The sequence below is a fragment of the uncultured Pseudoramibacter sp. genome (genome assembly GCF_903789625.1).
Lineage (GTDB): Bacteria > Bacillota > Clostridia > Eubacteriales > Eubacteriaceae > Pseudoramibacter > Pseudoramibacter fermentans.
In genome coordinates this window covers 1-55802 of sequence record NZ_CAIFFF010000012.1, presented here as the reverse complement: position 1 = coordinate 55802, position 55802 = coordinate 1, and the positions used below count along the sequence as shown (strand labels likewise).

Annotated in this window: 48 protein-coding genes and 1 other RNA gene; 35 read left to right on the top strand and 14 right to left on the bottom strand. The window is 53.4% G+C overall.

Annotation, left to right across the window (positions count from 1 at the left end; genetic code table 11):
• Nucleotides 1-82: 82 nt before the first annotated feature.
• From QZX60_RS07380 to QZX60_RS07370, 3 genes are all read right to left on the bottom strand, one after another.
• Nucleotides 83-1231 (bottom strand): DUF362 domain-containing protein, encoded by a 1149-nt coding sequence (locus tag QZX60_RS07380; RefSeq protein WP_295363097.1) that lies wholly within the window; start codon nt 1229-1231, stop codon nt 83-85.
• A 133-nt stretch (nt 1232-1364) separates the two neighbouring features.
• Nucleotides 1365-2852 carry a C69 family dipeptidase gene (locus QZX60_RS07375; protein ID WP_295363095.1) on the bottom strand — a complete coding sequence of 496 codons (1488 nt, stop codon included), beginning with the start codon at nt 2850-2852 and terminating at the stop codon, nt 1365-1367.
• Nucleotides 2853-3017: 165 nt separating this feature from the next.
• Nucleotides 3018-4445, bottom strand: a complete 1428-nt coding sequence (locus tag QZX60_RS07370) for an MFS transporter (protein WP_295363092.1) — start codon at nt 4443-4445, stop codon at nt 3018-3020.
• Between the two features lie 312 nt (nt 4446-4757).
• Between QZX60_RS07370 and QZX60_RS07365 the strand changes: the two genes are divergently transcribed.
• The gene (locus QZX60_RS07365) at nt 4758-7253 is read left to right on the top strand and encodes an excinuclease ABC subunit UvrA (protein WP_295363089.1); all 2496 of its coding nucleotides are present in this window, start codon (nt 4758-4760) and stop codon (nt 7251-7253) included.
• Nucleotides 7254-7292: 39 nt separating this feature from the next.
• Here the strand turns inward: QZX60_RS07365 and QZX60_RS07360 are convergent, their stop codons facing one another.
• From QZX60_RS07360 to QZX60_RS07350, 3 genes are read right to left on the bottom strand one after another with little or no spacing between them, the layout of a single operon-like run.
• A complete protein-coding gene (locus tag QZX60_RS07360; RefSeq protein WP_295363086.1) occupies nt 7293-8087 on the bottom strand; it encodes an ABC transporter ATP-binding protein in 795 nt (264 codons plus the stop codon).
• Nucleotides 8088-8097: 10 nt separating this feature from the next.
• On the bottom strand, nt 8098-9633 hold the full coding sequence (locus QZX60_RS07355) for a glycine betaine ABC transporter substrate-binding protein (RefSeq protein ID WP_295363084.1): 1536 nt from the start codon (nt 9631-9633) through the stop codon (nt 8098-8100).
• 58 nt (nt 9634-9691) lie between these two features.
• Nucleotides 9692-10312 (bottom strand): 4Fe-4S binding protein, encoded by a 621-nt coding sequence (locus QZX60_RS07350; RefSeq protein ID WP_295363082.1) that lies wholly within the window; start codon nt 10310-10312, stop codon nt 9692-9694.
• A 275-nt stretch (nt 10313-10587) separates the two neighbouring features.
• Between QZX60_RS07350 and QZX60_RS07345 the strand changes: the two genes are divergently transcribed.
• A complete protein-coding gene (locus tag QZX60_RS07345; protein ID WP_295363079.1) occupies nt 10588-11295 on the top strand; it encodes an alpha/beta hydrolase-fold protein in 708 nt (235 codons plus the stop codon).
• Between the two features lie 45 nt (nt 11296-11340).
• Here QZX60_RS07345 and QZX60_RS07340 read toward each other — a convergent pair whose 3' ends face one another.
• Nucleotides 11341-12282, bottom strand: a complete 942-nt coding sequence (locus QZX60_RS07340; RefSeq protein WP_295363077.1) for a DUF1848 domain-containing protein — start codon at nt 12280-12282, stop codon at nt 11341-11343.
• 75 nt (nt 12283-12357) lie between these two features.
• A complete protein-coding gene (locus tag QZX60_RS07335; RefSeq protein ID WP_295363073.1) occupies nt 12358-12855 on the bottom strand; it encodes a DUF2798 domain-containing protein in 498 nt (165 codons plus the stop codon).
• A gap of 340 nt (nt 12856-13195) precedes the next feature.
• Here QZX60_RS07335 and QZX60_RS07330 point away from each other — a divergent pair, with 340 nt between their 5' ends.
• From QZX60_RS07330 to QZX60_RS07295, 8 genes are all read left to right on the top strand, one after another.
• On the top strand, nt 13196-13480 hold the full coding sequence (locus QZX60_RS07330) for a hypothetical protein (RefSeq protein ID WP_295363071.1): 285 nt from the start codon (nt 13196-13198) through the stop codon (nt 13478-13480).
• 132 nt (nt 13481-13612) lie between these two features.
• Entirely contained in the window at nt 13613-14629 is a 1017-nt protein-coding gene (asrA, locus tag QZX60_RS07325; protein WP_295363068.1) for an anaerobic sulfite reductase subunit AsrA, read from the top strand.
• Nucleotides 14622-15425 (top strand): anaerobic sulfite reductase subunit AsrB, encoded by an 804-nt coding sequence (asrB, locus tag QZX60_RS07320; protein WP_295363065.1) that lies wholly within the window; start codon nt 14622-14624, stop codon nt 15423-15425. The genes asrA and asrB overlap by 8 nt, the downstream gene beginning before the upstream one ends.
• Before the next feature lie 9 nt (nt 15426-15434).
• Nucleotides 15435-16475 carry a sulfite reductase subunit C gene (gene asrC, locus QZX60_RS07315; protein ID WP_295363064.1) on the top strand — a complete coding sequence of 347 codons (1041 nt, stop codon included), beginning with the start codon at nt 15435-15437 and terminating at the stop codon, nt 16473-16475.
• Nucleotides 16476-16619: 144 nt separating this feature from the next.
• Nucleotides 16620-17870, top strand: a complete 1251-nt coding sequence (pepT, locus tag QZX60_RS07310) for a peptidase T (protein WP_295363061.1) — start codon at nt 16620-16622, stop codon at nt 17868-17870.
• A gap of 10 nt (nt 17871-17880) precedes the next feature.
• The gene (locus QZX60_RS07305) at nt 17881-19194 is read left to right on the top strand and encodes an aminopeptidase C (protein ID WP_295363058.1); all 1314 of its coding nucleotides are present in this window, start codon (nt 17881-17883) and stop codon (nt 19192-19194) included.
• 56 nt (nt 19195-19250) lie between these two features.
• Entirely contained in the window at nt 19251-19715 is a 465-nt protein-coding gene (locus QZX60_RS07300; RefSeq protein WP_295363055.1) for a pyridoxamine 5'-phosphate oxidase family protein, read from the top strand.
• On the top strand, nt 19705-21075 hold the full coding sequence (locus tag QZX60_RS07295) for an MATE family efflux transporter (protein WP_295363052.1): 1371 nt from the start codon (nt 19705-19707) through the stop codon (nt 21073-21075). Before QZX60_RS07300 ends, QZX60_RS07295 begins: the two co-directional genes overlap by 11 nt.
• A gap of 7 nt (nt 21076-21082) precedes the next feature.
• Here QZX60_RS07295 and QZX60_RS07290 read toward each other — a convergent pair whose 3' ends face one another.
• Nucleotides 21083-22096 (bottom strand): helix-turn-helix domain-containing protein, encoded by a 1014-nt coding sequence (locus QZX60_RS07290; RefSeq protein ID WP_295363050.1) that lies wholly within the window; start codon nt 22094-22096, stop codon nt 21083-21085.
• A 220-nt stretch (nt 22097-22316) separates the two neighbouring features.
• Between QZX60_RS07290 and QZX60_RS07285 the strand changes: the two genes are divergently transcribed.
• From QZX60_RS07285 to QZX60_RS07250, 8 genes are all read left to right on the top strand, one after another.
• The gene (locus QZX60_RS07285; protein ID WP_295363047.1) at nt 22317-24896 is read left to right on the top strand and encodes a PEP/pyruvate-binding domain-containing protein; all 2580 of its coding nucleotides are present in this window, start codon (nt 22317-22319) and stop codon (nt 24894-24896) included.
• Between the two features lie 97 nt (nt 24897-24993).
• Nucleotides 24994-25989, top strand: coding sequence for an NAD(P)-dependent oxidoreductase (locus QZX60_RS07280; RefSeq protein ID WP_295363045.1), 996 nt, complete (start codon nt 24994-24996; stop codon nt 25987-25989).
• Between the two features lie 13 nt (nt 25990-26002).
• Nucleotides 26003-28204 carry a SulP family inorganic anion transporter gene (locus QZX60_RS07275; RefSeq protein WP_295363042.1) on the top strand — a complete coding sequence of 734 codons (2202 nt, stop codon included), beginning with the start codon at nt 26003-26005 and terminating at the stop codon, nt 28202-28204.
• A 24-nt stretch (nt 28205-28228) separates the two neighbouring features.
• Complete coding sequence (locus QZX60_RS07270) at nt 28229-28816, top strand: hypothetical protein (protein ID WP_295363039.1); 588 nt, start codon at nt 28229-28231, stop codon at nt 28814-28816.
• 11 nt (nt 28817-28827) lie between these two features.
• On the top strand, nt 28828-29412 hold the full coding sequence (locus QZX60_RS07265; protein WP_295363037.1) for a nucleoside triphosphate pyrophosphatase: 585 nt from the start codon (nt 28828-28830) through the stop codon (nt 29410-29412).
• An 8-nt stretch (nt 29413-29420) separates the two neighbouring features.
• The gene (locus tag QZX60_RS07260; protein ID WP_295363035.1) at nt 29421-29984 is read left to right on the top strand and encodes a cadmium resistance transporter; all 564 of its coding nucleotides are present in this window, start codon (nt 29421-29423) and stop codon (nt 29982-29984) included.
• A gap of 96 nt (nt 29985-30080) precedes the next feature.
• Nucleotides 30081-30395 (top strand): transposase, encoded by a 315-nt coding sequence (locus QZX60_RS07255; protein WP_295363033.1) that lies wholly within the window; start codon nt 30081-30083, stop codon nt 30393-30395.
• A 78-nt stretch (nt 30396-30473) separates the two neighbouring features.
• Nucleotides 30474-31358: an IS3 family transposase gene (locus tag QZX60_RS07250; RefSeq protein ID WP_363174787.1), complete on the top strand. Its 885-nt coding sequence runs from the start codon at nt 30474-30476 to the stop codon at nt 31356-31358.
• A gap of 166 nt (nt 31359-31524) precedes the next feature.
• On the opposite strand, the gene QZX60_RS07245 is transcribed toward QZX60_RS07250, so the two are convergent.
• Nucleotides 31525-33027, bottom strand: coding sequence for an IMP dehydrogenase (locus QZX60_RS07245; RefSeq protein WP_295363030.1), 1503 nt, complete (start codon nt 33025-33027; stop codon nt 31525-31527).
• A 200-nt stretch (nt 33028-33227) separates the two neighbouring features.
• On the opposite strand from QZX60_RS07245, the gene QZX60_RS07240 reads away from it, so the two are divergent.
• From QZX60_RS07240 to whiA, 7 genes are all read left to right on the top strand, one after another.
• Nucleotides 33228-35438 (top strand): ATP-dependent RecD-like DNA helicase, encoded by a 2211-nt coding sequence (locus QZX60_RS07240; RefSeq protein WP_295363028.1) that lies wholly within the window; start codon nt 33228-33230, stop codon nt 35436-35438.
• Complete coding sequence (locus tag QZX60_RS07235) at nt 35435-36178, top strand: ComF family protein (RefSeq protein ID WP_295363026.1); 744 nt, start codon at nt 35435-35437, stop codon at nt 36176-36178. The genes QZX60_RS07240 and QZX60_RS07235 overlap by 4 nt, the downstream gene beginning before the upstream one ends.
• A 74-nt stretch (nt 36179-36252) precedes the next feature.
• The gene (murB, locus tag QZX60_RS07230) at nt 36253-37191 is read left to right on the top strand and encodes a UDP-N-acetylmuramate dehydrogenase (RefSeq protein WP_295363023.1); all 939 of its coding nucleotides are present in this window, start codon (nt 36253-36255) and stop codon (nt 37189-37191) included.
• Complete coding sequence (locus QZX60_RS07225) at nt 37178-37909, top strand: PHP domain-containing protein (protein ID WP_295363020.1); 732 nt, start codon at nt 37178-37180, stop codon at nt 37907-37909. Before murB ends, QZX60_RS07225 begins: the two co-directional genes overlap by 14 nt.
• A 46-nt stretch (nt 37910-37955) precedes the next feature.
• Nucleotides 37956-38825, top strand: coding sequence for an RNase adapter RapZ (rapZ, locus tag QZX60_RS07220; protein ID WP_295363017.1), 870 nt, complete (start codon nt 37956-37958; stop codon nt 38823-38825).
• Nucleotides 38826-38873: 48 nt separating this feature from the next.
• Nucleotides 38874-39902 (top strand): gluconeogenesis factor YvcK family protein, encoded by a 1029-nt coding sequence (locus QZX60_RS07215; protein WP_295363015.1) that lies wholly within the window; start codon nt 38874-38876, stop codon nt 39900-39902.
• Nucleotides 39899-40816 (top strand): DNA-binding protein WhiA, encoded by a 918-nt coding sequence (gene whiA, locus QZX60_RS07210; protein WP_295363012.1) that lies wholly within the window; start codon nt 39899-39901, stop codon nt 40814-40816. The genes QZX60_RS07215 and whiA overlap by 4 nt, the downstream gene beginning before the upstream one ends.
• Before the next feature lie 51 nt (nt 40817-40867).
• Here the strand turns inward: whiA and QZX60_RS07205 are convergent, their stop codons facing one another.
• Nucleotides 40868-41584: an MBL fold metallo-hydrolase gene (locus QZX60_RS07205; protein ID WP_295363009.1), complete on the bottom strand. Its 717-nt coding sequence runs from the start codon at nt 41582-41584 to the stop codon at nt 40868-40870.
• A gap of 195 nt (nt 41585-41779) precedes the next feature.
• On the opposite strand from QZX60_RS07205, the gene QZX60_RS07200 reads away from it, so the two are divergent.
• The 8 genes from QZX60_RS07200 to QZX60_RS07165 all read left to right on the top strand — a co-directional run bounded on the left by QZX60_RS07200 (nt 41780) and on the right by QZX60_RS07165 (nt 53483).
• Nucleotides 41780-45496, top strand: coding sequence for a phosphoribosylformylglycinamidine synthase (locus QZX60_RS07200; RefSeq protein ID WP_295363007.1), 3717 nt, complete (start codon nt 41780-41782; stop codon nt 45494-45496).
• Between the two features lie 23 nt (nt 45497-45519).
• Entirely contained in the window at nt 45520-46017 is a 498-nt protein-coding gene (purE, locus tag QZX60_RS07195; RefSeq protein WP_295363004.1) for a 5-(carboxyamino)imidazole ribonucleotide mutase, read from the top strand.
• A gap of 25 nt (nt 46018-46042) precedes the next feature.
• Nucleotides 46043-47071 carry a phosphoribosylformylglycinamidine cyclo-ligase gene (gene purM, locus QZX60_RS07190; RefSeq protein ID WP_295363002.1) on the top strand — a complete coding sequence of 343 codons (1029 nt, stop codon included), beginning with the start codon at nt 46043-46045 and terminating at the stop codon, nt 47069-47071.
• A 5-nt stretch (nt 47072-47076) separates the two neighbouring features.
• The gene (gene purN / locus QZX60_RS07185; RefSeq protein ID WP_295363104.1) at nt 47077-47694 is read left to right on the top strand and encodes a phosphoribosylglycinamide formyltransferase; all 618 of its coding nucleotides are present in this window, start codon (nt 47077-47079) and stop codon (nt 47692-47694) included.
• 23 nt (nt 47695-47717) lie between these two features.
• On the top strand, nt 47718-49271 hold the full coding sequence (gene purH, locus QZX60_RS07180; RefSeq protein WP_295363000.1) for a bifunctional phosphoribosylaminoimidazolecarboxamide formyltransferase/IMP cyclohydrolase: 1554 nt from the start codon (nt 47718-47720) through the stop codon (nt 49269-49271).
• Between the two features lie 20 nt (nt 49272-49291).
• Nucleotides 49292-50548 (top strand): phosphoribosylamine--glycine ligase, encoded by a 1257-nt coding sequence (gene purD / locus QZX60_RS07175; RefSeq protein WP_295362997.1) that lies wholly within the window; start codon nt 49292-49294, stop codon nt 50546-50548.
• A gap of 69 nt (nt 50549-50617) precedes the next feature.
• The gene (locus tag QZX60_RS07170) at nt 50618-50959 is read left to right on the top strand and encodes a DUF2442 domain-containing protein (RefSeq protein ID WP_295362996.1); all 342 of its coding nucleotides are present in this window, start codon (nt 50618-50620) and stop codon (nt 50957-50959) included.
• Between the two features lie 112 nt (nt 50960-51071).
• On the top strand, nt 51072-53483 hold the full coding sequence (locus QZX60_RS07165) for a homocysteine S-methyltransferase family protein (RefSeq protein ID WP_295362993.1): 2412 nt from the start codon (nt 51072-51074) through the stop codon (nt 53481-53483).
• A gap of 40 nt (nt 53484-53523) precedes the next feature.
• On the opposite strand, the gene QZX60_RS07160 is transcribed toward QZX60_RS07165, so the two are convergent.
• The gene (locus tag QZX60_RS07160; protein ID WP_295362990.1) at nt 53524-54003 is read right to left on the bottom strand and encodes a dCMP deaminase family protein; all 480 of its coding nucleotides are present in this window, start codon (nt 54001-54003) and stop codon (nt 53524-53526) included.
• Between the two features lie 125 nt (nt 54004-54128).
• Between QZX60_RS07160 and QZX60_RS07155 the strand changes: the two genes are divergently transcribed.
• On the top strand, nt 54129-54590 hold the full coding sequence (locus tag QZX60_RS07155) for a hypothetical protein (RefSeq protein ID WP_295362987.1): 462 nt from the start codon (nt 54129-54131) through the stop codon (nt 54588-54590).
• A gap of 24 nt (nt 54591-54614) precedes the next feature.
• Here the strand turns inward: QZX60_RS07155 and ssrA are convergent.
• Both ssrA and smpB read right to left on the bottom strand, forming a co-directional pair.
• Nucleotides 54615-55013, bottom strand: a transfer-messenger RNA (tmRNA) gene (ssrA, locus tag QZX60_RS07150).
• Nucleotides 55014-55032: 19 nt separating this feature from the next.
• Nucleotides 55033-55491, bottom strand: coding sequence for an SsrA-binding protein SmpB (gene smpB / locus QZX60_RS07145; protein ID WP_295363100.1), 459 nt, complete (start codon nt 55489-55491; stop codon nt 55033-55035).
• A 97-nt stretch (nt 55492-55588) separates the two neighbouring features.
• Here smpB and QZX60_RS07140 point away from each other — a divergent pair, with 97 nt between their 5' ends.
• The gene (locus QZX60_RS07140; protein WP_295362985.1) at nt 55589-55762 is read left to right on the top strand and encodes a hypothetical protein; all 174 of its coding nucleotides are present in this window, start codon (nt 55589-55591) and stop codon (nt 55760-55762) included.
• Nucleotides 55763-55802: the final 40 nt, after the last annotated feature.

Sequence of the window (55802 nt, the reverse complement as noted above, 5' to 3'; positions counted from 1 at the left end):
CACAAGAGTCTCAGGTCCTTCTTTCATTGGGCTGTGTTTTTTCACAGCCCCTTTTGTGGTGTCAAGGCGGTTATGGCGCCGCTTATTTCATCGTGACGAGTTCGTAATCTCTCGAACCCAGTCCGATTTTTTCACCGTGTTCGAGGGTTTCTTTCCACGCGACGTTCGGGTTGCTGTTGAGCCAGACATCACCGTGATCGTGAAAATCTGGTGAGGCCATGTTATCCCCGAGCTGAGAATTCTGAATCGGCGACGCCTTTTCACACAAGTCGACACAGGCCTGATCGAGGGCGACTGGATCGAAGGAAGCGAGCATTCCGATATCGGGAAGAATCGGGGCGTCGTTTTCGCCGTGGCAGTCGCAGTTCGGCGACACGTCGGTAATGAGGCTGATGTGGAAGGTCGGTCTGCCGTAGCAGACGGCTTGCGTGTATTCGGCCATCCGGCAGCCGAGCAGTGCCGGCGCATCCCAGTTATCATTTTCAATGGCGTCGAAGGCGCAGGCGCCGATGCAGCGGCCGCAGCCTTTGCAGATTTCCGGATCGATATACGCCTTCTTGACTTTTTTGCCGTCAATTTCTTTTTCAAGATACGTGATTGCGTCAGAACCGCATTCTGTCGCGCAGCGCTGACATCCGCGGCAGTTGTCTTCGATCACATGGGGATGACCGCTCTGGTGCTGCAGCATTTTGCCAGCGCGGGAACCGCAGCCCATCCCAATATTTTTGATACATCCGCCGAAGCCGGCCTGTTCGTGCCCTTTGAAGTGGGTCAGGCTGATGACGATATCCGCGTCCATCACCGCACGGCCGATCATTGCGGTTTTGCAGTATTCTCCGTTGTGGACCGGCACTTCGATGTCATCTGTGCCGCGGAGCCCGTCGCCGATGATGATTTGACAGCCTGTCGTGGTCGGATTGAAGCCGTTGAGATTGGCGCAGTCCAAATGTTCCAGCGCGTGCTTGCGGCTGCCAGGGTAGAGGGTATTGCAGTCGGTCAAAAACGGTAGACCGCCCTGTTCCTTGACAATGTCGGCGACCGCCTTGGCGTAGTTCGGCCGCAGGTAGGCGAGATTGCCGAGTTCGCCGAAGTGCATTTTGATGGCGACGAACTTGCCCTGCATGTCGATATCGCCGATTCCCGCTTTTTTGATCAGTTTCTGCAGCTTTGTCGTGAGCGGGACACCAAGCCGTGTTCTAAAATCGGTGAAATAAACCTTGGATTTCTCCATAGCATTCCTCCATATTAATTTTCTATGATGATTAATTAAAGTATATCATAGCCTTCAAATTTAACGAAAACAGATTTACGTATAAGGTTTCACCGCAGGCTTAAAATTTTAGAGCCGGTGAAAGGCGTCACACCTACGCATCCGACCGCGCGTAGGCGTTTTTCATCAAATTGCTGGTTTCAAAGAGGACGAGATCCAGCGTGTTGTGACACAGCTTTTCCAGCGCGTCGGTGACGGCGGCATTGGCCTCTTCGCAAAGGGCCTGAGCTTCGCTGGGGTCAGATTGCTTCAACAGCGGATCGTAATGGGCGAGCATGGCCTGTCCCTTTGACTGGACGGCCTGTTGGTAATGCTCGATGTGATTCAGGCAGTTTTGATAGCCGGCGTCGGCCAAGGCAGCGATTAGACGGCTGCACCAGTAGAAGCTGTCGGTTGAAGTGTGTTCGCCTGTCGTGGCAAGAAAAGCGGGCACGGTGTCAATTTGGGTGTACAGCGGAATCCAGGCGTTAAATGGATTGGACGCGAAGCACAGCCATTGTAAAGCCCGAGCGTGTGCCGGCATGTCCGGGCGGATCTGGAGCATGGCGAGAAAATCGTTGCGGTTGACGCCAATGGAGCGGTAAGCGCCGCGGCGGTTATCTTCGCCATAGCTGCCGTAGGGATCGTAGGGGGTACCCTGATAGTGAGAGGAGAGGACGTATTTCACATCCTCCGGCGTGATTTTCCGTTCGGGCACAAAGCTCCAGGGAATGTCATCAGATTCAGGCGTGAAGTCGGCGTCTGGGCCGTCCCAAATGTACGTGGTCGGGTTGAAATACCGCCCGATGAACCAGGCCCGCGGCGTGTTGTAGACGTGATCCGCGTCGTCGTGGCTGCCGAAGGACTCCCGGGGATTCAAGCTGTTGTCGAAGGACAGGTTTAAGTGATGATCGGCGATAAAGGTCCTCAGATCAGAGGAACAGAGGAAATTGCGCTGTTCGCCGAAGGCGTCCTCGAGATCGAATTGGTCGATCCCGAGCTGATTGGGCATCACGACGTAGCGGTCGTCCGGCACGCGGCGCGCGATCCAATGGTGACCGCCGATCGTTTCCATCCACCAGATTTCATCGGCGTCGGAAAAGGCCACGCCGTTCATTTCGTAGGTGCCGAATGTTTCAAGAAGGCTGCCGAGACGCAGCACACCCTCCCGCGCGCTTGAGATATAGGGCAGCACGAGGGTGACGAAATCTTCTTCACCGATGCCGCCGGGCTTTTCGATACCGTCCGGCGACGCTTCAGCTGGCAGGTAATGGACCAACGGGTCTGCGCCGAGCACCCGTTCGTTGGAGGTGATGGTTTCGGTCGCGGTCATCGCGACGTTGGCAGCGTTGACGCCGGCCGCGGCCCAGATGCCTTCGCCCGCCAGCGCGTTGGGCACGCTGGTGTAGCGCATCGGGTTGTCCGGCAGATCAATTTCGACGTGGCTTAAGACCGAACGGTAGTGACGCGGCTGTGCGTCGGGTGTGACGACGGCAAATTTTTTCGGTGTGTAGTGGCCGGCACCCGAATCGTCATTTCGAGCGATCATCGTTGAACCGTCGTAGGACGCGCGTTTACCGACTAAAAGCGTAGTACAAGGCATAGCATTCTCCTTTTTCTATTAATAATCAACAGATAAACAATTTGCTTCTATTTTAGCGCATTTCTTCTTAAGAAAACATGGCGATTTGCAGGCGGCGCATCGCATCACAATCGTACCGCAAGCAAAAAGGCCATCTCATCACAAGATGACCTTTTTAATGATGGACTATGACAACTGTTCGCTGCTTTGTTTCGGAGCGGCGGCAAAGGGATGCCAGGTTAATGACAATGCGACGACGAATCCGATGAGCGCGACAGCCGCGGCAGTGGCGCAGCTGACATGGAAGCCGCCAGTGACAGCCAGTGCGCTCTTAAAACCGGCGGCGAGCCGCCCCTGTTCGACGGCGCTGAGGATGCCGACGTAAAGGGATGAACCAAAGCATCCAGCCGTTTGGATCGCGGTGTAGCAGATCGTGACGCCGTGGGGATGCAGGTCTTCAGACAAGTTGTCCAACACGTAGCTTTGGGTCGGTCCGATACTGAAGTTGCAGCCGGCGAGAATCGGCAGATAAATGAGGGCAATCTGTACGCCCGCGGTGTGGGTGCCGGTCACCGTCGACATGAGGAGCAGAAAAGCGGCCATCACCAAAAGGGAAATCGGCAGGGAATGTTTAAAGCCGTATCGATCGTAAAGACTGCCGGCCAGCGGGGCAAAGACGACGCAGGATAAGCAGGGCACCAATAAAGTCAGTGCTGCATCGAGGGCTGAGAATCCGAGAGCGTTCTGCATGTAGAGCGGCAGCAGAATGTTCATCGCGAAGACCGACATGAAGGCGATGAAGACAACGGCAATGCCCTTGACAAAGGACGCATCCTTAAAGGGACGCAGGTCCAAAAGGGGTTCGGCCAATTGATGCTGGCGCCGGATAAACAGCCCCGCGCTGACGATCCCGATGACAAAAGCCAGAATCGCGACGATGACGCTTTGCGAGAAGATGGTCGAAATGCCGTACATGATCCCAAGTAGCGTCAGGCTAACCAAAATCACAGAGAGGACGTCGAGTTTCGGCTGGCTGAGGGCAGCGTAATCGTCGATGAAAATGACATTGAAGACAAGTGCAGCCGCAGTCAGCGCGGAAAAAACGAAAAATAAGAGATGCCAGTCAGAGACGGACAATAACAGGCCGCCAGCGATGGGGCCGAATGCCGGACCCAGCAGCGTCACCGCGCTGACGACGCCCATATAGGTGCCGAGGCGCCCCTTGGGTGCGATGAGCAGTGTCAGGTTCATGCCGATTGGGACGATCATGCCAGTGCCCACGGCCTGGACACAGCGGCCGACAATCAAAACGGGAAAAGCTGTTGAGAAAGCGCCAATTAAAGAGCCTGCCAGCAGAAAGATAAAGGCCACCGTGGTTAAGCGGCGGGTAGGCACACTGCGGAACAGAAAGCTGACCATCGGTACGGTGACGGCTGCTACCAGCATGTAGGCAGTGGAGACCCATTGAACTTGACCGGAATTGATGTGAAAGGTGTGCATGATCGGCGTCAAGGCGACGTTTAAAAAGGTTTCGTTAAATGTCGCCAGAAAAGCGCCAAGTGCAATGGCCGTTAAGACAGCTGCCGCGTGTTTCACGGGTTTTGGATTGTTCATAAAATAACTCCTTTCCTGTGACAGGTCGCGACATCTTTTAGACGTAGGACTGGCCGAACAAACGCCAGACAACAGTTCCGAAAGGGTTCTGCTTTGAGCTGTCTTTTATTTAGTTGTGGAAATGGGACACAAAATGTGTCAAAAGAAAAAAGCCGTTACAAAGGACATCATGTGTCGCTTGAAAAGACTTTAATATTATCCTAAACGACAGAAAAATTTTTGTCAAATAATTTTATTGCGTAATCATTAAAGCGTCCAGCTCAAGTAATGGTACAATAAATAAAATATTGTATCAATGCAGGAGGCAGGCTGATGGGACAGAATCACGAAAAAATGCCAAATAAAATCGAAGTGCGGGGGGCGGACGTCCACAATCTCAAACATATCGACGTCGACATCCCCCTCAACAAAGTGGTCGGCATCGCCGGCGTTTCCGGATCGGGCAAGTCGTCTCTGGCGCTGGGGGTCCTTTACGCCGAGGGTTCCCGCCGCTATTTGGAGGCGCTTTCCGCCTACACGCGCAGGCGCATGACCCAGGCGGAGAAGGCAGAGGTGGAGGCGGTCCGCTATATTCCAGCGGCGCTGGCCCTGCGGCAGCGCCCGGGGGTGCCAGGGGTGCGCAGCACCTTTGGCACGGCGACCGAGCTTTTGAACAGCCTGCGCCTGATGTTTTCCCGATTGGGCAGCCATCGGTGCCCCAACGGCCATTACGTGCCGCCGTCGCTCAATGTGGCGGCGATGAAGGCCATTACTTGTCCGACGTGCGGCGCGCAGTTTTACGGGCCAGGCGCGGAGGACCTGGCGTTCAACAGCCGCGGCGCCTGCCCAACCTGCGAAGGCACGGGGCTGGTGCGTACTGTCGACGAGGCAACCCTCGTGCCGGACGAAACGCTGTCCATCGACGAAGGCGCTGTGCGGCCGTGGCAGACGCTGATGTGGTCGTTGATGAAGGACATCGCCAGAGAAATGGGCGTGCGCACCGACGTGCCCTTTAAGGATTTGACGCCGAAGGAGCGGGACATTGTGTTTAACGGCCCAGCCGTCAAAAAGAACATCATCTATCAGAACAAAACCAGCGGCGCGTCCGGCGACATGGATTTCACCTATTTCAACGCAAAATACACTGTGGAGAATGCGCTGTCCCACGTCAAGGACGAAAAGGGCATGAAACGGGTTGAGAAATTTCTAAAGACGGCAGTCTGCCCGGACTGCGGCGGGACTCGGCTTTCCGAAGCGGCACGGGCGCCGAAGCTCAGAGGGATTACGCTGGATCAGGCCTGCCAAATGACGCTTACCGCCCTTTGCGGGTGGGTCAAAGGCGTGCCGGGGACGATGCCGGACGAGATGCGGCCGATGGCGGCGAGCATCTGTGCGTCTTTTGAAGGCACCGCGAAGCGCCTTTTGGATCTGGGGCTGGGCTACATCACATTGGACCGCGCCGCGTCGACGCTGTCGACTGGCGAGCGTCAGCGGATGCAGCTGGCCCGGGCCGTGCGCAATCGGACGACCGGTGTACTTTACGTATTGGACGAGCCGTCGATTGGGCTGCACCCGGCCAATATCGAAGGGCTCACCAGGGTGATGGGCGATTTGATTGACGACGGCAATTCGGTGGTGCTGGTGGATCACGACACACAGGTTTTAAGACAGGCGGACTGGCTGATTGAAATGGGACCGAAGGCCGGCGCCGACGGTGGACAGGTCTTCGCCCAGGGGCCGGTTGCAAAAATGGAAAAGAACCCGGCATCGATTATCGGGCCCTATCTTTCTGGAGAAACCGTCCAGGTTCGAAAGCGCTGCCCGGAATCGGAGCTGTTTGACAACGGGGCCATTCGCATGCAAACCGGACCGATTCATACGGTAAAGCCGCTAGACGCCACCTTCCCGAAAGGGCGGCTCTCAGTGGTCACCGGGGTTTCCGGCTCGGGCAAGACGACGATGATTTTGGAGAGCCTCATCCCTGGATTGACGGCGCAAATCGAGGGGCGGCCGCTTCCGGCGCACATCAAAAGAATTGAGGCGCCGGGCATTGAACAGGTCAAGCTGATCGACGCGACGCCTATCGGCATCAACGTCCGCTCGACGGTGGCGACGTACGCAGGGGTCCACGACAGGCTGCGCAAGATTTTCGCCCAGACCGACGAGGCAAAGGCGGCCGGCTTCAAGCCCGGTGCCTTTTCCTACAATACCGGCGCACTCAAATGCCCGACCTGTGAGGGAACAGGTACGATCAGCCTGGACGTGCAGTTTTTACCCGATGTGGAAATCACCTGCCCGGACTGCGGCGGTACGCGCTACAGCGCGGAGGCGGACCACATTCATTGGCACAACAAAGCGAAAAAGGCGTTGACGCTGCCGCAGCTGATGGCGATGAGCGTCGACGAGGCGTTTGACGCCTGTCAGGGCCTGCCGGCGGTGTGCAGGCGCCTTCAGGTGCTGCACGATCTTGGCCTAGGCTATCTCACCTTGGGCGAGGCGACGCCGGGGCTTTCCGGCGGCGAAGCCCAGCGGCTCAAGCTGGCGAGCGAGATGGGGCGCCCTCAAAAGGACGCGCTGTTCGTCTTCGACGAACCGACCATCGGCCTGCATCCCCTCGACGTGAAAACACTGCTGACGGTCTTCCAGACGCTGATTGATTTTGGCGCGACGATTGTGGTCATCGAACACGATCTCGACGTGATTCACAACGCCGATTACCTCGTCGATATGGGGCCGGGCGGCGGCGAAGAAGGCGGGCGCATCGTCGCGGCCGGGACGGTGGAAGCTGTTAAAAATTGTGCGGAAAGCGTGACGGGAAGGTATTTGTAAATTTTGATAAAAATTGAGCGGGGCAGGTACCCCGCTTTTTTACGCGTGAACGCGGTTGTATGCACATTCGCCGATTTTGTCGTCGGGCATCGTGCAGATGTGTCGTTCGTTTCGGAAAAACCTTCCGACGAAAGAATTAGCCGGATGGGCGAGTACTTCGTCAGGGGTATCGTACTGCTGAATTTCGCCATGATCCATGATCATGACCGTGGTGCCGAGCTTGAGGGCCTCCTTGATGTCGTGAGTGACAAAGAGCACAGTGATGCCCGTTTCGCGGTGGATTCTCGCGATTTCGTCCTGGAGGCTGCTTCGGGTGATTTCGTCGACCGCGCCGAAGGGTTCATCCATCAGCAGAATTTCCGGCGAGGCGGCGAGGGCTCGCGCGATACCGACCCGCTGCTGCTGGCCGCCGGAGAGCTCCGCCGGGAAGCGGTCCTTCATCGCCGGGTCCAGCCCGACGATGGCCATCCACTTGTCAATGGCGGCCTCCGTGCGTTTGTGGTCATTCTTGTTCCAGAGATTGGGCACGTAGGCGATGTTCTGCTCGACGGTCATGTGCGGAAAAAGGACGCTGCCCTGAATGGCGTAGCCGATGTTGCGCCTGAGCATGATGTGGTCGACATCGCGGATGTTTTTGCCTTGGACGAAAATGTCGCCGGCGGTGGGCGCAATTAACGCGTTGATCATTTTGAGGGTCGTCGTTTTGCCGCATCCCGAAGAGCCGATGATGGTGACGAAGTCGCCGCGCGCGACAGCAAAGCTCAGATCCGGAATGATCGTCGCTTCGCCGTATTTTTTGGTGACGTGTTCAAATTGAATCACAGGTTCGTTCATTTTTTACCTCTTATTTTAATAATCCCTTTTCTTTTAAGAAAGCTCTGGCGACGTCCCGAGGTTCTTTTTTCTTGACGTCGACTTCGTTGTTCATCTTGACCATGTCTGCGTCGCTGATTTTGCCGGTCAGCTTTTTAAAGACCTTTTTGAGCTCAGGATGCGCATTTAAGACTTCTGTCCGAACGACATTGCCGCAGCGGTAAGAGGGGAAGAAATTTTTATCGTCTTTGAGCACCACGGCGTTGGCGTCGGCGAGCTGCCCATCTGTGGTGAACACGACCATGACGTCGATCTGGTTTTCTGATAAGGCCTTGTATTTGAGACCGATGTCCATGTCCATCGTCTTGCCGAAACGCATGTTGTAGGTCTTGCAGAGGGCGTCGTAGCCGTCCTTGCGTTCGAAAAAGTCGTATTCGGCGCCGAAGGTGAGATCCTGAGCGTGATCGCGAAGGTCGGAATAGGTCTTGATGTTGTATTGGTCGGCGATCGGCTTGCGGACGACGAGGCCGTAGGTATTGTTAAAGCCGTACATGCCCGCCCACGTCAAGCCCTTCTTGTTGTAAGCTTTTTGCAGCGTCTTAAACTGGTCCTCGCTGTAGACCGATTTGTTTTTGAGCACCATATTCCAGCCGGTGCCGGTGTATTCCGGGTAAAGGTCGAACTTGCCGCTTTCCAGTGCCGGCTCAATGTTGGAGGTGCCGCCGCCGACACCTTGAGTGAGCTTGACGTTGAGATCGGTATCCTGTTCAATCAAAATGTCGAGCATTTCACCGAGGATGTACTGTTCTGTCATTGGTTTGGTCGCGATGTGAATCGTCGCGTTTTGTTTTTTAGGAACGACCGCGAAGACGATGGCGCCGATCACGACAGCGGCGATGGCGATCAGCACCTCCTTCGTGCGCTTCCGCGCCTTGACGGAGCGTTTTTGGAGCTGTTTTTCCAGCAGGCCGAGGAGCAGGTCCGCTACCAACGCCAAAACCGCAGTGAGCAGACTGCCGGCGAGGGTCATGGCAGCATTGTTGGTCGTGATGCCGCGGTAAATCGCCACCCCGAGGCCGCCGGCCCCAATGAAGGAGGCGATACCGGCCAAAGCGATGGTCATCGTGATCATATTGCGGATGCCGGAAAGAATGACGGGCATGGCCAATGGCAGCTTCACCTTGAAGAGCACCTGCCGTTTGGTGCTGCCCATGCCCTTTGCTGCCTCGACGATCGCCGGATCGACGTTGGTGAGTCCGGTGTGGACGGCGCGGACCATCGGCAGCAGCGCGTAAATGGTGAGCGCGATGACAGCGGTGGTGTTGCCGACGCCTGAAAAGGGAATCAGGAACCCCAGCATCGAAATGGAAGGGATGGTGTATAAAAAATTGATGACGCCGAGGGTCGGCTTGGCCGATTTCTGATACTCGGCGATCAGGATGCCGACGAGGCCGCCAAAGACAATGGCAATGGCGATCGCGGCAAAAGAAATTTCGAGATGCTCGATCAGCAGGCCGAGAAAGAAATCCCGGCGGGCGGCCAGCAGCTTAAAGGTTGAAGTGATCATGGATGTCCTTTCCGGCACGCGCAGATGCGCCTGTCTTCAGCCTCAAACAGAGGTGCAGTTAGTTTTCGTCCCGGCGCACGATGCAGGAAACCGGGCAGTTTTCGTAGCACAGGCCGCAGTGTAGGCAGGCGTCCTGACGGATCCGGTAGGGGCTGTCGGCTTCGATCGCGTTCTGTGGGCAGACGGACTGGCAGGTGCCGCATTCAATGCAGCTGTCCGTGATCAAGAATCCTGGCGTCTGCACGTCCTTTTCCGCGCCGAAGGTAAAGTATTCCCGGTGGATCGGATGCGAGGATAAGTCAAAGCATTCCAGCTGTCCCGCGTCAATTACAAAGGGATCGAGGATGTAGCGGGCGTCACCGGGATACACGCCGTTCATCGACGGATTTTCTTCGAAGATGCGGTCGATCCATTGATCGTGATCTTCTGTGATCCGCTTCGCTTCTCCGGTCAGCCGAACAGCCTGCCAGTTTTGATTCAGTCCAGTGATCGCGACATTTGGATTAGCGGTCAGTTCTTTATAAAAATCCTTGCCCCTTGCGGTGCAGAAATAGAGCTTTTCGTCCTCGACGATCATGACATCGATGATGCGGTTGTGGGGTCTGCCGTCGGCATCGACGGTTGCGAAGGCCACGTCGCGAATTTCTCTGAGCATGTTCAAACAATCTTGTGCGTTCATTGCGTTCTCCTCTTCAATCTGTTGAATCTAAATACATTACAAATTTTATTAATGTCATCATAAACCCTTTGAATTAAAATGTCAATAAAAAATTTACAATAAAAAATCCGCCGTTAGGCGGCTGTAATGATGGTGTTGTATAGATTAGAAATAGGATCGCAAAATAATAATCATTTTGAACACACGCTTAAAGAGATTCGTGGCAATTTTCTAGAGGTGCCTGACCCGTATGATATGTGTTATAATGACATAAAATATCCACAGGAGGAAAATCAATGAAAAAGGCAGCCTTTAAACTAGCAGGAAAAGCCTGCGAACTGTGCACACCGGGCGGTGACGGTCGTGAAGCAGAACTGATTTTCATTCAGGCGGTGGACGATCACGACGCTGAAGGCCTTCCGGCGATGCTGGAGATCATGAATCAACAAATCGAACAACCCTTTGTTTTTGCCGATTTTTACGTCGGCGATTGGAACGCCGATCTGACGCCGTGGGACGCGCCGCCGGTTTTCGGAAAGGAAGGCTTTGGCCACGGCGCGGCAGACACCTTGGCTTTCGTCAGCGGGACGTTCATCCCCGAAGTGCGCGCCCGGGCGGGGCTTTCCGAAACAACGCCGATTGTCGTCGGCGGTTACTCCCTGGCCGGGCTGTTTGCCCTTTGGTGTGCTTATCAAACAGACGCCTTCGCGGCGGTCATGGCAGCGTCACCTTCAGTCTGGTTTCCCGGATGGCGGGATTACAGCGACGCCCACGCGCCCAAGGTGCCAGCGATTTATTTAAGCCTTGGCGATAAAGAGGAAAAGGCGCGCAATCAGGTTATGGCGCAGGTCGGCGACAACATCCGCTACCAATACGACGTGCTCAAACAAAATGCGTCGGTTGAAAGCTGCACGCTGGCATGGCATCCGGGCAACCACTTCAAGGATCCTGAAAAGCGCTGCGCGGCGGGGTACATCTGGTGCGCCGAAGCGTTGACAAAATAAAAAAGCAGTGATCGTTAAATCACTGCTGGTAAAAGGCTAAAAAATTTAAAATAAGGTGAGCTGACCGGTCATCCAGGAGGTATGGTGGGCGTCGTGCAGGATATCGCCGGGCAGCGAGCCGCCGATTAAAAACGGTGCGGCGGGGTCGTGTTTACGGTAATTGGTTCGAACGGTTTCTAAATCGTAATTGGCGTAGCAGTACCTGCAGCCGTGGGGGCAGGTGTTGTAGGCGCCTATGTCGTAGCCGGTGATGCAGGGACAGCCGGCCAGGGCGCCGGTGCCGGCGCCAATCCGAGAAGCCGGTGGGTCGATCGCTTCGTGGTAGAGGCGCTCGACCTTTTCTTTTGTCATACATCCGGAGCAGTCGAAACCGACAGCGGCGAGATCGCCGTTGGACGCACAAGCGCAGGGAATCATGCCGTGGGCGCGGCAGCTTTTGACAATGGCTGCGCTGATCGCCTGGCGCTGCGACGCCGTGATCGGGGAAACCTCAGGAAAATTTTTCCGAACCTTTTGATACAGATCGATAAAATTGATGACGCAGCGGTGCGTGGCGCCCTCCAGCGCCGTCGCGAGTTTTTCGAAGGCGTCGATGTGGTAGGCGACACTGTATGGGCCGGTTACGAAAATCGGATCGTACCGCCACTCGACGCGATCGGGCCCGACGCAGCGGGACAGCGCTTTAAAGGCACGGATGATGTCATGTTTATCCGGGACGTTGGGTTCGATATCCCGTTGATAGGGCGTGAGGGTGATGTGCCAGAAGGTGCGGAAGGCTTTGAGCCGGTCGAGGCGGCTCAGCATCGGTTCGGGATTTTTCGTCAAAAAGTAAAAAATGTCGACAACATCGGGCGTGAGCCGATATTGCGACACGTGCTGGGGATAATAGGGATTGCGGACCAGGACTCGGCCGTCGGCAATCCGATTGTAAAACCAATCGCTGTAAAACGCCGGGATGTCTGTGCGCATGCTGGAATATAAAATCATCGGTCCGCCTCCCTTGTTTTTGATTTAAGTCTAACACAGTTGTCAACAAGAGGGCGGACGCGCTGCAGACGGCGATTATTCGGAGACACTTTCAGCGGAAGGAACTTGACGCTTTTGTCTTCTGAAGATCAGGCGGAAGCACAGACGCCCGAGCGGGCCGCCAAAAAAGATCTGCCAAGCCAGTGCCATCGGGAAATTCATGGCCGTGGTCTGAAGCCACATGCCGACAAATCCGGACTGCGCGAAATTTTTGAAAAGCAGCGTCGCGACGAAGCTCATTGCCGGGCACATCAGGCAGACGGTCAGCGAGCATCGGATTAAAAGGATCCAGATGAACGGCATGTCTTTTGTGACGACGCGGTTTGTCAGGTAGATGACCGGTCTTTCCATCACGAACATTTCTAGCACGATGGCCACCGGCCACATGATTCTCAGCTCAGAGAAGGCCATCAGGAAGACCTGATTGGTCATGCCGCCGATGTTCAGCGAAATGTTGTAGCAGATCATCGCGTAGACCATGATGAAAGCCATGATGACGGTAAAAATAAAGTTTTCAAATTTGTTTTTAGGCATAAAAAAAACTCCTCTCGTGATCACCGTGTTGTTCGTTATCACTTCAGGAGTGTGCGTTTCCAATTTCACCGATATTGAATTTGCTTTACATTTTATCACGGCCCTGTCGTTTTGTAAAGCGGATTGCAAAATTATTTGAAAATTTTCAAAAAAACACTGGACAAATGAAAAAGCCCTGTTCCGTGAATTTTATGAGCGGGCTGAAAAAATCTGGCGTAACGCCCGCGTTTTAAAAATCACTTTTTTTACACACAAAACTGTAGCTATCTATATTTAAAGTCTCAAAAAGAAAGGCAATCAAAGCGCATTTGACTACGCGGTGCGTTTCTCCCGCATTTTATTGATCACAGGTCCACTCTTTGGCATATACTACACGATTCTCAACGCCCTTCAGGCAATGAACGCGGCCGTCTCATCTTTCTTTGTCAATATTAGCCGGCAGGGGCTCGTCTATCTGCCGCTGCTTTTTATATTAAACGCTGCGATTGGCATAAATGGGCTGGTTTGGGCGCAGCCGGCTGCCGATTTGGTGTCGATCGCGCTCTGCGTCGTCCTTTACGCGGCAGCGATGCGGAAAAACACGCGCACATTTGAAGTAAATGGCAAATGTTCGGAATATAATTGATAAAATTTACACGAATTAAACAATTAATGACCATATCGTTGTAAAAACAACTGACAAAAACAATAAAAAATGCTAAAATTAATAAAGAAATGGTTTGCATAATTAAATTATGCTGATACAGAAGGAGGATTTATGGGTTATATTGCCGATCGGGAGCAATTTTCAGATTTCATCGACAAGCTGAAAGAAGCGTACGAAATCTGGGCACCGAAGAAATTTAATGGCGGGGGACGCTTTTCCGACACGGATGCGGTCCGTTACGCCGTCATCGAATCGCTGGACGAAATTGAGTTCAACGAAAAGTCCGCGTATTCGTGGAAAGAGGCGGTACTGCCGCCATCGGAAACGCTGTTTTATTTCGCGGAAAATCACGCCGGCGAAACAGAAGGGCCAGTCAAGAAGAAATTGGTATTTCTGAGAAGCTGTGATCTGGCCGCGGTGAAACGGATGGATCAAATTTATATGAAAAATGGCGATCCGGATTATTATTACGAAAGAAGACGCAGGGACATGGCCTTTGCCTTAATCGGCTGTTCTGAATCCTGCGAAAACGGATTCTGCGTCTCGATGCAGTCCAATATGGCCGACAATTACGACTTCAGCGTCGATTTGGTAGACGGTCATTATCGTCTGGATTGTAAAAAGGACGAATGGAATGAATTGTTAAAGGCGGCCGGCGCGGCATCGGCAGACGTTGCGCCCCAGCGGGTCACTGAAAATAAGGTGAAGGTGAACATCCCAGAAGACCTGAGCTACAAAGTCGGCATGAGTAAGATGTGGGATCAGTACGACAGCCGCTGCATCAACTGCGGCCGCTGCAATTTCGTGTGCCCGACCTGCACCTGCTTTACGATGCAGGATGTCTATTACGACGACAACGGCAAAGTCGGCGAACGGCGCCGGATTCAGGCCTCCTGCATGGTCGACGGCTACACGGACGTGGCCGGCGGCGGGAGCTACCGTCAGAAAAACGGCCAGCGGATGCGCTTTAAAACTCTGCACAAGGTGTTGGATTTCAGAGAACGCTTTGGCTATCAGATGTGCGTGGGCTGCGGCCGATGCGACGACATTTGCCCGGAATACATTTCATTTTCAAATATTATCAACCACCTGGAAGACGGCATGAAGGAGGTGCGCGGCAATGACTAAGAATCAATACATTCCATTTGCTTCAAAAATTGAAAAAGTCATCCGTCACACCCAGACCGAATACACCTTCCGGATGCATTTTGACGGGGCGAAGGAAAAGGTCAAACCCGGCCAGTTCTTCGAAATTTCCATGCCGAAATACGGCGAAGCGCCGATTTCAGTCAGCGGGATCGGCGACGACACCATCGATTTCACGATCCGCCGTGTCGGCGTCGTGACCAACGAGGTTTTCGAACGCTACGAAGGCGACAGCCTTTTAATCCGCGGGCCTTACGGCAACGGCTTTCAATTTTCCGATTACGACGGCTCCGAACTGATCGTGGTCGCCGGCGGGACTGGGGTTTCACCGGTTCGCGGTGTCATCGACCATTACGCCCATCATCCAGAAGCTGTGGACGGCATGACGGCCATTGTCGGGTTTAAATCACCGGACGACATGCTGTTCCGCGACGATTTGAAATATTGGGACGCACACATCGATTTGAGAATGACCGTGGACAGCGCGAAGGGTCAGCCAGGCTACCGCGAAGGATTTGTCACAGCGGTTGTGCCGGAACTGACGCCGAAAAATTTGGCGAACACGAAGGCGATTGTCGTCGGGCCGCCGCCGATGATGCGCTTTACCATCGCAGGACTGATCGAACTGGGAATACCGGAAGAAAATATCTGGCTGTCTCAGGAACGGAAAATGTGCTGCGGTCTCGGCAAATGCGGCCACTGTAAAATCGGCAACACTTACGTCTGCATCGACGGTCCGGTTTTCCCGTATCTAAAGAGCAAGACGATGGTCGACTAGGAGGACACGATGGACATCAATACCAAACAATTAAAAAAGAACGCCTTTCGCGTAACCAAAAATAGAGGGATCACCTCGTCACGGGTTCGGGTGCCCGGCGGCTTCCTTAAGGCAGAATACCTTGGTAAAATTCAGGAAATCGCGGAAAAATACGGCAACGGCCACGTCAATCTGACGGCGCGCCAGGGCTTCGAAATTCCAGGCATTCCCTTTGAAAAAATGGATGAAGTCAACGCGGCGCTTCAGGAAATCATCGACGGGACCGACGTCAACCAGACAGGCAGGGAACGGGGAGAAGGCTACCCGGCATCCGGGACGCGCAACGTCTCAGCCTGCGTCGGAAACCGCGTTTGTCCTTACGCCTGTTACGACACGACAGCCTTTGCCCAGCGCATCGAAAAGGTCATTTTCCCGAACGATCTCCACGTCAAAATCGTTTTAACCGGGTGCCCTAACGACTGTCAAAAAGTCAGAATGGCCGACATTGGTATCATGGGCATGACCGAGCCCCACCTCGATCCGGAACGCTGCATCAGCTGCGGCGCCTGCATCAAGGCTTGCCGGTCCAAATCCGTCGACGCGCTGGAAAAAGTGCGTTTCCGTCCACAGCGCGACGCTTACAAATGTATTGGCTGCGGCGAGTGTATCAATGCCTGCCCGAATCTGGCCTGGACGCGGAGCCAGAAAAAGTATTACCGCGTGACGCTCCTCGGCCGAACCGGGAAGAAGAATCCGAGAATGGGCGTCGATTTTATCAAATGGGCGGACGAAGACAGCATCATTCAGATTATCAAAAACGTCTACGACTACACCGCACATTATATCAACCCCGATTCACCGGGCGGCAAGGAACACATCGGCTATATCGTCGACCGTACCGGCACCGAGGAATTCCTGAAATGGGCGTTGAAGGACGTCCACCTTCCGGAAATTGCGGAAGTCTACACGCCGCTGAATTGGAACGGCATCGAATACGCGCACAACAAGTATTTCGGCAATCAGCGCTACCATGCGGACGGCACCATCGTGACGGATTTCAGCGAAAAATAAGAAAATACTATACACCGGCTTCGGCCGGTGTTTTTTTGTTTACGTGCAAATGTTTACCGCGCATTTGCCGTGGCAGGGGTTTCTTTCGTGTGATAAACTAAAATTAATTTAAAATGAATGCAATGTAGAAAGGATGCCTGAACAATGGACACAACGAAATTGATTGAGCGCTTTTTGCGCTACGTGTCGTTCGACACGCAGTCGGATGAAGAGAACGATCAGGTCTGTCCGAGCACACCGGGACAGCTGGTCTTCGCACAGGCCTTAGCCCAAGAGTTAACACGCATCGGCATGCAGGAGGTTGAGCTGGACGCCAACGGCTACATCATGGCGACACTGCCGGCAAATGTGGCTGAGGACGGGCCGGTCGTCGGCTTGATCGCTCATATGGACACGTCTCCGGACGCGCCTGGAAAAGACGTGCACCCGCAGATTGTCCGAAATTACGACGGCGGTGACGTGGTGCTGAATGTCGAAAAGAACATCGTGTTTTCGACGGCGGCTTTTCCTGAAGTGACCCAATACGCGGGGCAGGACGTGATCTTTACTGACGGCACGACGCTCCTCGGCGCCGACGATAAAGCTGGCGTGACGGCGATTGTCAGCGCGATGGAAGAGCTGATTCAGCATCCGGAAATAAAACACGGAAAAATCCGCGTGGCCTTTACACCGGATGAGGAAACGGGTCGGAGCCCCCTCCGCTTTGACGTCGATCGTTTTGGCGCCGATTTTGCTTTCACCGTGGATGGCGGCGAGCTGGGCGGACTGGAATACGAAAATTTCAACGCCGAAAATCCGGTGGTGACCTTTTGCGGGAGAAGCGTGCACACTGGCGACGCCAAAGGGAAAATGATCAACGCGCTGTCGGTGGCCTCGGAGTGGCAGCAGATGCTGCCGGCTGGCGAAAAGCCGGAATACACCGAAGGGCGTGAGGGCTTTTTCCACGTCTACAAAATTGAGGGTGACGTCGAAAAATGCACGATGCACATGCTGGTCCGCGATCACGATCGGGCGCGGTTTGACGCGCGCAAGGCGCTGCTCGACCAAATGGCCGACTTTTTGAACCAGAAATACGGCGCGGGCACCGTCACAGTTACTCATCACGACGTGTATTTCAACATGCTCGAAAAAATCGAAGACGGCCATATGGACGTGGTGGATTTGGCAAAGGATGCGATGCGCGCAGTGGGCGTTACGCCGGTCATCAGTCCGATCCGCGGCGGCACCGACGGCGCTCAGCTGTCTTTCCGCGGACTGCCTTGTCCCAATTTGTTTACAGGCGGGGCGAATTTTCACGGCCGCTTTGAATACCTGCCGATTGCGTCGTTAAAAAAAGCGTGCGAGACGGTTGTCGAAATCGCGAAGCGGGCGTATCGACTGAAAAAAGAAGCGTAGAGGTAAAAATATGGAAAAAGAAATTACAGAAGCAGTATTGAAGCAGTTTGGCGACAATTACCGCCAAGACGAAACGGCACAGACGCTGAACGCCGCGCTGAGCCGAACGGATTTGGAACAGCTGGCGTACGTGCCGGCCGCGGCGGCCAAGCTCAAGGGTGCCTTTTCGGTAGAAGTCAAAACCCGCGGCGTGACGTCTCAGGAACGGTCGGGGCGGTGCTGGCTGTTTGCGGCGCTGAACATCCTCAGGGAACAGGTGGCCGAAAAATGCCAGCTTGAAAATTTTGAACTGTCTCAAAATTATTTATCCTTTTACGATAAATTGGAAAAGGCCAATAATTTCCTTCAGATGGTCATCGACCACGCCGACGAACCGATCAAGGGGCAGCTGATGCAGTACGTGCTCCGCGGCATGACCGATGGCGGCTACTGGTGCGAAGCGGCGGATCTGGTTGAAAAGTACGGCGTCGTGCCGAAGGCGGTCCAGCCGGAAACCTACCAGTCGAACCACACGGCGCAGTTTGTCTCGACGCTGAACCGCTTGCTGAGAAAGGACGCGGCAGAGCTGCGCGAGCTGGTCCAGGCTGGGAAGGACCCTTATCCCAGAAAACAGGAAATGCTGCTGGAGATTTACCGCGCGGAATGTATCGCCTTCGGTCAGCCGGTCACCGCCTTTGATTTTGAGTATAAAGATAAGGACGACAATTACTACATCGACCGCGGCTTAACGCCCCAGGCATTTTATCACAAATACGTGGGGCTGCCGCTGCGGGAATTGGCAGCCGTGATCAACGAACCGACGGCCGATAAGAAAATGGACACGCCCATCCGTTTTCACGCGATTGAAAACATGATCGGGCGGGACATGGAGGCGCTGAACCTCTCGGCTGACGCGATGGAAGCCCTGTGCGTCAAACAGCTTCAGGGCGGTGAACCGGTTTGGTTCGCGTGCGATGCCGGCGCTTTCGGTATGCGCAAGGAAGGCATTTGGGACCCGGACAGCTCAAAAATCGAAGCCCTGCTCGGTGGCTTCTCTGTGGATTTCCCGAAGGGCAAGCGCCTGGACTACAACGCCAGCTCGGCGACCCACGCGATGCTGCTGACCGGCGTGCACTTCGACGCGGACGGGAAGCCCGACCGTTGGAAAATTGAAAATTCCTGGGGCGACGACGTGGGCGACAAAGGATACTTTGTCTGCTCTGAAAAATATTTCAAAGATTACGTCTACGAAGCTGTCATCGACAAAAAACATTTCACGCCAGACCAGCTGAAGATGTTAGAAAAGGAACCGGTGGTCATCAACGCCTGGGACGAAGATTATTGATCATGCGGACGGCAACCTCATCACACAAAAGAAAGAAGAAAATCATGATACGAAAAATGAGAAGATTTAAGCAGGCACTGACTGCTGAAGCGTGCGAAGCCATTTTATTAAATGCAAAGCGGGGCGTACTCGCGGTGCTCGGGGATGACGACTATCCCTATACCGTTCCGATGAATTACGTTTACGACCCGAAAGCGCAGGTCATTTATTTTCACGGGGCTCACGAAGGTCATAAAATCGACGCGATTGCCAAGCATCCGAAGGTGTCTTTCTGTGTCATGGACCAAGGCACGCCGGACGAAGACGGCTGGTTTCAATACGTGAACAGCGTCGTCGTATTCGGGACCATCGCGCCGGTGGAAGACCGCGAAAAATCCATCGATATCACCCGGGAAATAGCGGAAAAATACTATCCGGATCAGGAAAGCGCAGCGCGCGAGGTCAAAAAGGACGGCGCGCGGGCCTTGTGCTTAGCGATCAAAGCGGCACACATCACCGGGAAAAGGGTTCATGAAAAGTAAGGATCGGGCTGGCGCCGGGCGCAGCATCGACATGATCCACGGCTCGATTTGGAACAAGCTGCCGATTTTTGCGCTGCCTGTCGCGGCGACGTCCATTTTGGAACAGCTGTTCAACGCGGCGGATCTCGCAGTGGTCGGGCGGTTCACTGGAAAAATGGGCACGCTCTCGATGGCGGCGGTCGGCGCGAACACCCCTGTGACCGGCCTGATCTTAAATCTTTTTCTCGGAATTTCACTGGGCGCAAACGTCGTTATTGCTCACGCGGTCGGTGAAGGCCGGGACGACACGGTGCAGAAGGCCGTCGGGACCGCCGTACTCTTTTCGTTTTTCGCCGGTGTCGTGGTTACGATTTGCGGCGAAATTTTCGCGCCGATGATCCTGCGCTCGATGAGCGTGCCGGAAAAGGTGCTGCCGCTGGCCGTGCTGTACCTGCGCATTTATCTGGTCGGTCTGCCGGTGATCTTTCTTTACAATTTCGAGGCGGCCATTTTCAGGGCGATCGGCAAGACGCAGATGCCGTTAATGGCCCTCGTCGTGTCAGGGGCGCTCAACGTTGTGTTGAATCTGATATTCGTCATCGGATTCAAGCGTACCGTGGATGGTGTCGCAACGGCGACGGTCATCGCCAATTGTGTTTCCTCGGCCTTTTTGTTCTGGCGCTTGACGCGGGAACAGACGGTTATTCATTTGGCGCGGCAGCGGCTTCGCGTGGATTGGGCAACGCTTAAACGGATTTTGCGGATCGGCCTGCCCGCGGGCATTCAGTCAGCCGTCTTCTGTGTGGCCAATATTGTCATTCAGTCGGCCGTCAATTCCTTAGGTGCGGCGGTCATGGCGGGCTCCAGTGCGGCGCTGAATCTGGAATATCTGATTTACGCGTGTATTCTCGCTTACGGTCAGGCATCGACCACCTTTGTCGGGCAGAACGACGGCGCGGGAAAGCCGGACCGCTGTGTGCGCGTCATGTGGCTGTGCCTGATCGAGAGCTTCATCGTGTGCGGCGCTTTCATGGCACTCATCTGGACCTTTGCGAAACCGCTGCTCGGCCTGTTCAATACAGATCCGCGCGTCATTCATTACGGCTACGTGAAGCTCGGTCTATTGTTTTCCGGTTATTTCTTCGCGATTGTGTACGAGGTGATGTCGGGCTATTTGAGGGGCTTCGGCATTTCACTGCTGCCGGCGGTGCTGACGATTTTCGGCGTCTGCGTGTTCAGACTGCTGTGGATTTTTCTGTACTTCCCGAGTCATCACACCTTCCGCCAGCTGATGATGGCCTATCCGATCAGCTTCGGCATTACGATGATTTTAATCGGCACGGCCCTGATTATCCGCCGTCCGGCGCGCAGACGGAATTAAAACAGGTTTAAGGACGGGGACGGCGCTTTAATATGATCACTTGAATGATGGCGAGAACGGCCGCTGCGGCAAGGAGAATCAGACCGATATCGGGGCCAATATTGCCAGAATTTGATCGATTTGCGTTAAAGACGACGCGAAAGCCGTATCCCTCGAGCGCTTCGATGAGTGCATCGGTAAAAAGACAAAACGCCGCGCCGATGGTGAGTCCGGCGCTGATTTTAAAGGGAACGGGCCAGCAGGTGTAGTGCGCGACGATAAATACGCCCCAGATCAGCGCGAGCATTGAGGCCGTTGAGGCGATCGGCACGGCAGGGTGTCCATCGCCGTAAAAAAACTGTCCGAAAATCACGAGCAGACCGATTAATGCGGAGTCGACGCCGAGACAAAATGCAGCTTTGTGACGCATAAAAGGGAAATCCCAATCTGCGTATGCCAGAATAATTGGCAGGAATACGCTGAGCAGGCCGAGGGCCGTTCCGGGCAGGGCCATCCAGAGCCAATGCGGATCGTTCGTGGGGCTGACGATTCGGGCGATGATTTCCAGCAGTAAAAGCGAAGCGAAGCTGGCGGCAAAACACTTGACGCCTTTGTCATTTTCTGCAAGCATTGGCACGTCGATCAGCGAGAACAACAAGGCGCACGCACCAAAAGTGTAGGCGAAAGTAGTTAAGCCGTTTCCCGTAGTGATCCCCCAGGTCAATGTGCCGAAGAGCATCGCGGCGTAAATGATACAGGTGACGCACAGCCAGATCGTCTTATTGCGTTTGTAGCGTCGGGCTTGTTCCTCGATTTGGCGCTGACGCCAATCGTCGCTGGCAGTGAAGAGCTCGTGCTCTGAAATGTGAAGGGCCTCACACAAAGGGCTGACGAGGGTCATGTCCGGATAGGACAGCCCGCGTTCCCATTTGCTGACCGCCGATTCAGAGACGAAGAGCTGGGCAGCCAGCTCTTTCTGGGTCATGCCCAGATTTTTTCTTTTGTTTTGAATATACTTGCCTAAACTTTTCTTTTCTTCCATCAGGATACCTCCAATGTTTCAGCAGGGCGCCGCTGCGTTTTAAGATCTGGCCTTATCATAATTTGACGGCGTTTGGCTGTCAAGCGTAGGAGACTCGACTGTCGGTCGAGTCCTTATTTTATGCGGGTTTCAGGGAGAAAAAGAAAAGCTGTCGACGAACTGTTAAACACGTGATACAATAAAAGAAAACGCAATCATTTTGAAATGAGGGGGTAACAACATGGCAGCATTTGACCGCATCCCATCCGGCATTCCAGAGATGGACAAGGTGCTCGACAACATCCGGCTCGGCGACAACGTAGTCTGGCGGGTGTCCGATCTGGAAGTTTTCAAAGCCTTTGTCAATCCCTACGTTAGGCAGGCCGTCGCGGATGGGCGGCACGTCGTCTACGTCCGCTTCGCCGCCCACGATTCGCTGATTGACGACTTGACGGGCGTGGAGGTGGTCCAGGTCGAATTGTCCCATCGGTTCGAGACCTTCACCGTCGATATTCACAACATCATCGAACAGCGGGGCAAGGACGTGTTTTATGTCTTCGATTGCCTCTCAGAGCTGCAGACCGCCTGGTCGACGGATTTGATGATGGGCAATTTCTTCCAAGTGACCTGTCCTTTTCTCTTTGAAATGGATACTGTGGCGTATTTCCCGCTGATGCGGGGCAAGCATTCCTTAAAGGCTGTGGCGAAAATCCGCGACACGGCTCAGGTTTTCCTGGATGCTTACGACGACGGCACGAACATTTACGTGCGGCCGGAAAAGGTGTGGCGCCGGTTTTCTGAAACGATGTTTCTGCCCCAGATGTATCAGCCAAAGGACGGGACGTTCCGTCCGATCCTCGATGGGGTGCAGGCCAGCCAGTTTTACCGGGCGCTGAATCGGGAACGATGGCCGGGCAGAGAACAGAACAGCGACGCCTGGGACCGTTTCTTTGATCGGACCATGGAACAGTTTGAAAACGGCCAAGATGTTTCCGAGGAAAAGAGCCGGATGTGCCGGATCATGATCACCCGGGATGAACGGCTGCGGCCGCTGGTGCGCAAGTATTTCAAGCTTGAAGACTATTTCGACGTGCGCCTGCGGATGGTGGGAACCGGACTCATCGGCGGCAAGGCCTGCGGGATGCTGTTGGCACGGAAAATCATCGAGCGCAACTGCTCAGATATCGCCGCGCGCCTGGAGCCCCACGATTCCTTCTACGTCGGCTCCGACGTGTTCTATTCCTACATCGTCGAAAATCACTTCTGGAAAATGCGGATTCATCAGCGCCGGCCGGAGGAATACTTTTCTCTGGCAGAGCCCTTTGCCGAAAAACTTAGGACGGGCAGATTCACGAAAGAGATGGAAGATCAATTTGTGAATCTCCTCGAGTATTTCGGCCAGGACCCAATCATCGTGCGCTCCAGCAGTATATTAGAGGACGGCTTTGGCAACGCCTTCGCGGGCAAATACGAATCGGTGTTCTGCGCGAATACCGGCTCCCTCGAGACGCGCCTCGCCGAATTCGAGGATGCCGTCCGCCAGGTTTACGCCAGCACAATGAGCCTGTCGGCGTTGACCTACCGCAAGGACCGCGGCTTGGATCAGCGGGACGAACAGATGGCGCTTTTGGTGCAGCGGGTTTCTGGCTCCTATTACGACACGGTGTACATGCCCTGCGCGGCCGGTGTCGGTTATTCCTACAGCCCCTACCGATTTTTAAAGGATCTCGATCCCGAAGCCGGGATGCTCAGGCTGGTGATGGGGCTGGGCACGTCGGCCGTCGACCGGACCGAGGGCTCCTATCCAAGGCTCGTCAGTCTAGACAAGCCGGAGGTCGTGTCAGCGGTCAGTTCGGCAGAAAAACACCGTTACTCTCAGCGCGGCGTCGAATACATCAGCAGCAAAACCCGCAAGGTGGAACAGGCGTTGTCCAATCGGATTGAGCCGCTGCTGCCGGCGTACATGAAGAAGCTGCTCTTTGAACACGACTGGGATGCGGAGCGTCAATTCCGGGAACGGGGGAGCAATCGCGAGATTCTGTTCGTCTCCTGCGCCGGTCTTGTCAAGAATAAGGCGCTGATGGAGGATATGCGGCGGATGATGGCTGAAATTCAGCGCGTTTATCAATACCCGGTGGATATCGAATTTACCATCAACCTGGCGGAGGACGGCACCTACGTCATCAACTTGCTGCAGTGCCGGCCGCTTCAGGTTTTCAAAGACGACGGCGAGACCGACATGCCCGAGACCTTTTCACCGGACAAGGTTGTCCTCGAATGCGATGGCGCGTCGATGGGGCTGTCTTTGACCCAGAAAATCGACGCCGTGGCCTACGTCGATCCGGTCGCGTATTACGAAATGCCTTACGTCGATAAAACCCGCGTCGCCAAAGCCATCGGCCAGATCAACTGGCACTTTAAAAAATCTGGTAGGCATTTAATCCTGATGGTGCCCGGGCGGGTTGGGACATCCTCGCCGGAGCTCGGTGTGCCGACGACGTTTTCCGATATTGACGGGTTCGACGCGGTGTTCGAAATTGCCGATTCCCGCGCCGGCTACAGTCCGGAGCTTTCCTACGGCAGTCACATTTTCCAGGATCTCGTCGAGGCGAAAATTTTGTATACCGCGGTTTTCGAAAATGAGAAAACGAAAATATTCGACCCGGAAAAATTCAAAGATCTGCCGAACAGGATCGCCGAAGTGATTCAGGATACGACCCATATTGAGGGTGTGGTCAGCCTATTCGACACGGCTCAGGCTGGGCTGACCGTTTATCACGACATGTCGGCGCAGCGGCTTGTCTTGGCGTTTGATGCGTAGTTCATTTCAGCTCTGGCTTCAGGCCAGAGCTTTTCTATGCAGAAAATCCATTCCATGTTAAAATAGAAGTAATTTTGATAGAAAGAATAGTGAAAAAATGAAAATCTTACATATTGGAAAGCGGGGCAATCTGCAGCGCTTTACCCAGAAAAGCAGTATTTTACGGACGATGACGCTGGTGGACGTGCCGATGAATGAGCCGGTATCGGCGTATTTGAAAGAAGGCGCCGACGCGGATTTTATCATCGCGGACGCGATGGCGCCGGTGACAGGGGAGCTGATCCGCAGCATGCCGAATCTGAAGCTCATTCATTCCGAAGGGGTGGCTTACAACAGCTTCGATCTGGAGGCGGCGGACGCCTGCGGGGTCTACGTCTGCAATTCCAAAGGAATGAATGCGGTCGCCGTGGCGGAACAGGCCGTGCTCCTCATGGTCGGCATGCTTAGAAATGTTGCCCAAGGTGACGCCGCGGTCCGAGCCGGCCATCAAATTGAAATGAAGGAAGGCTACATGGTCAGGAGCGACTTGCGTGAGCTTTCGGAATTTTCGATCGGTCTCATCGGCTACGGGGACATCGCCCGCGAGACAGCGAGACTAGTCCGAGCCTACGGCGTCTCGACGGTTTACTACAACAAGCGGCACCGCCTGAGTCCAGAAGAAGAAAAGGCACAGGGGGTCATCTACAAGCCGGTGGATGAGCTCCTCAAGGCGAGCGGTATCGTCAGCCTCCATCTGCCGGTCAACGCGGAGACAACCCATTTTGCGAACCGTCGGTTTTTCGAGCTGATGCAGCCGGGCAGCTATCTGGTCAATACGGCTCGGGGTGAGCTCGTGGACGATCAGGCGCTGATCGACGCCCTGGCGTCGGGGAAACTCGCGATGGCGGGGCTGGACACACTGGACGGCGAGCCGGTACAAAAGGATCATCCGCTCTTGAATCAGCCAGAAGCCATCGAAAAGAAATTGCTGCTCAGCCCGCACGTCGGCGGCATTACCGCACAGAGCTTTGTCAGAAGCTACGCGATGGCTGATGAGGATATCCGCACGTTTTTGGAAGGCAGACGGCCGAAGCGGGTGGTCAATCACGTTTAAGCGGGAGGCGGCAGTGAAACTATTACCGACGATTCTCGGGCAGAAGATCAATATTAAAAATGATATTGCAGCCGGACTGATCACAGCAGCCGTGTCCATTCCGATTTCGATGGGCTACGCCCAAATCGCTGGCCTTCCCGCGGTCTACGGCCTTTACGGATCGGTGCTGCCGATTCTGGTTTTTGCGCTGATCTCGACCTCGCCCCACATGATTTTCGGCGTCGACGCGGCGCCGGCGGCACTGACCGGCTCGGTTCTCGTGTCCCTTGGCATCACGGCGGAGTCCAAGATGGCGCTTACGGCTGTGCCGCTTATCACCTTGTGCACAGCGTGCTGGCTGCTGCTGTTTTCGCTGCTGCGTTTTGGACATTTTGTGCGTTACATCTCAGAGGCGGTCATGGGTGGTTTTATCACCGGGATTGGCGTCGAAATCATCACGATGCAGGTGCCAAAGCTGTTCGGCGGTCCGGTCGGTCACGGCGAGCTGCCGGATCTGATTGCCCACATTGTTCACAGTGCCAGCGCATTCAACGGGGTGTCCTTTGCACTTGGCGCTGGAACGCTGGCCGTGCTCCTCGTCAGCCGAAAATGGCTGCCGAAATTTCCGATGGCGGTTGTTGCGATGCTCGCTGGGGCGTTATTGAACCGGTGGGTCGACTTAACGCGCTTCGGTGTGGCAGCGCTGCCTCGTGTGGCGCCGGGGCTGCCCCATTTTGTCAATCCCGCGGCGGCAGCCGGGGTGCTGCCGATGGATACGATCATTAAGTACAGCATGACGATTGCACTGGTGATTACGGCGGAGACCCTTCTTTCCTCCAGCAACATGGCAGAGCGCAAGGGCGTCACGCTTAAACCCAATCAAGGGATTTTGGCTTACGCCCTCGGTAATTTCGCGGCGGCGTTCACAGGCTGCTGCCCGGTCAACGGGTCTGTTTCCCGAATGGGGATTGCCGATCAGTTCGGCAGTGATTCTCAGCTCACTGGGATTGTAGCCGGCCTTGCGATGATCGCAATTCTGCTTTTTGGGACCGGATTTATCGGTTTTCTGCCGGTACCGGTGCTGACGGCGATCGTGATATCAGCGCTGCTCGGCATTTTGGAAATCGACGAGGCCGTGCATTTGGCTAAAATCGATTGGCGCGAATTCATGATTTTTGTCGGGGCGTTCTGCGGCGTCGTGCTGCTCGGCACCATTTACGGCGTCGTCATCGGCGTGGCGTTGTCCTTTGTGGTGGTGCTGATGCGGACGATGACACCGCCCCGCACCTTCCTCGGCGTGATGCCGGGACAGCTTCGATTTTACGATCTGCGTACTGCGCAGGGGGCCAAGCCCATCGCTGGTGTGGTGCTCTACCGGTTTTCGTCTAATTTATATTTCGCCAATTACGATTTGTTCGAAGAAGATATTTTAGGTGCCATTCGTCCCGACACGAAGACGGTGATCGTCGACGCGTCCGGAATCACGAGTATCGATTATACAGCGGCGAAAAAAATAGACGCCCTTTACAAACGGTTAAAGGACCGCGGCATCCGCCTCTATTTGACAGAGCACATCAGCAGCGTGAACCAGACCCTGCGTGAAGCGGACCGGGACGCGATGATCCAGGAGGGAAGCGTGGTGCGGACGATGACCGGCGCGCTTTTGGCGGCTGGCTATCATCCGCCCTATCCGGTGGAAGGCGGCGAAAGCAATTCGCCGAATTTAAGGCGTTCACGCCGGCATTTGCTGCTGCACGATATTGAATGGGCCTTTGGCGACAAGGCCAACGATGAAATTGCGGCCTACGTCCAGGCCATCGTCGCCCATTGGCAGCAGTCTGAAGAGGCAGGAGACAGTCTGGAAGCCTTCATGCGGCACTCACCGGTCTGGCAGCATTTAAATGAGGTCCGTGAGGACGATCTGCTCGAGCATCTGGAGCACCGCACCGCAGCGCTGGCGCAAAGACTCAATCTGGATGAGGCAGATATTGGAAAGGCACTTGCGGAAAGGCGCCGGCAGATCGCCGACCAGCTGAAACAGGAGGATCCGCAGCTGTACGCGATGCTCAAGGCCCACCGCGGGGAATTGGACGAGGTCGTATCGGAACAGGTGCGGCGCGTCCGTGCCAATTGGCGAAGAAACAAGGCGGTTGATGATCTGCGCGCCCGCCTGCACGATTTGAGACATTTGATCGACAATCGCGGTCATAATCAAGATGGCCGCAATTCAAAATAAAGAGAAGGAGACAATTGCGTAAAAATGGAAAGATTGACGTTAGACGAAGCGAAAAAGCTCAACGCGACGATGGTGACTGAAGATCACCTGATTCTGCACGCGGCCAACGTGTCGGCAGCGATGGGCGCCATGGCCGAACATTTCGGCACTGACGCAGAGGAAAAAGATGAATGGGAAGCGGTCGGCTGGCTGCACGACTACGATTACGAAAAGTATCCGGAAGAACACCTGGCACACACAGAAGCGCCGCTGCGCGAAGCGGGGGTACCGGAAAGGGATATCCGAGCGATTTTAAGCCACGGCTACGGGATTGTCAACGACGTGAAGCCGGAAACCCCGATGGAAAAGAGCCTGTTCACTGTCGATGAATTGACGGGCATTGTGCAGGCGGCGGCTCGGATGCGGCCTCATGGCATCACTGATATGAAAATCAAGAGCTTCATGAAGAAATGGAAGAGCAAAAATTTTGCGGCCAACTGCGACCGTCCGCTGATTTTGAAGGGCTGTGACATGCTCGGCATGGACATCCGCGACGTCGCTTCTATTGTCATTTCCGGCATGCAGGCCCATGCGGAAGCCCTTCAGCTCACCGGAAACGGCGAAGACGCGTAAAGGAGGACACCATGCAGCTGAGTCAAGATATTCCAATTGTATTGGCGTCTCAGTCGCCGCGGCGCAAAGCGCTGCTTCAGCGCATCGGCATCGATCCAGTGATCATGCCGGCGGCGATCGACGAAGCGATTGACACAACAGATCCGGAGGCAGCGGTCAAGGCGCTGTCCCGTCAGAAGGCAGAGCACGTCGCGGCGCAGCTCAACGCTCACGCGGTGGTGATTGCGGCCGATACCGTCGTCGCGGCGGAAGGCCAGATTCTCGGCAAACCGAAGGATCACGAGGAAGCGGCCGAAATGATCTGCATGATCGAAGGGAAGACCCATCAGGTTTACACCGGGGTGACGCTGATGCTTTCCGACGGCGATGGGGCGTTGGTGACTTTTGCCGAAAAGACCGACGTACACGTCTACCCGATGACGGCGGACGAAATTGCCGCCTACGCGAGTACGGCCGAGCCGATGGACAAAGCGGGCGGTTACGCGATCCAGGGAGCGTTTTCCGCTTATATCCGCGGCATCGACGGTGACTACACCAATGTCGTCGGACTGCCGGTCGGCGCGGTCTGGCAGGCGCTCAAGAAGCTAGTCGGATAATCGGACGCATGATCCAGACGATCCTCACAGCGGTGCTGGCATTTTTGGGCACGAATATTGACGATTTGGTGCTGCTGGCGCTGCTGTCCGCGAACGCGAAAACTAAGCGGGAGGAAATGCACATTGCAGCGGGACAATGTCTCGGCGTCGCGGCGATCACAGCGCTCAGTCTCGTTGGGGCTTTTTTGGTTAGAGCCGTGCCGACCAAGTACCTGCACCTTTTTGGGTTCGCGCCGATCATTTTCGGCGTGGTGAAGGGCATCCAGAATTGGAAGGGGAAGGCTGAACAAGCACAGGCGGAACAGCCCGCCATTGGCGTGGGCACGATGACAATGCTGGTGCTTTTCGGAAGCGGCGACAATTTAAGTGTTTACATTCCGTTGTTCGCCGTAAGTGGCGCGGCCCGCGTGGCGGTTTCCTCGGTGGTGTTTATGATCATGGCCCTTGTGCTGTGCGCCGCCGGCAAAATCATTGGTCAAATTCCGCCGGTTAAACAACTGGTTGCACGATGGGGAGAAGTGCTCATCCCCGTTGTCTTTATTACAATAGGGATTTTGATTTTATTGGGATAGCAAAAAATAAACGCTGAAGATTGATCTGATATGCTCCCTTTTAGGTAGACAAGTAAAATAATAAAAACTTGTTTATCTGGAAGGGAGCATTTTTCATTGAGACGAACAAAACTGGAACCAGAAATCATCATCGCAGCTGTGCAGGAATATTTATCTGGTAAATCCTCATACAAAGCGATCGCCAAGCGGTTGTGTGTTGCCCCGGAAACATTGAGGGGATGGGTTAGAAATTATACAAACTTCGGTATTGAAGCCTTCCACTCAAAAAGCAATCAGCATTACTCTAAAGCGCTTAAAGAACAAGCTGTTCAGGAATATCTTGCGGGAAAAGGTTCTCAAGCAGAAATCTGCAAGAAATATAAGATTAAATCAACTCGTCAGATTTATGAGCGGCAGGAAAAAACCGTTTGAGGAAATGACAGAAGTTGAAAGACTTCGGGCAGAAAATAAAATTTTGCGAGCGGAAAAGGAACACGCTGAAATGGAGGCATCCTTCTTAAAAAAACTCGAGGAAATCGAAAGGAGGCGAGGCTGAGCCGAGTCCGGCACGAAACAATCTATCAAACCATTCAAGAAGAACACGAAGAACATCGTTATCCGATTCAGGCGCTCTGCAAGCTTGGGCGCGTCAGCCGGGCAGCCTACTACAAATGGCTTCATCGGATCACGCCCGCGTATGAGATTGAAAACGAGCAAATCGCAGATGAGATTGAGAAGATTCACATGGACAGTCCGGACAAAGGTTACCGCAGGATTCGAGATGAGCTGGCGCGCTATCACAGCATAAACGTTAATGATAAACGCGTGCTTCGGCTTTGTCGGATAAGAGGCATCAAATCGACGATTAAGTACGCTAACCACGGATGCACCAGGCAGGCGAAGAATCCGCAGTACATCGCGGAAAATATTCTAAACCGAGAGTTCACTGCCGATGCGCCCAACCAGAAATGGCTGACAAACGTTACAGAATTCAAATATTACACTGGTGTTGAAGTTCACAAAATCTATCTCAGCGCGATCCTCGATTTATACGATAGAAGAATCGTCGCTTACACCATCGGCGACTCGAACAACAACGCACTGGTTTTCAATATGTTTGATCAGGCTGTAGCCGAGAACCCTGACGCTACGCCGCTGTTTCATTCTGATCGCGGCTATCAGTACACGAGTCGAATCTTTCACGCCAAGCTCGAAGCTGCTGGCATGAGGCAGAGCATGTCCAGAGTCGCACATTGCATTGATAATGGTCCAATGGAAGGCTTCTGGGGTATTCTGAAACGGGAACGTTATTACGGCAGGCGCTTTTTGGATAGAACTTCTCTTGTAAAAATGATTGAAGATTATACAATAACAGGCGCTTACAGCGTAATCTAGGTGTGTTGACACCTATGGAAAAACATAATCAATATAAAATAGCAGCATGAAAAATGCCATCAGACGTGAGCCTGATGGCAAAGAAATTTTATTTTTTTGATTGTCTACTTGACGGGGTGCGGTTCAGACATCAGTCTTCAGCGTTTTACTGTTTACAGATAAGATATTAGCGGACCTTGCTGTCGTCCTTGAGGATGACGTCGTGGGCGCCGCCTTCGGTGATACTTGTCGCGGACACGACGGTTAACTTGGCCTTTTTCTGGAATTCCGGAATGTTCAGCGAACCGCAGTTGCACATGGTCGAACGGATTTTCGAGAGGGTACCAGCCACGTTGTCATGAAGACTTCCGGCGTAAGGCACGTAAGAGTCGACCCCTTCTTCGAAGGAGAGCGCTTTTTTGCCGCCCAAGTCGTAGCGCTGCCAGTTGCGGGCACGGCTGCTGCCTTCACCCCAGTATTCCTTCATGTAGTTGCCGTTGATGGTGACGATGCGGGTCGGGCTTTCATCGAAACGGGAGAAGTAACGCCCGAGCATGACGAAGTCCGCGCCCATGGCCAGTGCCAGTGTGATGTGGTGATCGTAGACGATACCGCCGTCGGAGCAGATCGGAATGTAGACGCCGGTTTCTTTGTAGTATTCGTCGCGGGCTTTAGCCACTTCGATGACAGCAGTCGCCTGTCCGCGGCCGATCCCCTTCTGTTCACGGGTGATGCAGATCGAGCCGCCGCCGATCCCAATTTTAATGAAGTCTGCGCCGCAGTCAGCGAGGAAACGGAAGCCTTCTGCGTCGACGACGTTGCCGGCGCCGACCTTGACCGAATCGCCGTAATGTTCGCGGATCCATTCGAGGGTCAGCTTCTGCCATTCGGAATAGCCTTCAGACGAGTCGATACACAGCACGTCTGCGCCGGCGTCGACCAAAGCGGGAACGCGTTCGGCGTAGTCGCGGGTGTTGATCCCGGCGCCGACGATGTAGCGCTTTTTCGCGTCGAGCAGTTCCAGCGGATTGGATTTATGGACAGAGTAATCCTTGCGGAAAACGAAATAGGCCAGGGTGCCGTCTTCGTTCAGAATTGGCAAGGTATTTAATTTGTGATCCCAGATGATGTTGTTCGCTTCTTTCAAGGATGTGCCGATTGGAGCGGAAACCACTTTGTCCTTCGGGGTCATGAAGGTCTTGATTTTGGTGGCCGGGTCCATTCGGCTGACACGGTAGTCGCGGCTGGTGACGATGCCGAGGAATTGTCCGTTGGCGGTGCCGTCGCTGGTGATGGCGATCGTGGAGTGGCCGGTGTGCTGTTTGATGTCCAGGCAGTCTGCCATCGTGTCTTCCGGTGACAGGTTGGTGTCAGACGGAACGAAGCCCGCTTTGTAGGCTTTGACTCTGGCGACCATTTCGGCTTCGTCTTCGACGGACTGGGAACCGTAGATGAATGAGAGGCCGCCTTCCTGAGCGAGGGCGATGGCCATCTTTTCGCCGGAAACCGCCTGCATGATGGCGGAGGTCATCGGAATATTCAGGGACAGTGCCGGTTCTTCGCCCTTTTTAAATTTGACGAGGGGTGTCTTTAAATCGACGTTGTCAGGGATGCATTCGGATGAGGAATAGCCTGGGACAAGCAAATATTCGTTAAAGGTACGGGAAGGTTCTTCATAAATCTGTGCCATATAATTCTCCTTGTGTTATGAAATAAAAGCAAATAAACGAACGACAAATCACAATAAAATAACTTGTTGCGAATAAAATTTTATTCATTATAGTGGTTTTTTCTTGGGGTGTCAAGGAAGGGACGAATAGGAAAAGCATTGCAGGAAGAAAGCGCCGTCGTGTATAATAAATGTTAAATAAAACGAGAAAAGAGGATGGGATGGAAAAGCTTAGCGGATCATTGGAAAATGTCGTTTTTCACAACGAAGAAAATGGCTATACCGTGGCCGATCTCGACGTCGATGGCGAAATGGTGACGGTCGTTGGGCACATGGTGACGGTTGAGCTGGGCACCCATCTGACACTCCTTGGCAAATGGACCAACCACCTCGTTTACGGCCGGCAGTTCCAATTCGAGCACTACCGCGTCGAACTGCCGACGACAGAAGACGGGCTGATTCAGTATCTCAGCAGTGGCCTGCTGCCGGGCATCGGTCCGAAAACCGCCGAACTGATCGTCGAGCGTTTCGGCCAGAATACGCTAAGAATATTAGACGACGATCCGTCCCGGCTTTTGGAAATTCCCGGCATCGGCAAAAAGACGCTGAGCCGGATGCTGGGTGCCTATCAGGATCAGCGGGACATTCGGAAGGTGCTGATTGAGCTTCAGGAGTACGGCGTTTCGTCGAAAATGGCGATGAAGCTTTACAACGCCTACCACGATCAAACCGTAGCGATTCTCCTCGAGGACCCTTATCGCATCGTCCGGGATATCCGCGGCGTCGGTTTTAAAGCGGCGGATCAGCTGGCGGAAAAACTGGGCGTCGACAGAGACAACAGCAAGCGGATTCAGGCCGGCGTCGTTCAGGCGCTCAGAGAGTGCTACGCCCAGGGCAATACCTATATGAATGAAGAGGAATTGACCGCGCGGGCACAGGAACTCCTCGGCGTCGACAGGGAAACCGTCGAGATGGGCATAAGGGATACGATCATCAGCGGCGCTGCCCATATGGACGAAATTGACGGCAGACGGATTTATTATCCGATGGGGCTTTACGAGGCGGAGGACGCCACTGCGCTGATGATGACGCAGCTTGCGGGCAGCCATTTTGAGGCGGACGACATTGATGTAGAGGAAGCCATCGACCGCTACGAGAGCCATATCGCCATCACCCTCGACGAAGAGCAGCGCAACGCGATCAAGACCGCCGTCGAGCAGGGACTGGTCATCATCACAGGGGGGCCAGGCACCGGCAAGACGACGATCATCAACGGGATTTTGAACATCCTTCAAAGCATGCGGCTGTCCGTTCAGCTCGCCGCGCCGACGGGGCGCGCGGCGAAGCGCATGACCGAGACCACAGGTGAGGAAGCGAAGACGCTGCACCGCTTGCTGGAATATCATTACGACGACAACGTGCTGACGCCGACGTTTGAGCGCAATGCCGACAATCCACTGGAGCTCAATGCGCTGATCGTCGACGAGGCGTCGATGATCGACATCGTGCTGATGAAAAGCCTCCTCGAGGCCATCGAGGAGGGCACGCGTCTGATTTTAGTGGGCGACGCGGACCAGCTCCCGTCGGTGGGGCCGGGCAATGTGCTCAGCGATTTAATTGAAAGTGGCATTGCGCCGGTCGTCCGTCTGAAGCGCATTTACCGCCAGTCGGAAAAGAGTCAGATTTCTGTCAACGCCAAGGCCATAAACGAGGGCAGTGTCCCCCGAATCGACAACCAATCGGACTTTGTGCTGATCCCTGAAAAAAATCAAGAGGGCATTGAAAAGACAGTCCTCGATCTTCTGGGCTACCGGCTGAAAGACAACGCCGGGATCGACGTGGTGCACGACGTTCAGGTCATTTCGCCGGTTAAAAAAGGGCTTGTCGGCACAATTGCGCTGAATCAAAAAATTCAAGCTATTCTCAATCCGGCGTCTTCTCGAAAAAATGAACATACCTTCGGGCCCGTCGTCTTTCGGGAGGGCGACAAGGTCATGCAGATTCGCAACAATTACCAGATGAAGTGGCGGGATGCCCTCACCTTTGAAGAGGGCGACGGCGTTTACAACGGCGACATCGGCACGGTCAAGTCGATTTCCGACGACAAGCGCCAGCTGACGGTGGCCTTCACAGACGGCCGCGAGGCGGTTTACGGTTTCGATCAGCTGGACGAGCTCGCCCACGCTTTTGCGATGACGGTTCACAAAAGTCAAGGGTCGGAATTTCCCGTGGTCATCATGCCGCTGATTGGCGGTTCGCCGCTGTTTTTAAATCGCAAGCTGCTGTACACCGGGGTTACCCGAGCCAAGCGGATGATGATCCTTGTCGGGCGGCCCGAGCATTTTATCCGGATGATCCAGTCTGACGACAGCCGCAAGCGGAAAACAGGACTTGTCTTCCGGATTGCGCGCTATCGAAATTTATCGCTATGAAAAATAAACTTCTCGAGCATTTGAGCCGGCTGCTGTTGAACGACAACGACCGCTGCCCGGTCTGCAAAAAAATACTGTGGAAAAAAGAGGCCTATCTCTGCGATCAATGTTTGCGGGAACTGCCGAAAAACGACGCGCGGACATGCCGCCGATGCGGAAGACCCTTATCCTCAGACGATGCCGATCTCTGCAGCGCCTGCAGAGATGACGCAAAGCGGCCAATCGACCGCGGATGGGTTTGGCTGGTCTACGGCAGGGCAGCTGAACAAATTGCGGCGGGGTTTAAATTCAATTATCAGAAAACTCTGGCCTATTGGGCTGGCGCCCAGATGGCGCAGGATCTTGCGGATTGCCCGTGGATGGCAGAGGTCGACGCGTTGATCCCGGTGCCGCTGCACCCGAACAGGCTGTCCGAGCGCGGCTACAATCAAAGCGAACAGCTCGCGGCGGGCATCGCCTCTGGCTTAAATGAAAGGGGTATCGAGATTACACTGGACGTGGAGCGTTTAAAGCGCGTTGTCGATACGCCGCACCAATTGGGACAGCCGGCGGCATTCCGTCTCAAAAATGTCAAAAACGCCTTTGACGTTGTCGACCCCGAGCGCGTGTACGGGAAGCGGATTGCCCTCGTCGATGACGTGATGACGACCGGCGCGACCCTTGACGCCTGTGCGGCGGCGCTGAAACAAGCCGGCGCTGCAGATGTCGCAGTCATCACCTTTGCGGCTGTGCCCTCATAAGATTTAATACCTTTTTAATGATGCTGTGATATCATCGACAGAATTGCAAGAAATTAAGGAGCTGAAACAGGCTTATGAAATATAAATTAGATAAAAATGAAATTAAAAATAAATTACTGGAAATTGTCAGCAGCGATCAGCTGTTAATCGACAGTTTGATGCGGGACCACACGACCTTTCGAATCGGGGGTCCGGCGGATTTTATCGTCTTTCCGGAAAGTGAAGAACAGCTGGCTGACATCTCAGCCTTCTGTAAGTCTAATGACATTCCCGTCTTTTTGATGGGAAACGGCAGCAACTTGTTGGTTCGCGACGGCGGTTTCCGAGGCGTCATGATCAACACGCGGCAGATGAATACCGTCGTGACCGAAGGCACCCGAGTTACGGCGCAGGCCGGCGCGTCGCTGCGCGCGGTGGCGCAGGAAGCGCTGGCCCACAGCTTAAGCGGCTTTGAATTTGCGTCGGGCATCCCCGGCACCATTGGCGGCGCGGCGATCATGAACGCCGGCGCCTACGGTGGTGAAATGAAGGACGTGGTTGCGAAGGTGCACCTGATGACGGCAGGTGGCAGCTTCGTGACAGTGGACGGTGCGGACTGCCATTTCGGCTACCGTCAGAGCCGCATGCGGGACGCAGGGGAAATCGTCACGGCTGTGGAGCTGAACCTGACTCCAGGCGATGCGGAAGCGATACGCGCGAAAATGAAGGAATTGAACCAGCGCCGGCGGGACAAACAGCCCCTTAATTACCCGAGCGCCGGCAGTACCTTTAAACGGCCGGAAGGCTATTTCGCAGGAAAGTTGATTCAGGACGCCGGACTTAAGGGCTACCAGGTCGGCGGCGCAGAGGTTAGCCAGAAGCACAGCGGCTTCGTCATCAACGCGGACAACGCGACGGCGGCCGACGTCTTGCAGCTGATCGGCGACGTTCAGCACAAAGTGAAGGCGCAGTTCGGCGTTGATTTAGAGCCTGAGGTCATCACGATCGGAGAAGACACCCGTGACGAAAATTAAGGCAGATCTGCACACCCACACGACCTTCAGCCACGGCAAAAACTCGATCGAAGAAATGGTCAATCGGGCGAGACAGCTGGGCTTAGAGGCGATCGTGATCTCTGACCACGGCCGCAGCCATCCGCTTTACGGCGTCAAGCCCGAGAATTTCCGCGTGATGCGCGAGGAGATCGATCGGCTCAATCAGAAATACTCAGATATTCAAATTTATCTGTCTGTGGAATCCAACATCACGGGAAAAGACGGCACCATCGACATCGGGGAAGAAGAAAAACAGTACTGCGACTGGATATACGCCGGCTATCACTGGGTGTATATCCCACACCGGTTTTCGGATTTCTTCACCTTTAAGCTGCGCAATTATCTGACGAAGGTGCTGCCCTTCTTAAAAGAAGGGAGCCGTCGGGCCAACACGCAGACTTATTTGAAGATGATGGACCGCTACGATTTAAAAATGATCACCCATCCGGGAGACAAGTGCCCGATCGATGTGGAGGCTGTGGCGAAAAAGGCAGCTGAAAAGCACGTGATTCTGGAAATTAATCCCAGGCATCATCATTTGAACGCCGAGGAATTGAAACGCGCTGCGCAATACGGCGGCACCTTTGCCATTAATTCGGACGCCCATTCAATCGACCGGGTGGCCGACGTCGCGCAGGGCATCGCTTGGGCTGAGGCATCGGGCATCCCGCGGGAGCAGATTATCAACCTCGCGTGAAAACGTAATAGACAGCAGCATTTGATAGAAAGTAAGGGAAACGAGCATGAAAACATTGATTATTACAGGTTTATCTGGAGCGGGCAAATCAAAGGCGATTGACATTTTGGAAGACGAAGGCTTTTTCTGCGTCGACAATGTGCCGGTTCATCTCGTTTTGACCTTTATCAGACTGTGCCGAAACGGCGGCTCTGAATTCGAACGCCTGGCCATCGTGGCCGATATCCGCGGCTCCGGAACCGACCACGACGTGGCGGAAATTTTTAACCGATTTGCCGACGAGCTGCCGTCGGATGTCGAGGTGCTTTTTCTCGAGGCGGATACGCAGGAGCTGGTGCGCCGCTATCAGGTTTCGAGGCGCAAACATCCATTATTGGATCAGGCCAACACTTTAGTCGGCGCGATTGAAATGGAACGCGGCATTTTAAAAGAACTGCGCACCCGCGCGGATTACATCATCGACACGACCAGTCTCGCCGTTAAAGATCTCAAGAAATTAATTTTAAATATGCTCACGCTGGAAAAGGAAAATGCAGAGGTTGGCGTGAAGGTGTCGTCCTTCGGGTTTAAATACGGGATGCCGATTTCGGCAGACTTTGTTTTTGACGTGCGCTTTCTGCCCAACCCTTATTATAAAGCGGACCTTCGCAGACTGACCGGACAGGACAAGGCCGTCCAAGATTACGTGATGCAGTTCCCGCAGTCAAAGGTTTATTTTGAAAAAATATTGGATTTAGTCAAGACGACGATTCCCCACTACGAAGAAGTGAACAAGCAGTACGTGGAAATCGCCTTCGGCTGCACCGGCGGCCGGCATCGCTCCGTAACCTTTGCCTGCCTATTAAGTGAAGCCCTTCAAAAAGAAAACATTCCGGTGAGTTTGACCCACCGCGATATTGACAAAGATCTTCGATGAGCATAGAATAACGAAAATCCCAATGGATATGCCAATTGAAGGATAGATATGGAAATCAAAGAATATATCCGTGAATTTACGATCAAAGATATTGTCCGCGTCCGCAATCCCAAGGTCGTCGCATTCGGCGGCGGCACCGGTTTGTCGGTTATTTTGCGCGGACTTAAAAAATATACCAATCGGCTGACGGCCATTGTTACCGTTGGCGACGACGGCGGCAGCTCCGGAAAATTGAGAGAAGACCTGGGCATTTTGCCGCCGGGTGACATCCGCAACTGCATTTTGGCGCTGGCAGACGACGAAAATGTGATGCAGGCGCTGTTCAATTACCGTTTTGACAAGGGCCGACTCGAAGGCCACAATTTCGGCAATTTATTTCTGGCCGCGATGACGGGCATTTCCGCGGATTTCTACGACGCGATCCGCAGGACCTCCGACGTGCTCCAAATTACCGGGACCGTACTGCCAGTGACTTTAGACGACATGACCCTCGTCGGTGAATTGGCGAACGGCGAAATCGTAGAGGGCGAATCGAAAATTCCGAAGGCGGCAAAGGCGGCGCACACCCACATCAAAAGAATTTCATTAAAAACGCCGGCCACAGCCCTTCCGGAAACCCTTGACGCGATCAAGTCCGCAGATATCATCATCATGGGGCCAGGGAGTCTGTACACCTCGGTGATTCCTCATCTCTTGATTGACGGCATTGAAGAGACGATTAAGAGCAGCACCGCCCAGAAATTTTACGTCGGCAATATCATGATGCAGCCGGGGGAAACCATCGGGTACACGCAGGCCGATCATATCCGCGCTATAGAAGCCCATCAGCAGATCAAGAATAAAGGCCCGCTTTTTGACAATGTCGTCGTCAACGACGGCGCGCTCAGCGCTGAGATGCTCAAGCAGTATGCAAAGATCGGGTCAAAGCCGGTAAAAATCGGTCAGGAGCTGCTGCCTTACCGTTACATTAAGGACAATTTTGTCGTCCAAAAGGACAAACACGTTCGGCACGACGCCGACCTGCTCGCCAAGCGGATTTTTGAAGTGTACATGGGCGACCGCAAGAAGACTGTATGAGTTTTTCAGACGATGTAAAAAAAGAATTGTGCCGCTTCGCCTGCCGCAGTGAAAACGAAATGCGCGCTGAAATGGCCGGCATGGTGATGGGCAGTTATGTGCTGGCGGGCCGCCGCAGAGAAGGCAGTGGGCCTTTCTCGATCACGACAGAATTTCCTTTTTTGGCGGCGCGTATGCGCAGTATCAGCAAAAGGCTGTACGGCAGCGGCCTGACAGTGGCGATTCAAACCGTCAGAAAACAGCGTGTGTACGTCGTGAGCGCAGACTCCCAGACGTTCAGCCGTCGATTAATGAAGGATGCGCGGATCGACAAAGAGGGAGCGGGCGAGGACATCCCACCGTATTTTCTGTCGAAGCAGCATTATTTTAAGGCTTACCTCCGCGGGCTGTTCATCACCTGCGGTTCGGTTTCCGACCCCAAAAAGAAATATCAGCTGGAACTCAATGGGAATTCCACGTACTTTTTTGAAAATGTCAGCCGAATATTAAAGGGCTACGATATTTCCAGCAAGGCACGCTCCCGCGGCGGACAAGGCGTGTTGGATTTCAGAGACAGCGAGAGCATTGCGGACTTTTTAAGCTTGATCGGTGCGGCACGGGCCGCGCTGGAAATGACTAATGTGAAAATCGTCAAGGGTATGCGCAACGATGTCAACCGCAAGGTCAACTGCGACGTGGCCAATTTGCAGAAAAGTGCGAGGGCGGCGGGCGATCAGATCAGTGCGATTCGAAAAATTGAGGAAAAGGCAGGCCTCGGCGTGCTGCCGAAGGAATTGCGCGAGGTGGCTGAGCTTCGGCTCGAGCATCCGGATGCGTCGGTTCAGGAATTGGGCGCTTTGATGGCACCGCCCCTTCAGAAATCGACAATGTATTACCGCATTAGAAAAATAAAAAAGATAGCAGAAACCTTATAAAAAAGGCTGTTTGACGGATCGCGCCAAACAGCCTTTTTGAAATGACAGGGATTAGTCGGCATAAATGATTTCGTTGCGCTTGGACATCGTTAGAATCTTGACGTCCTTGCCGTAGCAGGCCTGCTGCAGGTCGGTCACAACGCTGTATTCGTCCCAGCAGTGCATCGGGGCGAGAATCTGCGGATGCAGCTCGTCAACGAAGTATTCGGCAGCTTTGGTTGCCGAGCGCCCCAGTCTGGAGTCAACAGGAACGAAGGCCACGTTGATTTTCCGGTGATTTGTTTCGAGAAAATCCTTGATCTTGGCGATTTCCGCTTTGTAGTCGCGTTCTTCAGCGGCTCGGTCGATTTCCGGACGGGCGTCTGGCGACCAGTCCCACCAGTTTAAATCGCCGGCGTGGAAAATGACCTTGCCTTCCGCCTGAACCAGGAAGGAAACGCCTTGATCGGTCGAACCGAAGGTGTCGATTTCCACTGGCCCGCACTTGATGTCGTCGTAGTGCAGATGTTCGTACGGTTTGATGAAAGTCGTCTTTTTGCCGCCGCGGCGGGTGATGTCATCGCTCAAAATGTAGCGTGTGTCGAAATCTGTGCCGTAGTTGTAAATGATCTGCGAGAAATGATCGGTGTGGGCGTGAGAGGCGAAGAAATATTTGCGTCTGCCTTTTTTTAAAAATTGCGGCTGAATATAGGTGATCGCATCAAAGATCAGGGTATTTTTGTCCAATTCAACGACAAACCCCGAATGGTGCAGATAGATAATTTTCATCGAATCCTCCTGTTAAAAATATTATTGTTTACATTATATCAGAATTGCGGCACAATCGGGAAAAATGACAAAGAATTTCAGTAAATGAGCTATAAATCCTTGGTGAGATTGCAATGTTCTGAATGTAATTCGTTGAAAATTTAATTAAAAAGCGATACAATAAATGCAAATCTATTGAAAAGGCGGATTTGTACATTGATCAAGAGATTTTACGTTGAAAAGAAAGCAGGATTTAATACAAAATCCAAAGCCCTTCAAATGACTTTCAGAAAAATATTGAATTTGAAAGCGTTGGAAGGACTCCGCATTGTCAATCGGTACGATATCGAAGCGCTGCCTGAGGACGTCATGCAGCAGGTTGTCGATACGATTTTTTCAGAACCGAATGTGGACAATGTTTACGTCGAAGATTTACCTGTTTCAGAAGATGAGCAAGTTTTTGCCATCGAATACTTGCCAGGACAGTACGACCAGCAGGCTGATTTTGCTGTGCAGTGCGTCCAGCTGCTCTCCGGCACGCGCCCGACGATTAAAGTCGCGGAATGCATTGTGCTCAAGGGCGATTTATCCGATGAAGATATTCAGAAAATTAAACAATACATGATCAACCCTGTTGACTCGAAGGAGGCAGATCTGGCACCGCGTACGACTCTGACCGATGTAGTGAAGGAACCTGCGCCTGTTTCGACGATAGAGGGTTTTATTGTAAAAACCAAGGAAGAACTTGCGGCCTTTAAACAGGACATGGGATTCGCGATGAGCCAGGCGGATATCGAAATGGTTCAGGCCTATTTCAGAGATGATGAAAAGCGGGATCCGACGGTGACCGAGCTCCGCGTCATCGATACCTATTGGTCGGATCACTGCCGTCACACGACCTTCGCGACGAATCTCAACGATATCACCTTTGAAAAGGGCGATATCAACGACGCCGTCGAACAGGCCTTTGCCGATTACGATTCGACTCGGGACATGATTTACGGCGAAGACACCGACCGCCCGATTACGCTGATGGATTTAGGCACCATCGGGGCCAAGGATATTCAGGCCAGAGGCCTTCTGCCGGATCTCGACAAATCCGACGAAATCAACGCCTGCTCGATCAATATCAAGGTCGATCACGACGGACAGGATGAAGACTGGCTTCTGGAATTTAAAAACGAAACCCACAACCACCCGACTGAAATCGAACCTTTCGGGGGCGCGGCCACCTGTCTGGGCGGCGCGATCCGCGACCCGCTGTCAGGCAGAGCCTACGTCTACCAGGCGATGCGTCTGACCGGGGCAGGCGATGTGACAGCGCCGTTGTCCGAAACCATGGAAGGCAAGCTGCCCCAGAGAAAGATTTCTCAGGAAGCGGCTCAGGGCTATTCCTCTTACGGCAACCAGATCGGTTTGGCGACAGGCCAGGTCTACGAAGTGCACGACCCAGGATTTTTGGCGAAACGTTTGGAAGTCGGCGCGGTCATCGCAGCAGTGCCGAAGAAAAATGTCCGTCGGGAAACCCCGGCGCCGGGCGATGCGATCCTGCTCATCGGCGGCCGGACCGGCCGTGACGGATGCGGCGGCGCGACGGGCTCGTCAAAAGCGCACAACGTCCATTCGATTCAGGATGACGGGGCGGAAGTCCAGAAGGGGAATCCGGTCGAAGAACGGAAGATTCAGCGCCTGTTCAGAAATCCGGAATTGTCTCAGATGATCACCCGATGCAACGACTTTGGCGCCGGCGGCGTCTCGGTCGCGATCGGCGAATTGGCGGACTCCTTAGACATCAATTTGGATCTAGTGCCGAAGAAATACGAAGGCCTCGACGGAACGGAACTGGCGATTTCCGAATCTCAGGAACGTATGGCCGTCGTGGTCGCACCGGAAAATGTCGACCGCTTTATCGAATTGGGCCATCAGGAAAATCTGGAAGTTACCCATGTAGCAGACGTGACCGATACGGGACGGCTGAAAATGAAATGGCGCGGACAGACGGTGCTCGATTTGTCCCGCGAATTTTTAAATACCAACGGCGCGACCCAGTACGCCGATGTTTACGTCAGCGAACCAGCAGACCGCAAGCCGTTTGAAGCGACAGGCGATATCGCAGGCCGCACGATGGCCATGATGAGCGATTTGAACGTGGCCAGCCAGAAAGGGCTGTCTGAAATGTTCGACTCGACCATTGGCGCGGGGACGGTGACGATGCCGTACGGCGGGAAATACGCGGCGACGCCGCAGGACGGCATGGCGGCGAAGATTCCGGTCGAACACGGCTCGACGACAACCTGCTCGATCATGACCTACGGGTACAATCCGACGTTAGCGGAATGGAGTCCGTTCCACGGCGCAGAATCCGCCGTGATCGAATCCTTGTCGAAGCTGGTCGCGATGGGCGGCGATTTCAGAAAAGCCCGTCTGTCCTTCCAGGAATACTTTGAACGCCTCGAACAGGATCCGGCCAAATGGGGCCGCCCGTTTTCGGCATTGCTCGGCGCTTTTGAAGCGCAGAAGGCCATGGGTGTCGCGGCGATCGGCGGCAAAGACTCGATGTCTGGGACCTTTGAAGATATGACGGTGCCGCCGACATTGATTTCTTTTGCGGTGACAGCGGAAAAGGTCGACAACATTGTCACCAACGAATTAAAGGGTGCGGGCCATTATTTATACCGCTTCCCGATTCAGCGCGACGAAAAGGGACTCATCGATTTTGACGCGGCGGCCAAAACTTTTGACACGGTTCACGAACTTGTCATCGACGGCAAGGTACTGGCAGCGAGAACAGTCGGCGAAGCCGGGCTCATGGAAACCCTGACGAAGATGGCTTTTGGCAACAAGATCGGGATCGAATTAAATCCGGATTTGACCGAACAGGCGCTGTTTGACGCCGACCCAGGTACCTTGGTCATCGAAACGGCACAACCGATCGATGCCGGCGAAAAAATCGGCGAAACGGTTTCGGCACAGACCATTACAGTCGGCGACGTTAAAATGGATTTGAACGCGCTGATGACCGCTTATCAGAAGCCGTTGTGGGATGTCTATCCGGAAACGGTCGAAACTGAAGGCAAAGTCGAAGACGTCATGTACAACAAAGGGCCGGTCATTGCGAGTGCGTCTGAATTTACAAAGCCGCGGGTATTCATTCCAGTCTTCCCGGGCAACAATTGCGAATACGATTCGGCCCGCGCCTTTGAAAGAGCCGGGGCGGTGGCGCAGACGATCGTCTTCAAGAACCAGAACGCGCAGGATATTGAAGATTCCATCAACGCGATGGCTGACGCCATCGACAACGCGCAGATGATCATGCTGCCGGGCGGTTTCTCCGCAGGGGATCAGCCGGACGGCTCTGGGAAGTTTATTGCGGCGGTCTTCAGAAATCCGAAGATGACAGAAGCGGTCATGAACCTGCTCAACAAACGGGATGGGCTGATCCTTGGCATCTGCAACGGATTCCAGGCGCTGATTAAACTCGGCCTTCTGCCAGACGGCAAGATCGAACCGATTAAGCCGGGCATGCCGACGTTGACCTACAACACCATCGGACGCCACATTTCGGCGATTCCGTTGACCAAGGTCGTCTCCAATCTGTCGCCGTGGCTGGCACAGGCGGAATTGGGCGGCATTTACCGCGTGCCGATTTCTCACGGCGAAGGGCGTTTCGTCGCCAGCGACGAAGTGATCCAGAAGCTGATCGCGAACGGTCAGATCGCGACACAGTACGTCGATTTCGACGGACACGCGACGATGGACGGCGCCTACAATTTGAACGGCTCAGTCTACGCTGTTGAAGGCATTACCTCAGCAGACGGCAGAATTCTCGGCAAGATGGGCCACTCCGAACGAATCGGCAGCGGACTGTATAAAAATATTCCAGGCAAAAAGGATCAGAAAATCTTCGAATCCGGCGTGGCGTATTTTAAATAGTACAAGAAAGAAGGAAGTATACTATGGCAAAAGTAGCAGTTATTATGGGAAGCGATTCGGATTTTGATGTCGTCAAAAAATGCATCGACATGCTGAAAAAATTTGACGTGGATATTGACGTCCGCGTCATTTCAGCACACCGCAATCCGCGGGAACTGGCCATCTTTGCGCAGACCGCTGAAGAAAAGGGCTATGAAGTTATCATCGCGGCGGCCGGCAAGGCAGCCCATCTGCCAGGGGTCATCGCAGGCTCGACCCCACTTCCAGTCATTGGGATTCCAATCAAGACATCTCTGGAAGGCGGGATGGACTCGCTGTTCTCCATCGTTCAGATGCCGACGGGGATTCCAGTTGCGACGGTGGCGGTCAACGGGGCGGCCAACGCGGCCATTTTAGCGGTGCAGATTCTTTCGGTTAAATATCCGAAATTGCGCGAAGCGATAAAAGCGTACAAGCGGGAACTGGACGAAGAAGTCAAGACAAAGAATGCCCGCGTTCAGGCGCTTTTAAACGAAGAATAATACACAGATAAAGAAAGGAATGTTCATGTCCAAAACGAATGCCTACAAGGAAGCCGGCGTTGACGTCGAAGCTGGGTACGAGTCGGTTCGTCTGATTCAAAAAGATGTAAAAAGAACCTTTAACCAATACGTTCTTTCTGAACTTGGCGGGTTCGGCGGTGTGATCGAACTGCCGGAAGGGTACAAAAAGCCCTGCCTGATTTCAGGCACAGACGGCGTCGGCACCAAGCTGATGATCGCCTTTATGATGGACCGCCACAACACCGTCGGGATCGATTGTGTGGCGATGTGCGTCAACGATATTCTCTGCCAGGGGGCAAAGCCGCTGCTGTTTCTTGATTATATTGCCTGCGGCAAAAACACGCCGGAAAAAATCGCACAGATTGTATCCGGGGTGGCCGAAGGCTGCGTTCAGGGCGATATGGCGCTGATCGGCGGCGAAACGGCGGAAATGCCCGACATGTACGGGGCAGATGAATACGATCTGGCCGGTTTTGCTGTCGGCGTTGTCGAAAAGGATCAGATTGTCACCGGGCAGTCGATTCAGAAGGGCGACGTCTTGGTCGGCCTGCCGTCGTCCGGCGTGCACTCCAACGGCTTTTCGCTGGTGCGCAAGCTGATTTTCAAGGATCACGACCTGACGGTCGATTCCTACATCGACGAGCTGGGCGCGACCATCGGCGAAACACTGCTGACCCCGACGCGGATCTACGTTCACGCGCTGTCGGATTTGATTGTCCCTTACGGCGTTCGGGGCATGAGCCACATTACAGGCGGCGGCTTTTACGAAAATATTCCGCGGATGATTCCAGACGGCTTGTGCGCGAAGGTCGACACCTCCGTGATTGAACCGCTGCCGATTTTTGACGTCCTCCAACAGCTGGGCGAAGTGCCAGATCACGATATGTACAACACCTTCAATATGGGGATCGGGCTGGTCTGCGCCCTGCCGCAGGATCAGGCGGACGGCTTTGTGAGCGCTCTGAAAGAAAAGGGTGAAAAACCAGTCATTCTCGGTGAAGTGACAGAAGGAACGGAAAAAATAGTTCTATGAAACCATTGATGAAAATCGGTGTGCTGGCCAGCGGCAGCGGGACCGACCTGCAGTCGGTGATCGACGGCGTCCACGGCAAGACCGGAGAGATTACGGTCGTCATCTCCAACAAGGCGGATGCCTACGCCTTAACCCGCGCCGAAAAGGCGGGCATTCCAGCTGTATTTGTCGACGAAAAAGCGTGTGAAGACACAGAGGATTTCAACGCGAAAATTGTGGCAACGCTGAAGGCCCACGGCTGCGAGCTCGTCGTCTTGGCCGGCTATTTGAAAATCGTTACGAAAAATTTTGTAGACGCCTACCCCAACCGGATTGTGAACATCCATCCGGCACTGATCCCGTCTTTCTGTGGACCAGGATTCTACGGCATGCACGTTCACGAAGCGATTTACGCATACGGCTGCAAGGTGTCGGGCTGCACGGTTCATTTCGTCAACGAGCAGGCGGATGCTGGACCGATCATTGCCCAGAAGGCAGTACAGCTTTCAGATGACGATAAGCCGGAGGATATCCAGAAGAAGGTATTAGAGGAAGAACACAAGCTTCTGCCCTGGGTGGTGACCCAGATTTGCCTCGGACGGGTACACGTCGACGGTCGGCGCGTCTCGATTGATAAAGAATAAAAAAGATAGAGGAGGAGTGTAGGATGAGAGCATTGATTTCAGTCTCGGATAAAACAGGTATTGTCGATTTTGCCAAACGCATCGCGGCCTGCGGCTGGGATATTATTTCCACAGGAGGGACAGCAAAGGCCCTCCGCGAAGGCGGATTGGATGTCAAGGACGTATCAGATATTACAGGATTTCCAGAATGTCTGGACGGTCGGGTTAAAACCCTGCATCCGCTGATTCACGGCGGCATTTTGAACATTCGGAATAATCCGAAACATCAGGAAGAATGTAAAAAACTGGGGATTGAAAATATCGACCTGCTCGTCATCAATCTCTACCCGTTTAAAAAGACGATGCTCAAGCCTGGTGTGTCCTTCCAGGAATGCATCGAAAACATCGATATCGGCGGACCAACCATGCTGCGTTCGGCTGCGAAGAATTTCAACGACGTTACGGTTGTGGTGGATCCGAAAGATTACGAAACCGTTCTGACCGAAATCGAACAAAACGGCGGAACCAGCTACGAAACGCGTTATCATCTGGCGCTGAAGGTCTTCACGACGACTGCCAATTACGACACGATGATCTCTGATTTCTTAAGAAGACAGTCTGTTGAACAGACTCAGAACAAAGAAGATCTGCTGGCTCAAAATACGGTTACTTTCACCTACGAAAAGGTTCAGGATCTGCGCTACGGGGAAAATCCGCATCAGCGCGCGGCTTTCTACAAGGAAATCGGTGAAGACAAAGGGACGCTGGTCGGCGCCAAACAGCTCCAGGGCAAGGAATTGTCGTATAACAACATTAACGACACCAACGGCGCGATCGAAATGCTCAAGGAATACACAGACGAACCGACGATCGTTGCGGTCAAGCACGCCAACCCCTGCGGCATTGCCAGCGACAAAACGATTGCTGAAGCGTATCATAAAGCTTATGAAGCTGACCCGACGTCGATTTTCGGCGGAATCGTCGCGTCCAACCGTCCGATCGACAAGGATACCGCGGAACAGATGGTTAAAATCTTCCTCGAAGTGGTCGTGGCACCGGATTTCACAGACGAAGCGAAAGAAGTTCTGTCTGCAAAGCCCAATCTGCGGCTGCTTAAGCTTGACGATATCCTGTACAGCGACAATGGATTTGAACTGAAGAAAGTGCTCGGCGGCATGCTGGTCACCGAACGCGACACCAAGCTTTACAATAAGCTGGAAGTCGTCACTAATCGGAAGCCGACCGACAAGGAAATGGAAGATCTGCTGTTTGCGTGGAAGGCGGTTAAGCACACGAAATCCAATGCGATTTCTGTCGCGAAGGACAAATGCCTTGTCGCCAATGGACCGGGTCAGGTTAATCGTATCTGGCCGATGGAAAACTGTATCGAACACGGCGGCGAAAAATGTCAGGGCGCAGTCATGGCGTCCGACGCCTTCTTCCCGTTCGATGACGTCTGCACCGCGGCGGCAAAAGCCGGCATCACCGCAGTGATTCAGCCTGGCGGCTCCATCCGCGACGCTGACTCGATCAAGGTCTGCAATGACAACAATATTGCGATGATCTTTACCGGGATGCGCCATTTTAAGCACGCTTAATGAAGGGAGAATCACATCATATGAAGGTTATGATTGTCGGCAGCGGCGGCAGAGAACACGCCATTGCCTGGAAAGTCAGCCAGAGTCCGAAGGTCGATCAGATTTACTGCGTGCCGGGAAATGCCGGCATGGCCGATTTGGCGGAATGCGTCGATATTTCAGTTGAAGATATTGACGGCTGCGTTAATTTCGCGAAAGAAAAGGGCGTCGATCTCGTCGTCGTCGGTCCGGAAGTACCGCTGGTTTTAGGTATGGCCGACGCGATGCAGGAAGCGGGGATCCGCGTGTTTGGGCCGAACAAAAAATGCGCCCAGTTTGAAGGCAGCAAGGCCTTCACAAAGGATTTCTTGATCCGCCACAACATTCCGACCGCGCAGTACAAAGAGTATCACAGCTACGATGACATCGTGAAGGATCTCGGCATCTTTGGCTACCCGATGGTCATCAAAGCTGACGGGCTGGCCGCAGGAAAAGGCGTCGTGATTCCCGAAACGGAAGCCGACGCCAAAGCCGCGATGAAAGAAATCATGGCGGATAAAAAATTCGGCGAAGCCGGCGACACGGCTGTGATCGAAGAATACTTAACCGGGATTGAAGCGTCGATTCTCTGTTTCGTCGACGGCAACACCATCGTGCCGATGGAAAGCGCTCGAGACTACAAGCGCGCCTACGACGGCGACAAGGGACTCAACACCGGCGGAATGGGCAACGTTTCGCCGAACAAGCTCTTTGACGATCCAGAGTTGAACCGTAAAATTCAGGATGAAATTTTGACACCGATCATCGAAGGCTTCAAAGCCGATCAGATGGATTTTGTCGGCATTTTATTCATTGGACTGATGATCAAAGACGGCCAGCCGAAGGTGCTGGAATTCAATGTGCGCTTCGGCGATCCGGAAGCACAGGTCGTGCTGCCGCGGATGCAGACGGATTTGGTCGACGTGATGGAAGCCTGCATCGACGGGAAGCTTTCGGAATGCGACATCAAATGGCGCCCGGAACACGCCGTGACCGTCGTCATCGCGTCAGGCGGCTATCCGTCGAGCTACACCAAGGGCTACGAAATCACTGGTCTCGACGATGTTGAAGACTGTGTGGTATTCCACGCAGGGACGGCCTTTAAGGATGGGAAGATCGTTTCAAACGGCGGACGTGTGCTGGCGGTAACCGCCCTCGGTGATACGACAGAGGCGGCGCGCCAGAAGGTCTACAGCCAAATTGACAAGATCCAGTTCAAGGACTGCTTCCACAGAAACGATATCGCAGTTGACGCGTAAGCGGTTTTTAAGCGGCGCTCTTAGTGCGCCGCTTGAAAATCAGACATTCACAGAGCGAAAGAGGTTAATATGTCACAGGTACCGGCAATCGTTCAGGTCATTCCGCTGGAAGGATATGTGATCGAAGTCCATTTTCAAAATCAATGTGTCAAACGCTACGACATGCAGCCGCTGATTGACACCGACCCAGAAATCAATCCCCTGCGGGATCCGAGGATTTTCAGAGAAGTTCAGGTTTCATTCCACGACAGACGCCGGTCGATTTATTGGCCTGGCGTGCTGCGGATTAGCGCGAAGGAGATCTACGAAGGCGGCTGGATTGAAAAGCTGCCCTATCGCCAGATGACGACTTTTAGACGCTACGAGGAAATCTGGGGAAAAGCCTTTGGTGAATTGCACCCAAAAGATTGAGATTTAGACCAAGCCACTTGCTTTCAGCAGGTGGTTTTTTTATATAACCCTTGAGATTGATAGGCTTTTATGGTATTTTGAATTAAATTTTTAAGAGATAAGGATAAAACAGATGCAGATTATAGACGAAATCAAGACGCAGCGGCTTTATCTGGACGGGGCTATGGGCAGCATGATTCAAAAGCATATTGCCGATCCAGGGCCGATTCCAGAAGAGCTCAACATTACCCACCCTGAACTGATCGGGGAAATCCAAGGGGCCTACGTTCAGGCAGGTGCTGATATTTTGGTGTCCAATACCTTTGGCGCCAACGCCCACAAAATTGCGGCGTCTAAATATTCAGTTGAAGAGGTGATTAGTCAGGCCGTGAAAATTGCGAAGGCGCAGCATCCGCGATACGTTGCACTGGACATCGGACCGACGGGCGCGTTGATTGGCGATATCGGCGATATGACCTTTGAAGCGGCAGTGGCCTGTTTTGAACGCTCGGCAAAGGCCGGCGCAGAAGCCGGCGCCGATCTGATTCTCATCGAGACGATGACCGATATTGTCGAAGCCCGCGCAGCGGTGATCGGCGCGAAACGGGCTTGTGATCTGCCGATTGTCGCGTCGATGACCTACGAATCGAGCGGACGGACGCTGACCGGCAGCGATCCGGAAACGGTTGTGACCATATTGGAAAGCCTCGGTGTCGACGCGGTCGGCATCAACTGCTCCACTGGTCCGGAAGAAATGCTGCCGATCGTCGAAAAATTAGTCGACACGGCGTCGGTGCCGATCGTCGTTGAACCGAACGCAGGTCTTCCGCGGGAAGTGGATGGGCAGACCGTGTACGATGTATCGACTGAAACTTTTTCAGAGATTATGAAACAGATCGCAGAAATCGGCGCGGCGGTGCTCGGCGGCTGCTGCGGCACGACGCCTGAGTACATCGCGAAAACCATTGAAAAGACGAGAGATCTCCCGCTTATAAAACCCTGGGAGCGGCCGCAGCCGATGCGTATCGCTTCGACCACCCGGACCGTGACCCTCGGCACGGGAATCAGAACCATTGGGGAAGGCATCAACCCGACGGCGAACGCCGCTTACAGAGAAGACCTGAAAAAGGGCGGCTTGTCGGTTGTGAAACAGCTGGCCATTGAACAAAAGCGGCAGGGTGCCGATATTCTCGACGTCAACGCCGGTCTGCCTGAGCTTGACGAAGCGGAAACGATGGTCAAGGTGGTGCACGCGATCAGCCAGGTCGTGGACCTGCCGCTCCAAATCGACAGCACAAAGCCGGAAGTCATCGAAGCGGTGCTGAAGACTTACCCGGGCAAGGTACTGATCAATTCGGTCAACGGCAAGCAGGAATCTTTGGACGCGGTTCTGCCAATCGTCGCCAAATACGGAGCCGCAGTGCTTGGACTGGCATTAGATGACAGCGGACTGCCCAAGACAGCGGAAAAGCGAGTAGAGGTTGCGGATAAAATCATCAGCACGGCAGCGGAATACGGCATTGCTCAAAACAATGTTGCCATCGACTGTCTGGTACTGACTGCCTCAGCCCAGCAGCAGGCAGTGAAGGAAACGATCCGTGCCCTGACCCTCGTCAAAGACAAATTTGGCGTGCCGACGGTTCTCGGCGTCAGCAACATTTCCTTTGGACTGCCCAACAGACGTCTGATCAACAGGACATTCCTGACGATGGCGCTGGCAGCGGGTCTCGACACCCCAATTCTAAAAGTCGGTGATCCGGAAATGATGAACACCATCTCTGCCTACAAGGCTTTAGCCGGCATCGACGTGGGCTGTATCGATTATGTCGCGGTACACAAGGACGACAAACAAAAGATTGAAGTGGTTCAGGAAGAAAAGCAGGACGCCGTCCAACCGCAGAGCGAAAATCAGCCCAAGCAGACAGACGATCACTTGGACTTAAAGCAGATGGTCGTCGACGGCCTAAAAGAAGAAATTGTGCCGGCAGTCAAGAAGAAACTTGAGACCTGCAGCCCGATGGACATTGTCAATGGCGATTTGATTCCAGGATTGGACGAAATCGGCGATTTATTTGAAACCGGCGACGTTTTCCTGCCCAACTTGATTTTTTCGGCAGAAACGGTGCAAAACGCATTTGAGATCCTCAAACAGCACATGGGCACCGAATCGTCGGTGCAGAAGGATAAGGTCATTTTGGCGACAGTCAAGGGCGACGTGCACGACATCGGGAAAAACATCTTAAAGACGGTCATGGAAAATTACGGCTATCAAATTATCGATTTAGGTAAGGACGTGGATCCTGAAGTGATCGTCGAGACGGCCGTGAAAAACAACGTCAAGCTGGTGGGCTTAAGCGCGCTGATGACGACGACGGTCAAAAATATGGAAACGACCATTCAGATGATTAAGGCCGCGGATCCGAGCATACAGGTGATGGTCGGCGGCGCAGTCATGAACAGCGAGTACGCCGAAAAAATCCACGCGGATTATTACGGAAGCGATGCGAAGTCTGGTGTGGCCATCGCCGAAAAAGTATTTGGATAAAGCAACAGCCGAAGATCACAGATAGATCTTCGGCTGTTTTTTAAAGGGTGAGGGTAATTTCGCGCTCGGGCTTGGGATATTGAACGTATTCGATACCGGTCATGTTCATCATGCGCTTTGACGCGATGACGGCGTCGGAATCGGGGTACTTGTCTTCGAGATAGACGACTTTTTTGATACCGCACTGGATGATGGCCTTTGTGCACTCGTTGCAGGGGAACAGCGTGACGTAAATCGTCGCGTCCCGCAGCGTTTTGGCGCCGCTGTTTAAAATGGCATTAAATTCGGCGTGGCAGACGTAGAGGTATTTGGTATCGAGGGGATCACCGTCGCTCGTCCAAGGCATCTTGTCGTCGTCACACCCGATGGGCATGCCGTTGTATCCCATAGATAGGATCTTTTTATCGGGACTGACGATGCACGCGCCCACCTGCGTGTGAGGGTCCTTGCTGCGCTGGGCGGACAACATGGCAATACCCATGAAATACTGGTCCCAGCTCAGATAATCTTTTCGTTTCATTGTGATCAGCTTCCTTCGTGAATCTTTGTGAATGGATTACATCAATCAAAGTTTATCACAGATCGGTGTATTTGACAATTTTATGTGCCTCCTTTACAATACGGGGAAAGGAGAATCTAAATCATATGAAAAATTTTAAGAAAAACGCGATGGCATTTTTCCAGGCTGCATTGGAAATCCTGGAACTAGGCATTGCATTGGTATTGTTGATTTTTATCGCGATTAATCTCGTCAACCTTTTCTGCCATATTCATATCGACGAATCATTAGCGACCTCATTTAAAACGCTGCAGCATTTTCTCGAGCTCAGCCTGAACTTGATCATCTGCACGGAGTTTATTCGAATGATTTACACCCATACGATGGAAGCTGTGCTAGAGGCGTTGATTTTCGCTATTGCTCGAGGCATGATCGCCGGACACACAGGCGGCGAACAAACGCTTTTGTACGTCGTTGCGATATTAATTTTGATGGTGACCCGAAAATTCCTGCTGACAGAGGCTGATAACGCGCAGTCTTTTCACACCCATTTAGAGGATTTTCTCAAACACTTTCAGATCAAAATAAAAGACTCAGATTCCAAATGAGAATCTGAGTCTTATTTTTTTAAATGGTGGAGATGGTGGGAGTCGAACCCACGTCCGAAAATACGTCCCCGCTGCTTTCTACGAGCGTATCTGCTGAATTGATCTCACCGAGGGAAGCGCTCAGCAGCGCCGCCTCCTTCGGCCAGTTCCTGAATTGTCAATGGGTCGGAACAACTCCCAATGACAGATCCCTGCTTTCATGAACGTCAGCCTTGAGCCAGCAGGTGAACCCAAGGGGACGTGCAGCTGCTATTGAGCTGCGGTGATTATCGTATATTAAACTGCTTAAGCAGCTAACGCCATACGATAACCAGTTGTTTGATTATCTTTTGCGTTTAAATTTAAGTGCCTGTTTTTTAAAGTGACCGGCGCACTTGCCCGCTTACAACTTATCGGTATCCCCGTCGAAACCTTTACATCCCCTTTCTAATAATGCGACGCATTACCGTCTGATTTGGCGGCGGATGCGCCGTTCAGCATCACGCTTCGCAATGCTGTCACGTTTGTCGTATTGCTTTTTGCCTTTGGCCAAAGCGAGTTCGAGCTTTACTTTACCATTTTTAAAATAAAGAGACAAGGGAACAAGTGTATAACCTTCACGCTGTTTAAGCCCGTAAAGGCGAGAAAGCTCTCTTTTATGAAGAAGCAGCTTTCGCGTTCTGAGCGGATCCACATTAAAAATGTTGCCTTGTTCATAGGGAGAGATATGCATCTGATAGACATAAAGCTCTCCATCTTTAAAATCGGCAAAGCTTTCCTTTAAACTCGCCTTACCTTGGCGAAGCGATTTGACTTCCGTACCGACCAATACAATGCCTGCTTCATAGGTGTCTTCTATAAAGTAATCATGTCTGGCCTTGCGGTTCTTTGCAATGATTTTAATTGGTGTTTGAGTGTTCATATAAAGTAAGTATAGCATTAAAATAAAAAAATACAAATAAATTTTAAAAAATGCTTGACAAATCATACATAAAACAATAAAATAAAAAAGCTTTCTGATGAGCGCGTTAAGCGCAGATCAAAAAGTAGCAATTTTTTTGAAAAAGTTCTTGACAGACAATTTCAATTTTGCTATAATAAATATCGTTGTCGCGAGAGACAGCCACAACTTAACAGCTCGAAAGCAAGTAAACAAGCGGGTTTCAGCGCAGTTTGCAGCAGAAGGATTTTAAAAATCTTTGAAAAGAAAATTTAAAAAACTTCAAAAAAGTT

Excerpts from the sequence above, each read along its gene's own strand:
- QZX60_RS07365 (WP_295363089.1), top strand. The coding sequence starts at position 4,758 with ATGGGACAGAATCACGAAAAAATGCCAAATAAAATCGAAGTGCGGGGG.
- purD (WP_295362997.1), top strand. The coding sequence starts at position 49,292 with ATGAAGGTTATGATTGTCGGCAGCGGCGGCAGAGAACACGCCATTGCC.
- QZX60_RS07160 (WP_295362990.1), bottom strand. The coding sequence starts at position 54,003 with ATGAAACGAAAAGATTATCTGAGCTGGGACCAGTATTTCATGGGTATT.
- QZX60_RS07285 (WP_295363047.1), top strand. The coding sequence starts at position 22,317 with ATGGCAGCATTTGACCGCATCCCATCCGGCATTCCAGAGATGGACAAG.
- QZX60_RS07360 (WP_295363086.1), bottom strand. The coding sequence starts at position 8,087 with ATGAACGAACCTGTGATTCAATTTGAACACGTCACCAAAAAATACGGC.
- rapZ (WP_295363017.1), top strand. The coding sequence starts at position 37,956 with ATGAAAACATTGATTATTACAGGTTTATCTGGAGCGGGCAAATCAAAG.
- QZX60_RS07235 (WP_295363026.1), top strand. The coding sequence starts at position 35,435 with ATGAAAAATAAACTTCTCGAGCATTTGAGCCGGCTGCTGTTGAACGAC.
- QZX60_RS07335 (WP_295363073.1), bottom strand. The coding sequence starts at position 12,855 with ATGCCTAAAAACAAATTTGAAAACTTTATTTTTACCGTCATCATGGCT.
- QZX60_RS07355 (WP_295363084.1), bottom strand. The coding sequence starts at position 9,633 with ATGATCACTTCAACCTTTAAGCTGCTGGCCGCCCGCCGGGATTTCTTT.
- QZX60_RS07345 (WP_295363079.1), top strand. The coding sequence starts at position 10,588 with ATGAAAAAGGCAGCCTTTAAACTAGCAGGAAAAGCCTGCGAACTGTGC.
- QZX60_RS07280 (WP_295363045.1), top strand. The coding sequence starts at position 24,994 with ATGAAAATCTTACATATTGGAAAGCGGGGCAATCTGCAGCGCTTTACC.
- smpB (WP_295363100.1), bottom strand. The coding sequence starts at position 55,491 with ATGAACACTCAAACACCAATTAAAATCATTGCAAAGAACCGCAAGGCC.
- QZX60_RS07380 (WP_295363097.1), bottom strand. The coding sequence starts at position 1,231 with ATGGAGAAATCCAAGGTTTATTTCACCGATTTTAGAACACGGCTTGGT.
- QZX60_RS07290 (WP_295363050.1), bottom strand. The coding sequence starts at position 22,096 with ATGGAAGAAAAGAAAAGTTTAGGCAAGTATATTCAAAACAAAAGAAAA.
- asrB (WP_295363065.1), top strand. The coding sequence starts at position 14,622 with ATGACTAAGAATCAATACATTCCATTTGCTTCAAAAATTGAAAAAGTC.
- asrC (WP_295363064.1), top strand. The coding sequence starts at position 15,435 with ATGGACATCAATACCAAACAATTAAAAAAGAACGCCTTTCGCGTAACC.
- purM (WP_295363002.1), top strand. The coding sequence starts at position 46,043 with ATGTCCAAAACGAATGCCTACAAGGAAGCCGGCGTTGACGTCGAAGCT.
- QZX60_RS07240 (WP_295363028.1), top strand. The coding sequence starts at position 33,228 with ATGGAAAAGCTTAGCGGATCATTGGAAAATGTCGTTTTTCACAACGAA.
- QZX60_RS07170 (WP_295362996.1), top strand. The coding sequence starts at position 50,618 with ATGTCACAGGTACCGGCAATCGTTCAGGTCATTCCGCTGGAAGGATAT.
- QZX60_RS07205 (WP_295363009.1), bottom strand. The coding sequence starts at position 41,584 with ATGAAAATTATCTATCTGCACCATTCGGGGTTTGTCGTTGAATTGGAC.
- pepT (WP_295363061.1), top strand. The coding sequence starts at position 16,620 with ATGGACACAACGAAATTGATTGAGCGCTTTTTGCGCTACGTGTCGTTC.
- QZX60_RS07215 (WP_295363015.1), top strand. The coding sequence starts at position 38,874 with ATGGAAATCAAAGAATATATCCGTGAATTTACGATCAAAGATATTGTC.
- QZX60_RS07140 (WP_295362985.1), top strand. The coding sequence starts at position 55,589 with ATGAGCGCGTTAAGCGCAGATCAAAAAGTAGCAATTTTTTTGAAAAAG.
- QZX60_RS07370 (WP_295363092.1), bottom strand. The coding sequence starts at position 4,445 with ATGAACAATCCAAAACCCGTGAAACACGCGGCAGCTGTCTTAACGGCC.
- QZX60_RS07300 (WP_295363055.1), top strand. The coding sequence starts at position 19,251 with ATGAGAAGATTTAAGCAGGCACTGACTGCTGAAGCGTGCGAAGCCATT.
- QZX60_RS07155 (WP_295362987.1), top strand. The coding sequence starts at position 54,129 with ATGAAAAATTTTAAGAAAAACGCGATGGCATTTTTCCAGGCTGCATTG.
- QZX60_RS07165 (WP_295362993.1), top strand. The coding sequence starts at position 51,072 with ATGCAGATTATAGACGAAATCAAGACGCAGCGGCTTTATCTGGACGGG.
- asrA (WP_295363068.1), top strand. The coding sequence starts at position 13,613 with ATGGGTTATATTGCCGATCGGGAGCAATTTTCAGATTTCATCGACAAG.
- purE (WP_295363004.1), top strand. The coding sequence starts at position 45,520 with ATGGCAAAAGTAGCAGTTATTATGGGAAGCGATTCGGATTTTGATGTC.
- QZX60_RS07245 (WP_295363030.1), bottom strand. The coding sequence starts at position 33,027 with ATGGCACAGATTTATGAAGAACCTTCCCGTACCTTTAACGAATATTTG.
- QZX60_RS07340 (WP_295363077.1), bottom strand. The coding sequence starts at position 12,282 with ATGATTTTATATTCCAGCATGCGCACAGACATCCCGGCGTTTTACAGC.
- QZX60_RS07270 (WP_295363039.1), top strand. The coding sequence starts at position 28,229 with ATGGAAAGATTGACGTTAGACGAAGCGAAAAAGCTCAACGCGACGATG.
- murB (WP_295363023.1), top strand. The coding sequence starts at position 36,253 with ATGAAATATAAATTAGATAAAAATGAAATTAAAAATAAATTACTGGAA.
- whiA (WP_295363012.1), top strand. The coding sequence starts at position 39,899 with ATGAGTTTTTCAGACGATGTAAAAAAAGAATTGTGCCGCTTCGCCTGC.
- QZX60_RS07305 (WP_295363058.1), top strand. The coding sequence starts at position 17,881 with ATGGAAAAAGAAATTACAGAAGCAGTATTGAAGCAGTTTGGCGACAAT.
- purH (WP_295363000.1), top strand. The coding sequence starts at position 47,718 with ATGAGAGCATTGATTTCAGTCTCGGATAAAACAGGTATTGTCGATTTT.
- QZX60_RS07295 (WP_295363052.1), top strand. The coding sequence starts at position 19,705 with ATGAAAAGTAAGGATCGGGCTGGCGCCGGGCGCAGCATCGACATGATC.
- QZX60_RS07375 (WP_295363095.1), bottom strand. The coding sequence starts at position 2,852 with ATGCCTTGTACTACGCTTTTAGTCGGTAAACGCGCGTCCTACGACGGT.
- QZX60_RS07260 (WP_295363035.1), top strand. The coding sequence starts at position 29,421 with ATGATCCAGACGATCCTCACAGCGGTGCTGGCATTTTTGGGCACGAAT.
- QZX60_RS07265 (WP_295363037.1), top strand. The coding sequence starts at position 28,828 with ATGCAGCTGAGTCAAGATATTCCAATTGTATTGGCGTCTCAGTCGCCG.
- QZX60_RS07350 (WP_295363082.1), bottom strand. The coding sequence starts at position 10,312 with ATGAACGCACAAGATTGTTTGAACATGCTCAGAGAAATTCGCGACGTG.